Origin of the sequence: Campylobacter geochelonis (assembly GCF_013201685.1) — a bacterium.
GTDB lineage: Bacteria > Campylobacterota > Campylobacteria > Campylobacterales > Campylobacteraceae > Campylobacter_B > Campylobacter_B geochelonis.
Genome location: NZ_CP053844.1, coordinates 1,960,627 through 2,018,297, shown reverse-complemented (window position 1 = coordinate 2,018,297; position 57,671 = coordinate 1,960,627). Strand labels below are relative to the sequence as shown.

Sequence of the window (57,671 nt, the reverse complement as noted above, 5' to 3'; positions counted from 1 at the left end):
AGAATGTATAGAGCTCTTGGTGTGGAGCATATTTTGATGGTAGATTCAAAAGGTGTAATCCACTCAAAAAGAGAAAATTTAACCAAAGAAAAACTAGAGTTTGCCAGCGATACAGATGCAAGAACTATGGCAGATGCGATAAATGGTGCAGATATGTTTCTTGGACTTAGCAAACCTGGCGTTTTAACCAAAGAGATGATAAAAACTATGGCGCCTTATCCGATAATTTTCGCACTTGCAAACCCAGTTCCAGAAATTTATCCAGAAGAGATTAAAGAGGTCAGAGATGATGCGATGATAGGAACTGGAAGAAGCGATTATCCAAATCAAGTAAATAACGTGCTTGGTTTTCCATATATCTTTCGTGGCGCGCTTGATGTAAGAGCTAAAAAGATAACTGAAAATATGAAAATGGCAGCGGCAAAAGCTCTAGCAGCTCTAGCAAAAGAGCCAGTTCCAGCTGAAGTTTGCGAGGCTTTAGGAGCCAAAGATATCAAATTTGGCATAGAATACATCATCCCAAATCCTTTTGATAAAAGAGTTTTGGGCGTGGTTTCAACAGCGGTCGCAAAGGCTGCTTTTGATGATGGCGTAGCAAGAGTTGATAGCTTTGATGCAAAAGAGTATAAGAAAAGTTTAGAAAAAAGATAGTAAATTCAGGGGGCAAATTTAGCCTCCTTTTTCTTGCAAATTTAATAAATTTAGCGATTTGATAAATTTAGCGCTGGGTTTTGAAATTTAGAACTATTTTATAGCTTATTTGATTTTAGTTTGTTCGAAATAGTTGAAATTTAGATTTTTAACTTTTATTTTTAGTTCGGTTCGTTTTATTAAAATAAACTAGTGCTTAATTTGACTTAACTTTTCTTTAAATTTATAGTTGTTTATGCTTGCAAATTTAAAGTTTAAATTCTACATTTTTTGTTTAATTTCTCAAATTTAACGCCATTTTTCTTTAAATTTATATCTTTTCAAGTCGTAGTTTGAGATGTATCTTGATAGCTTTTATCTTAAATTTAAGTTAATATCTTTGAAATTTATCTTTTAAAAGCTGCGTTTTGGCTAAATTTCGGCCTTTAGATTTAGTGAGCTAAACGTTTTATCATATAAATTTTTAAAGATAATTTTATCATTTTATTTTGCAACGCTTTGTTGTTTAAATTTGGTATTTAAATTCATTAGCCATTTTTTCATTTTTTAAACAACTCTCTAACCAGCACCGTTTTTAAGCGCGCCGAATAACATTTACTAGATTTTTATCATTTTTATTTTTTATGTAAATATAAATTTATAATAAAGCAAAAATGCGCCAAAACGCCAAAACTTTTGCATAAAATTTAATAAAAACCAAGAATAGTTCAAATTTACACAAATTTAAAGCATACTTATCGTAAAATTCTACTAAATTTAACAAAAAGAGATTTGAGTATGCAAGATTTGGCGTTGCTTACGGATTTTTATCAACTAAGTATGATGCAAGGGTATTTTAGAGAGAAAAAAGAGCAAGTGGCTGTTTTTGATATGTATTTTAGAAAACACCCATGTGGTGGTGCTTATGCGGTGCTTTGTGGGATTGATTCTGTGGTTGAGTATATAAGTGGTTTAAAATTTAGCAAAAGCGATATTGAGTATTTAAAAAGCCTAAATTTCTTTGACGATGAGTTTTTAAACTATCTTGAAAATTTTAAATTCAGCGGTGAGATTTACGCTATAAAAGAGGGAAGCATAGTTTTTGCGCACGAGCCGTTAGTGCGCGTAAGAGCTAAAATCATCGAAGCCCAGCTAATCGAAACTGCGATTTTATCAATGATAAATTTCCAAACCTTAATCGCAACAAAAGCATCTCGCGTTGTAAGAAGTGCCGTAAATGACCCTGTTATGGAGTTTGGACTGCGACGTGCGCAAGAAAAAGATGCTGGAGTTTATGGCTCGCGAGCTTCTGTTATAGCAGGTTGCGCTGGCACATCAAATGTGCTAGCTGGCAAGATGTTTGGACTAAGCGTGCTTGGAACGCACTCTCACTCGTGGATTCAAAGCTTTGATAGCGAGCTTGAGGCGTTTCGTGCGTATGCGAGAAACTATCCAGATGCGACCGTTTTGTTAGTCGATACTTACGATGTGCTTCAAAGTGGCGTGATAAATGCGATAACTGTTTTTAAAGAGCTTAGAGAAGCTGGGCATGAGCCGGTAGGAATTCGCATTGATTCTGGAGATTTGGAGTATCTGTCAAAACAAGCAAGAGTGATGTTAGATGAGGCTGGATTTAAAAATGCTAAAATCACAGGCTCAAATGACTTAGATGAATACTCAATCGAACATCTTAAAAACTTAGGCGCAAAGATTGATAACTGGGGAGTTGGCACGAAGTTAATCACATCGTATGACCATCCAAGTTTGGGTGGAGTTTATAAACTAGCCGCGACTCAAAAAGATGGAAAAATCGAGCCAAAGATAAAGATTTCAAACGATCCTAGAAAGATAAATAACCCCGGTTTTAAACAAATTTACCGCCTTTATGATAAAGATACGAACAAGGCTTTGGCGGATTTGATAACGACTGATGATGAGGTTATCGATGAGAGCAAAGAGTTTGAAATTTTTCACCCACTTTATACCTATAAAAGGCGTTTAGTGAAGAATTTTTATGCTAAAAAACTGCTTGAGCCGCTTTTTATAGATGGCAAATTTGTTGGAAAAAAACGAAGCGTGAAAGAGATAGCTAAATTCCATCAAGAAGAAAAAGCGAGTTTTTGGGATGAGCATTTAAGAAACATAAACCCGCAAAGCTATAAAGTAGATTTATCGCAAAAACTGTGGGAAATAAGAGAAAATTTACTACAAGAATATAGAACTAAAATATAAATTTAAACTAAATTATAAGGAAAAAATATGCAAAATTTACCAAACATAAAACAAATTTCGCACCCTCTAATTAAGCATAAGCTTTCGATTTTAAGGGATGTTAGAACTGATCCGTTTCAGTTTAGGATGCTAATCGATGAGATTAGCTACTTAATGCTTTTTGAGGCAAGTAGCGATTTGAAGCTAAAAACAGTTGATATAACAACTCCTGTTGCTAAAACAAAGGGCGAAAAGCTTGGTTGCAAGATTATGATTTGTCCGATTTTACGAGCGGCTTTAGGTATGCTTGATGCGGTTTTTAAGCTGATTCCAGATGCAAGTGTTGGCTTTTTGGGCTTTCAGCGAAATGAAAAGAGTTTAGAAGCTGAGTTTTTTTACGCAAAATTGCCAAAAGATTATAAAGAAAGAACCGCTATAATAATTGACCCTATGTTTGCAACTGGTGGAACAGCGATTGATAGTGTGAAGTTTTTACGCGAAAAAGGGGTTAAGGATATTAAATTTATCTCTATTATCGCAGCGCCTGAAGGGCTAGAAAGATTTGCCAAAGTTTATCCAGATGTTGAAGTTTACGTGGCAAATATAGATGATGGATTAGATGAAAAAGGCTATATCGTTCCTGGACTAGGCGATGCTGGAGATAGAGTTTTTAACACATTAAATTAAAGGAGTAAAGTATGAAAAAAGTTATTTTTTTTGTTGCGGTTGCTTTGTTTGTTGCTGGTTGTTCGTATCAAAATGCGCCAAAAGAGCCAACACAGCAAGCTGTTGTCAAAGAGGATGTTATAAATTTTGTTGGTCCATACGATCTTACTTTAGAGCTTAGAAGCAGCGATAACTGGGAGAGCGCTACTTTAGCAGATAACTCCGATGCGGTTTATAAGTTAAAAAGAGCTCCATCTGGAAGTGGAATTTATCTTGAAAATGAAGATGGTGTGAGCATTCACTTTAAAGAAAACTACGGAATTGTCGAGCTGGTAAAAGGTAAACCAATCAACGTAGATATAATCAAATAACTAAATTTAGCTAGCCAAACTCATGGCTAGCTAAAAATCAAAATAAATTTGAAACTTTTATGTCATTTTATAAAAATTTATAATTTTTTTTGTATAATACAAACTCGTTGAAAGGAAAAAGATGATTTTTGGAAAAATTGACTATCTAAATTTACTACCATTTCACATTTTTTTAAAAAAATACTCACTTCCTAGCTATGTCAAAAAAACTATTGAGTTTAAAAAAGGCGTTCCAAGCCTCTTAAATCGCGCGCTATATAACAGAAAAATAGACGCAGCAGTCATATCGAGCATAGAAAGTAGACGAAGCAAATACAAAAAACTAAATATGGGCATAGTGGCTAAAACTAGCGTAAAAAGCGTTTTAGTCCGCAAAAACTCTACTCCAAAACTAGACAGCGCTTCCATGACTTCAAACATGTTAGCTCGAGTTCTTGATAAAAAAGGCGAGGTTATCATAGGAGATCGCGCTTTAAAACACTACCTAAACGAAGGCAAAGATAAATTTTATGACTTAGGCGAAATTTGGCATCAAAAGACAAATTTGCCATTTGTTTTTGCTGTTTTTTGCTACACAAACAGTGGTGAAAGTTATAAAAAACTAGTTAATAAATTCTTACAAAAAAATATCAAAATCCCAAGCTACATACTAAACAAATACGCTAAAACAAGAGGCATTAGCTCAGATGATATCAAGTGGTATCTTAAATTTATATCTTATAAAATCGGGCAAAAAGAGAGCCTCGCACTTAATCTTTACATACGAAAAGCAAGACAATTAAATTTCAACCCCAATACAAAGGAAAACACATGAGTACCAAAGAGTATGTCAATGGCGTTTTGCACAACATAAAACGCATTTCGCCACGTCAGCCTATATTTTTTCAGGCAGCAACAGAGGTTCTAACTAGCCTAGTTCCGCTTTTCGAGCGAGAGGGCAAGTATGAAAAACACAGCATTTTAGAGCGTATTATAATGCCAGAGCGAACTACGATTTTTCGCACGACTTATATAAACGATGCTGGAAAAGCGTGTGTTCATTTTGGTTATAGAGTCGAGTTTAACTCAGCTATCGGACCTTATAAAGGTGGTTTGAGATTTCACCCAACTGCGAATTTAGATGTTTTAAAATTCCTTGGATTTGAGCAAATTTTTAAAAACTCATTAACAGGACTAAACATCGGCGCTGGAAAAGGTGGAGCAAATTTTGACCCTAAGGGCAAAAGTGATGGCGAAATTATGAGATTTTGTCAGTCATTTATGAATGAGCTTTTCAAACTTATAGGCGATGTTAAAGATGTTCCAGCTGGCGATATCGGCGTTGGCGGACGTGAGATTGGATATATGTTTGGTCAGTATAAAAAGCTAACAAACCGCTTTGATGGAGCTTTGACTGGTAAAGGTTTAAGCTGGGGCGGAAGTTTGGCAAGAACAGAAGCAACAGGATATGGTTCGGTTTATTTTGCAGCTGAGATGTTGGCAAAAAAAGGTGCTGATTTGGAGGGCAAAAAATGTAGTATAAGTGGCTCTGGAAATGTTGCTATTTATACAGCTGAAAAACTATATGATTTTGGCGCGTTGCCTATCACAGTTAGCGATTCTACTGGATATATTTATGATAAAGAGGGCGTGGATGTTGCGCTTTTAAAACGCTTAAAAGAGGTTGAGCGTGTTGGGTTGAAAGAGTATGTTAAAGAGCGTAAAAATGCAGTATTTACCCCAGTGAGCGCGTATGAAGAGGGAAGAAATGGTGTTTGGGACGTTCCATGTGACGCGGCTTTCCCAAGTGCTACGCAAAATGAGCTAAATTTAGAAGATATAACAACGCTTTATGGCAACGGTTGCCGTCTGGTTTGTGAGGGTGCAAATATGCCAAGTACGCTTGAGGCGATTGAGTTTATGTTAAGCAAAAAAGACTTCTTGTTTGGTCCAGCAAAAGCTGCAAATGCAGGCGGTGTTGCAACTAGCGGCTTAGAAATGGCGCAAAATGCAGGCATGGCGAGCTGGAGTTTTGAAGAGGTTGATGGAAAACTTCACGATATCATGAGACATATTTTTAAAGTTAGTTATGATACTTCTGTGGAATTTGGAGATGAAGGCAACTTAGTTCTTGGCGCAAATATCGCTGGATTTAGAAAAGTTGCTGATGCGATGATAGATCAAGGATATGTGTAGGAAATGGGTAAATTTATCTTTTTAGCAGTTTTTGCTAGTTTGGCTTTTGGTGCGCCGCTTTCAAATACAAGCGATGACAACAAAAGCAGTGATGTAAAAAAGGTTGAAAAAAAGCTGGATAAGAGCGATTTTTTCAAAGAAAACCCAAGCCAAAAAGATAATCAAAAGGTTAAAATTCCAACACATTAATAAACTTGCTAGCTAGCTAGCAAGTTTTAACTTTATAGCCTTTAACTAAATTTAGTGCTAAGTTGGTGCTAAATTTAGTCTTTTATAAAATCAAACAATTATAATAAATTTAGTTAATTTAATGGTATTTTGTAGTTTTTAGATATAATCATTACTTAAATTTATAAAGTTAAATTTAGCTATACGCAAAAGGCACAAACCAAAGAGCGCTTTTAAAGTATAGGCTCATCGCTTAGTTTTTCCAGCCTATAGATTTTAACAAATTCTTTGTTTATGTCTATGTTAAGCCTTAAAATCTAGTGCAAATTATGCCTATATCTAGCTAAAACAATTTATATCTTTTTGCAAATTTAACCTTGATTACCACATTTTTTGTAAAGCGTTATAAGTGACAGCTGCGAATATACAACTCTTTTAAACTTAGCCGCTTTACCATTTTTTGCCTCTTTTGGCATAACAAACTTAGAATCAAACATTCAATTTAAACTCGAAGATGATTCTTTGATTCTCTTTTGGCATAACAAACCTAGAATCAAGCTTTTGTTATACTAAACGCTCCTGTCTCATAGCCCAAACGCTTTTTTAATATTTAATAAAACGCACCCATTTTCTTTATCTTTTTATTCTTATCATAGCTTTAATTTAGTAATTTTATCTGCTTTTTAAGTTTAAGATATGCTTTGAGAAATAAGATACTTGACTATCAGTCTTTTGTGTAGTTGGCTATGAGTTGTATCTTTTTGATACGTAACCTGCTAGTAAATTCTTTTCTATGCCTAAATTCTAGACTCTTGTTTAGTCTATTTTGCCCATTTTGATTTGTAAAATCTAGCTATATTTTGCTTGCGATAAAGATGGATATAAATGCTAAAAGCTGTTATTAAGGTGAGATTAGAGTTTTTATTTTATATAAGATTTATCAAATTTTGTTAAGTAATTCGCTTTATGCAGTTTTTTGCTGAGTTTTTCTTGGTAATTGTTGCTTGAATTTAATAGAAATTTTATACAAGTAAATTTAAATTTTAAAGGCTCATTTGAGCCTTTAATTTAGTTTAATTTATCTTTTTCGATGATAGTTGGAACGCCTTTAAGACCGGCTTCAAAGTATTTGTTTGCTATCTCTCTCATTCTTTGGATTTCAGCAGGAGATGCTTTAACATCTTTTAAATCTGGATCATAGTATTTTTTGATAATTTTTAATTTATCTGCATCTGTTTTTGCGCTTTTTGTCTCTTGATAAATTTTAAAGCCCTTTGCATCGCCACTTGAACCATGAACTGAAGTCATGATAACTTCAACATTGCTATGTTTTAACGTATCATCAATCTTATCCATCTCCATACGACAATACGGACACTCTGGATCTGTAAACATAATAATAGTTGGCTTTTTAGGGTCATTTCCTAGTTTGATGATGTTTTCTGCTTTTTCGTTTTTGTAAGCAAAAGCTAGATTTTTCTCTAGTGCGCTTTGTTGATATTTAGCCTTATAGCTCTCACCAGTTTTTAAATTTATCAAATCAGGGATTAAAAAATCGCCCTTTGTAAACATAATCTCTTCTTGACTTCTTTGACCTTGGCTTAACTTAACAACAACCAGATCAAACTCAGGAGCTTCTTTTACAGCCTCTCTTTTTGCGATTTCGCTTTTTATGTCGTGAGGCATACCAGAGTAAAGAGATAAAATTTCCTCATTCGTAGCAGCAAATACTGCCGTAGCAGCAACCAGTGAAGTTAATACTAACTTTTTCATTTTTAACCTTTTTATAAAATTTGACAAATTATATAAGCTAAAGTTAAATATTAATCCACAAACATTCTATCATTATCACTCTTAACGATATCGCCGAAGTTATCTAGGTATTCAAGATATGATATGATAAATTTACGACTCAGCCCAAGCTCGTTTTTGGCATTTGCTACATTTACTTTGCCATCTTTTTTGATGATATTTCTTAGCTTTGTCATGGCTAAATTTAGGTTACTGCTTGTTATAAAAAGATTGTGTGCTAGGCGAACTACCTTTTTAGCTCTTGTTAGAGCTTTAAGCGCGTTATCGCCAGTTTGCCGGTCGATATCAAGCTCATCGTAGATGTTATATGGCGCTTGTGGAGCAAGAGAGCTGTTTTCTAAAATAGTGTAAATTTTATCATTTAAACTCTCTTTTATCTTAGAAAAATCCACCCCTTTTTTGATAAAAAGCAAGCCATTTTTCTCAACCAATCCCTCTTTTTCTAACTCATTTAGGGCTAATGCCGTTAGACTTTGGCTAGCCCAATTTATCCTTAAAGCAATACTTTGAGCTGAAAATACCGCAAATTCGTTTTTAGAGATGATAAATTTGATAGTATTTTTAAGATCTTGCAAGGCTTGATTTGAGTAAATGCAAAGACTATCTTTATCTACAAAGACATTTTTAAGTTCAAGTGCGATTAAAAGGGCTTTTTCATGCTCGATTCCAAACCTTTGGTAACTTGAAATAATACCAAAACCATGTCTGTGAAAACTGCTTAAAATCTCAAAAGCTTTTTTAAAATCTTTTTGAGACAAGCTTAAAAGTAAATTTATCTTTTCGCTTTTTTTAAGCGGCTCACTAACTGGGTTTAAAACTTTTCCGCCACCGATAACACGGGAGTTGGCAAGCACTACAAAAGGCTCGTTAAATTTAGCAAAAACAGCTTTATTAAATTTAAAAGTTACAAATTTCTCTTTATTTTTATCGCTTAAAATGGTGCATTTTGCACTTACTTGCCTGCTTCCTATACAAAAAATTACGTTTTGATTATGAGAAATTTCACCCTTAAAAAGACAATCAACCTCTTTAAAACCTCTAAAAAAACCCTTTTTGCTTAGAATTTGTCCTTTTGCTAACATACTGGTTGGAATGTCAGTTAAATTTAGCGCTACTCTGTTTGGAGAAGTTGCTAAGTTTAGGAAGCTTTCATGAACTTGAACGCTTCTTACACTTACAACTTTGTCTAAATCAAGACAAACTAGCTTCTCATTTTTTTTAATCTCACCTTCAACCAAGCTTCCAGTTACAACCGTTCCTATGCCTTTTAGGCTAAAAATGCGGTCGATGTAATACCGTGTAACAACGCCACTTTCACGCTCTTTTGGCTTTAGTGTGAAAAGATAGTTTTTAAGCTCATCGATGCTAGGTTTATCTTTTATGCTTACAAAAAAAGTTTGCAAAATTTCTAAATTTTTATAATTTAAGATAAAATCTTTAACCTCAGCTTCAACCTTTTTTTGCTTTGTTTTATCTGTTAAATCGCACTTTGTTATGACTAAAATAATGCTTTTAACACCAAGGATAGAGAGAATTTCTATATGCTCTTTAGTCTGCGGCATAAGAGAGTCATCGCTTGCGACAACTAGCATCGCCGCATCAAAAGCGTAAGCTCCACTTATCATAGTTTTTACTAAATTTTCATGCCCTGGAACATCGATAAATGCGATGTTTGCGCTATCGTTTTTTAAATTTGAAAAGCTTAGGTCTATGGTTATGCCACGCTTAATTTCAGCTTCCATTTTATCGCCCTCAAAGCCATTTAGTGCTTTTATAAGTGCGGTTTTGCCGTGATCTATATGCCCTGAAGTGCCGATAATCAAACTATTTATCATCAAATAATTCCTTACAAACTCTTATAATTTCATCTAAATTCTCATCCATCACACTTCTAAAATCAAGCATAAATTTATCATTTTCAATGCGACCGATGATAAGTTTTTCTCTAAATTTAGCCTCTAGCTCCTCTGGATTTGCGGTAAATGCAAGAGCTACCGATGGATACTGGCGACATGGCATGGTTCCACCGCCAACAAATGTTGTAGTCTTAACGACTTCGCAGTTTGCGTTGATTTGCTCTTTTACTAAATTTGCCATTTTTTCAAGCTCATCTAAACTTTTATAAATTTGGTGCTGAGTTTGGATGAGATGAAATTCTTTATTTATATACGCTTTTAAGCTCTCATTTAAAAGGCTAAGAGTTATTTTATCGACTCTTAACATACGCATAAGTTGATTTTTTTTGATTTTATCTATAAGCTCTTTTTTACCTATGATGATGCCACACTGAACGCTTCCAAAGAGTTTATCACCGCTAAAACTAACTAGACTAACGCCACTTTCAAGCACTTTTTTAAGAGGTGGTTCAAGCTTGCCAAGAGAGTATGGAAGCTCGTTTAAATAAGCACTTCCTAAATCATAGTAGTCTAAAATGCCGCGCTTTTTAGCTAAATTTGAAATCTCTTCTAAACTAGTACTTTGGCTAAATCCACTTATAGTAAAATTTGATGGATGAACTTTCATCAAAAGTGCCGTATCTTCGCTAATAGCGCCTTCATAATCGCTTATTTTAGTTTTATTTGTAGTTCCAACCTCTTTTAAGGTTGTCCCAGAGTTACTCATAACCTCAGGAACTCTAAAGCTTCCGCCAATTTCTACAAGCTCGCCTCTGCTTACGATGGTTTCTTTGCCTTTTGCAAAAGTATTAAGCACCAAAAAAACAGCACTTGCGTTGTTGTTTACCACAACTGCGTCTTCGCACTCAAAAAGCATAGAGCAAAGTTTGCTTGTATAAGCATATCGTTCGCCACGTTTTCCAAGCGCTACGTTGTATTCTAAATTTGAGTATGAAGTTATGGTTTTTAAGGCTTTGTTTAAAATTTCTTTACTTATAACGCTTCTTCCTAAATTTGTATGAAGCACAACGCCAGTTGCGTTTATAAGAGGTTTTAGTTCTAAATTTTCATACTCTTTATACTCGTTTTTTATCTTTTTTACTATCTCATCTTCGTTTAAATAAGGTAGATTTTTTACCGCTTTTTCTCGCTCTTTTTGAATAACTTCTTTTGCAAGTTTTAAAACAAGTGGCGCAAAAAGTTCGCTAAATTCGGCTCTTAAAACAAGCTTGTCGATTTTAGGCAGAGTTATTTTCATAACAAATCCACGTTTGCTAAATTCTCTTTTTTAAACTGATACTTTGAGTTTTGAAGTTTGACTAAAATTTCTAAGTCCCCAAGTTGCTTAAACAGCTTTATAATCGTTGGTTTACTAACATCGATATTATCCATGATATCGGAGTATGAGTGGTTAAAAACGCTATTTTCATCGAGATTATTTATAATAAATTTAACCATCTCGACAGCTTTTGTATCTGTTATCGCAGCGACAGTTTTGATGATATTTTCATTTTTTTCTATCTCTTTGTCTTGAATTTTGGTTAAAAGTAGGTCATAAAGATGGTTTAAAAGCTCTTTTATATTTATCGGTTTTACCATATATCCTTCAGCTTTAAGTTTTATAGCTTCAAGGAGATATTTTGTATCTGTATAGGCTGTAGTAAAGATAATGGGCGTTTCAAAACCCTCTTCTCTAAGTGTTCGTAAAAACTCGATTCCAGTTGTATTTTCTAGTAAAATATCGCTTATAATCGCATCAACTGCTCTACTTTTTATAATCTCATAAGCGCTCTTTGCATCTTTGCAAGGATAAATTTCTTTAACAAAGTCTTCTAAAACAGTTGTTGTTTGGTGTAGCAAGCTAACTTCATCTTCTATATAGAGAATATTAAAATTTGCTAAAATGTCTAAATTTCTCTCTTTTTTCATACTTTTTGCTCCATAAGAGGTATTTTTATAATAAATTTTGCACATTTGTACTGTACGTTGTCTTTTTTTAGTATAACATTTTTTACATCTATTTGTCCTTGAACGTGTTTTTCGATGATGTTTTTACCCATATAAAGTCCAACGCCAGTGCCTACGCTTTGGTGCTTTGTAGTAAAATATGGGTCAAAAATTTTATCTATTATCATCTCATCAACGCCGCCTGCATTATCTGTTATTTCAACTAAAGCAAACTCTTCATCTTTAAAAACTTCGATTAAGATAAATTTATCCTCTTGCTCGCTTTTCATCGCATCTTTTGCGTTGTTTATGATGTTTATAAATGTCTGCATTATCTCATTTTTATAAGAGTTTATAACGCTATCTTCGCGCACTTCAAGACTTAGTTTAATGCTTGCTTTATCTAGCATATATCTTGTAAGTCTTATCGCATCTTTTAAGACTTGAGATACGCTAAATTCGACCTTTTCTCTGGTTGGACTGTAGAAATTTTTAAAGTCTTCTAGCGTTTTTGACATACTATTTGATAAGATAAGAGCCTCTGTTACTTGTGATTTTACAAACTCTGGAGTTAGTTTGTTTTTGTTAAGTTTGGTTTCAAAACTCTGTATTATCATAGAAATTGCGCCAAGAGGCTGTCTCCATTGATGAGATACGTTTTCTAGCATCTCGCCAAGACTTGCTGCTCTTGATTGCACAAAAATTGTTTTATCTTTTTGGCGTGAAATTTCAAGCTCTTTTTTAAGTTTGATTTCAAGGTTTTCGTTTAGCTCTTGAAGCTCTTTAGTCTTTTCAAGAACGCTTTTTTCAAGGCGTTGGTTTATCTTTTTAGAATTTATAGTAAGCACGACAACAAGCATAAAAAACAGCACAGTAGTTATTATCAAAGAAAGAGAAAGCAGCTTAATGCTTCTTGTATACATGCTATCGATTCTGTTTTTTTGGTTATTTATCTCTTTTAAATAGTGTGTTAAAAGCAGATAAACGTTTGTGTTTATCGAAGAGAGGTCTTTTTTAAGGCGCATTACCTCGATAACTGGAACTTGCGTAGCTTGAGCAGCTTTTAGTGTTTTATCAACCACATTTAGCTTTTGCGTGATATCATCTTCAAGATCAAATTTATAATAATTATATAAAAACGGCTCAGATGATATGAAAAAATATCTATTTATAAAGTCTAAAAATGAGAGCTTGTTTACATCGATTTTTGGTAAATTTAGATAGATTTGCCACTCTTGATTTATCTCATCAAGGCTAAATTTAATCGTTTGGATATTTGCCTTGTTATCTGTGGTTTCAAATTTATCAATCGCATAGCTAATGTTTGCATTATACACATCTCGTATACGCTCAAGCCTAACGATAGGAGCGATGTTTTGAGTGTAAATATCATCGATTACGTTTTTTAAATTTGTGATATATATGATAAAAACAAGAAGCATCGATATCATCGTGATAAAAGTGATGGTTAGGAGTAAATTTATATTTTTTCTAAAGCCGAGTTTTTCTATGATATTTTTTGTTGTTTCTATCATGGTTTTGTTCTTTGATAGACGATTTTTCCACTAGTATTTTCATCAAATTTGATGATATAGTTGGTGTTAAAAAATTTGTATTTATCTATAACTTTTTTTGCTTTGTTGATAAAATTTTTCTTTGAGTGTGCGTTAAATTTAGTCTCTTCAAAGACTTTTGAAATCAAAAAAGCATTTAAAAAAGCAGCGTATGACAGCTCGTTTGGTTTTAAATTTTTTTGCATGGCTAGCTTTTTGTATAAATTTGCTAAGTTTTTTGAGTTATTAAAACTAGGAGTAAAAGTAGATATAAAAACGCGCCAAGGCTTTTTTAAATTTGTCAAATCCGCATCGCCAAGAAAGACAAATTTAGAACCAACGTTAAAATCTTCTAGCTTGCTTACGATATCAACAGCAGTATCGTTTAAAAGAGCAAAGATTACAACATCGCTATCTTCTTGAACGATATTTTCTAAAATCGGCTCTGTGACATTTGAGTTTTTTTTATATGAAATACTTGAGTAAATTTTCAAACCTCTCTTATCAAGCGCTTGTGCAAGGCTGTTATACGCCTCTTCGCCATGTTCGCCACTTTGATAAACTAGGCTAATTTTTTTTAAATTTTTTGTATAAAAATAATCAACCAAACTCTCCATCTCAAACTCAAAAGTAGCCCTTGTGTTTATAACGCACTCAAAGACTTTAAAGTCTAAAAAATTTGCTCCAGAAACAGGAGAGAAAACCACTAGCTTGTTGCTTAAAATTTCAGGCACAATCTGCCTTATATCAACAGTATCTACAGGCATAAAAACAGCGCTAGCGCCGCTTATATGAGTTAAAATGTTGTGTTTAAATTTATCTTGGTTTGAAGCATCATCATAAACTACAAAATTTATCTTATTTACATTTTTTGCGTTATAATCATCAAAGTACAAATTTGCACCGTTTTTTATCCTTTGACCAACTCCTTTGTTAAAACCACTAAGCGGTAGCGACGATATAAGGGTTAAATCTAAGGCAAACAAGTTGGACAAGAGCATAAATAAACATATAATTTTTTTCATGTTTATAATTATATCAAACAAATATAAAATAACTTAGCAAATGTATTGATTAAAAATTTCATTAAAGGAATTTAAAAATGAAAGAATTTGTTTTTATAAAAACTCCAGATATAGATGCGGTTTTGCCAGATGATATCGACGTTTTAGATAGTGTTAATAGCGCGGAGTATTTAGTTAGCAACTCAAAAGATGCAAAAGCTCAAGTCTATGCGCCAGAGATTAATTTTTATCTTAAAAACAGCCAAGATAGCGTGCTAGAAAAAGCAAAAATGGCAGAGCTTTTATATGAGGCTAGAGCGCACACTTTTGATAGAGCAGTTGATATGGACTATCAAAAAGAGGTTGGTAAAAATGTCATTATCATAAGTGATGATGAAAAAACAACTCTTGCTTCTAAGCTTTCAGATGAAGGTTATAAAGTGATATCTTTAAGCCACGCTGAGGTTAAATTTCTTTATGGCGAAATCGGCGAGTTATACGTAACGGTGCTTAGAGAAAATGATGAGTTTGAGGTTATATCAGACTTTGTTTTAGTAAATGGCATAAAAGAGTATATGCTAAGACAAAGCGGCACAGCCGAAATAGCAAATTTAAAAGATGATGAAATTCTAGCTTTTTTAAACACTCGCTCTCCAGTTTATAGATACAAAAGCGCTATTACTTACGATCAAAGCATTTGCCAGTATCATGAAAGAAGAAGTGAGCATTGTGCAAAGTGTGTTGAAATTTGCCCGACTGTGGCGATTTTAAAAGATGATGAGAACAAACATCTTGTATTTTCTCATATTGATTGTAACGAGTGCGGCGGGTGCGTGAGTGTGTGTCCAAGTGGGGCGATTGACTATGCTAAGATGCCACGAGGTGCATTTATCGATGTGGCTAAGATGTATAAAGGTAAAAAAATCATCATAACGCCGCGCATAATGGACTTAGAGGACTTTGATATCATTTTACCAGAGGGGTTTTTACCATTTGGCGTAGAGGGCGAGAAGTTTTTAAGTCAAGTTCATCTGCTTACGCTCTTACAAGAAAGTGGGGCGAGTTTGATTTTTTACTCTGATATCATTTCGGCTGGCGTTAGAGAGTCTATAGAGCTAATAAATCAAATTTATAAGGCTAAATTTAACGAAGTTGCTATAGAAATCGCAACCGATGAGATAGAGCTAAGAAAAGCGATAAAAAATGCCAAATTTATCCAAGGTTCACAATATAGCATGAGCGAATACGCCCTTGCTAAAAGAGAAATCTTTGCAAAACGAGTTAAATACTTAGTTGGAGATGAGAATTTAGGTGTGGCAAAAAGTGGCGAGTGGATAAGATATGGCAAGGTTGAGATAAACCAAGATGCCTGTACACTTTGCTTAAGTTGCGTTGGAGCGTGTAATGTAAGCGCGCTAGTTGCTGATGAAAAGGATAACTCTATCAAATTTAACGCTTCACTTTGCACGACTTGTGGATACTGTGAGGTAAGTTGTGCTGAAGATGGCGCTATAGCACTAACTCGTGGAGAGTTAAGGCTTGAGCCAAGTTATTTTGAGTATCAAACTTTGGCAAAAGATTCGCTTTTTGCCTGTATTGAGTGTGGCAAAGAGTTTGCAACTACAAAAGCAGTTATGAAAATCGCCCAGCTTATGACTCCAAAATTTGGCGATGACTCGTATAAGATAAAGACACTTTATTGTTGCGCTGACTGCAAAGCTAAGATAATGATAAAAAAGCAGATGGAAGATGCTGCAAAAATTTATGAGGATGGAAAATGAACGAAAATTTAAGCCTTGCTAGAAGTTTTTACTATGAGTTTTTTGCGATACCATTTTTTTTCAGCGAAAACGATACTAAATTTAAGCTTTTTAAAGAGCAGTTAAGATATCTTGCGACTTCGCCACTGCAAGAAAGCGATAGGGCGAGTTTTGAAGCATTAGAAGAGTTTAGTTTCGAGAGCTTTAAAAAAGAGCAAAATTTAGTTTTGTTTGACTACTCGTTTTCAAATGTTCCGCTAACTGCGTCATTTTACGCAGAAGGAAGAGATGATGGCAAGGCAAGAATACTTGTTTTAGAAACACTTAGAAAGAGCAAATTTAGGCGAAATGATAAGGTGTGTAAAGATAGTGAGGATTTTATCGGATTTATCTTTTATGCGATGTCAAGCTTGCTAAAAGATGAGGTTGGACAAAACAATTTCTTAAGCACAGAGCTTTTTGTAAATGTTATAAATGGTTTTGTCGATGAGTTAAGCGAGCTTATGAAAGAGAACAAAGGCTCTGTTTTTTACGCACAACTTGCAAATTTGATGAGTTCGTTTTTTGCTTTTGAGAGAGCTTTTTTAGGCGTTAAAACACCTATTTTTGAAAAAAGTGTGGCAAAAGAAGCTATGCAAAAAGCTCCATATATCTCTAAATTTGGCGAAAGCAAAGATAAATATGAGTGGAGTGATGAGCTTAGCAAATATCAAGAAGAGTTATAGATAATATAAGTTTAAAAATAAATAAAATATATTTAAAGAGACGAAAACTCATAAACTTTTAATCATAAATATGCTAAATTTGCAGGTTAGCGTATTATAAAGTTAGTTTAGAAGTCTTTTTTTATCATAAAATATGCAAATTTTACATATTGATAGATTTAAAATAACTTTTAAAATTTACAAACGATACAAAGGAGATAAGATGAAAGATGGTAGAAGGGAATTTTTAAAAAAATCCTTAAAAGTCGCGGCTGTTGCGGGCGTTGCGACAACTGCAGCTGTAGCTAGCCAAAAGGGCGAACCACAAAGTAGTGGCGTAGTCAGTGGCAAAATAGCAAAAAAAGAGGTGCTTTACTATAAAAGCCAAAACTGGGAAAAATACTACAAAGTAGCCTATTAGGAGTTATTATGAGTCAGAGTAATGTCGGAAGGCGTTCTTTTCTTAAACTAGCAGCAATCGGCGCAGGTGCGAGTGCTACATCGGTTTTTGGAAACAACGAAACCTTAAGAGAAGCGACAAACGAAGAGATAAAAAACCCATTTCCAAATTCTGTGATAAAAAAGACAATTTGTTCGATTTGTTCAGCAGGGTGTGGGGTTTTAGCCGAAGTTGATGAAGCTTCAAACACATGGATTCGCCAAGATATGGCGATAGATCATCCGATTTCACAAGGAAGTCACTGCTGTAAAGGAATCGATCAAATCGATTTAACAAAGTCAAAAATGAGACTTAAATACCCGCTTAAAAAAGTAAATGGCAAGTGGGAAAGAATGAGTTGGGAAAGTGCGATAGAAGAGATCGGTAACAAGATGCTTGAGATAAGAAAAGAAGATGGTCCTGATAGCGTTGAGTTTTTAGGTTCGGCTAAATTTTCAAACGAACAAGCATATTATTTTAGAAAATTTGCAGCATTTTGGGGAAGTAACAATATAGACCACGTTGCAAGAATTTGACATAGCGCAACAGTCGCCGGTGTGGCGAATACATGGGGTTATGGAGCTATGACAAATCACTTTGGTGATGTAACTAAAAATGCAAAAATGATGCTAGTAATCGGAGCAAATTCAGCCGTAGCAAATCCAGTTGGCGGAATGAAACATATGCTTCAAGCAAAAGATAGAAATAACGCAAAGCTTGTAGTTGTTGATCCTGTTTTTACAAGAACAGCAGCAAAAGCTGATATGTATATAAGAATTCGTCCAGGAACTGATATCGCATTTATCTATGGCGTTTTACACTTAATCTTTAAAAACGGCTGGGAGGATAAAGAGGTTATTAAAACCCAGACTTACGCAGTCGAAGAGATAAAAGAAGAAGCTGCAAAATGGACTCCAGAAGAGGTGGCAAATGTAACTGGTTGTACTCAAGAAGAGTTGATTAAATTCGCCACTATGTATGCAAACACAAAGCCAGCAACGCTATTTTGGTCGCTTGGTATCACTCAACACTCGGTTGGCAGCTCAAATACGAGAATTCTTTCAATCCTACAGCTTGTCTTAGGAAATATGGGTAAAGAAGGTGGCGGATGTAACATCATCAGAGGACATGATAATGTTCAAGGTGCGACTGATATGAACTGTCTAGCTGATAGTTTGCCAGGATATTATGGGTTAGCTGATGGCGTGTGGAAGCACTTTTGTCAAGGTTGGGGCGTTGAGTATGATAAATTTATCAAAAGATTTGCCGTATCAACAAAAGAGAAAAGAGAAAAACTTGGACAAAAGGTAGAGGGAACAAATTTCAGTGAGTATTTTTATCACGATGAGAAAAATCCAGAAGATAGAAACTGGAGAAACGAAAAGGGATACTCGCTTTCTAAATGGTATCAAGGCGTTTTAAAAGAGGAAAATACATTCTCAAGTGGAAATTTACGAGTTCTTTGGGTTCAAGGAACAGGCATTACCTCTATGGCTCAGCAGATAAAAATTCAAGAAGCACTAACCAAACTTGATATGCTTGTTGTCGTAGAGCCGTTTTTAAACGAAGTTGCGATTTTAAGTGATAGAACGGATGGAATTTATGTTCTTCCAGCTTGTACGCAGTTTGAAAGCGAGGGGCATTTATCAGCTACAAACCGTTCAGCCCAGTGGAGAACTAAAGTTATAAATCCAATCTATGAAAGCAAAGAAGATCAAGATGTTATGTTTGCATTTGCTAAAAAATTTGGCTTTTATGATGAGTATGTAAAAGGTATGAAAATGGGCGTTGTTGATGGCGTAATCAAACAAGTCAAAGATGACTTTAAGTGGCCAGATGACGCGACTGATGAGATAGCTAGAACTACTCAAAGTATCGGAGATAACGGAAGAACTGCTGCAAGATTAAGAAAACATCAAGAAAATTGGCATAACTTTGATCCTGAAACTTTAATGGGTCGAGGACCAGTCGAGGGCGAATACTACGGACTTCCATGGCCTTGTTGGGATGAAGAGCATCCTGGAACTCCAATCCTTTATGATATAAGCAAACCTTATGTTAAAGGCGGTATGGGCTTTAGAAACAGATTTGGACTTGTGCATAATGGCGTTAGTCAGCTAGCTGATGATAGTATCACGCTTCCTGGCGCAAAAGTTAAGGGCGGATATGCTCAAATCACTAAAGAGAATATTGAAAAAATTCTAGGTATTACATTAACAGAAGAAGAAAAAGCAAAAATGGGACCAAGCTGGAGCATGGATTATAGTGGAATAATCGCTAAAAAATGTCGCGAAGCTGGAATTTGCCCATACGGCAATGCAAGAGCTAGAACTAAAGTATGGGAGTTTTTAGATCCGATCCCAAAACATCGCGAACCAATCCACTCGCCAAGATGGGATTTGGTTGCAAAATACCCAACATTTGGCGATCAAGCTAAAAATTTCCGTGTTTCAACTAAATATATCAGCGAACAAACCGAACAAGACTGGTCAAAAGAGTTCCCAACAGTTATGTCTTCTCTTAGACTTGTAAATTTAAGTGGCGCTGGTATGATAGAACGAACTAGTAAATATCTTTCTGAAATCACTCCAGAAATGTTTGCCCATGTTAATCCAAAACTAGCAGCAAAATACGGTATAAGAGATGGCTCTATGATGTGGATACACGCTCCACAAGGAACTAAAATAAAGGTAAAATGTATATATTCTGAGTCTGTTACTCCAGATAGAATTTGTCTGCCTTATAACTTTGCTGGAATTTTTCAAGGCGAGGATTTAAGCGCTAGATATCCACAAGATACTAAGCCATATACTATAGGCGAGAGTTCAAACACAGTTACAAACTACGGCTTTGACCCAGTTACTCAAATTTCAGAGTTTAACGCCGGACTTTGTAGACTAGAGAAAGCATAAGGGGTAAAAAATGGCAAGAATGAAATTTTATGTAGATAACAACAGATGTATCGCATGCTATGGTTGTCAAGTCGCTTGTGCTTCAGCTCATGAAGTCCCACTTGGTATAAAAAGAAGAAAAGTTATTATTTTAAATGAAGGAGTTGTAGGCAAAGAGGTTGCTAGCACACTTGCTTGTCAGCACTGCACGGACGCTCCTTGCGCGCAAGTTTGCCCAGTTCAATGCTTTTATATAAGAGAAGATGGCATAGTTCTTCATAACAAAAAAACTTGCATAGGATGTGGGTATTGCTTGTATGCTTGTCCTTTTGGTGCACCACAATTCCCAAGAGATGGTGCGTTTGGCATAAAAGGCGAGATGGATAAATGCACGATGTGTGCTGGAGGGCCGGAAGAGACTAACTCAGGAGTTGAGCGAGAGCTTTATGGACAAAACCGCATAGCAGAGGGAAAAGTTCCGATGTGTGCGGCGATTTGCTCGACTAATGCTTTGTTGGTTGGCGATGCGGCTGAAGTTTCTGATATGTATAGAAAACGCGTTATGACTAAAAGAGCGAGCGCTACGACTATAGATTTGTTTTAAATTTAAAGGGAGATTTCTCCCTTTAAATGCTAAATCGCTAAATTTGTGCTAGAATTTGGCTATCTTTTTAAAGGATGAGTTATGAAAAAATTTATCTTACCTCTTTTAGCACTGTTTGCTTTTGTTGGTTGTTCTATCAAGCCAAATTTAAACGAAGGCATTATAAAAACAAGCGAGCCTATCTTTATAAATTCCGCGTCTAAAAACAACAAAACTTATGTTAAATTTACAAACACAAGCAATGTCGATAGCAACCTTACTAGCGCACTATCTTTAGAGTTATCGCAAAATGGCTATGAGGTAGTTGGCGATGAAAAACTAGCAAGTATCATAATAAATGGAAATTTAAATTACTTTAGAAGAACTTATATAAAAGATCCAGATCCGTTTGCAAGCTTTGGTTTTGGCTTTTCAAGAGGAAGATGGGGAAGTGGCGTTGGCGTTGGTTTTCCGTTTGGGTATTATGATGATGACTACGATAGTAGAACTAATAGCTACATTTATGATGCGCAACTTTCACTGCAAATTCGCATAAACGATGGCAAAAAAACAGATAGTTATAAAACAAATTTAGACTATCAAAGCAACAAAAATATAAATTCAATTTCCACTATGACAGATATCTTTAACCATAAAATCGCAAAGCAAATTTTGTATTATTTAAAAAGCTATCAGTAGGAGTTAAATTTAAACGTTATTAGAAACATAAAAATATTTATATATTTTTAACTAAGTATAAATTTTTTAGCTATGATTTATATTTAAGTTGATAATGTGTATAATCATACAACTTAAATATAAGGAAGGCAATATGAAAAAAGCACTACTTTTAAGCGCTTCAAGTTACAAAGATACCGGTTATCTAAATCATTCAAAAGGTTGGATAAAAGATTTTTTAGGGCAAAACTGGGAAGAAGAGATTTTATTTATCCCATTTGCTGGAGTTAGACGAACACACGATGAATACGAAAAAAAGGTGCAAGAGTGCCTAAATAACACAAACATTAAATCAATCCACAAATACAAAGATATGAAAGAAGCGGTTAAAAATGCTAAAACCATCGCAGTTGGCGGTGGAAATACCTTTATGTTGCTTCATGATTTGTATAAATATGACCTTGTTGATGCTATAAGAGAAGCTGTTGAAAACGGTGCTAAATACTTTGGCTGGTCAGCAGGCGCAAACATCGCTGGAAGCACGATGATGACAACAAACGATATGCCTATAATCATGCCAAAAAGCTTTGACTCATTTAATCTTTTCCCACATCAAATCAACCCACATTTCATAAGCGGTAAAATTTCAGGTCATAATGGCGAAAGTAGAGAAGAAAGACTTGAGGAGTTTTTGATAGTTAATCAACAAAGCACTATTTACGCGCTTCCAGAAGGAACTGCACTTCTTATAAATGGCAACGAAGTAGAGCTAATCGGACATAGTGATGCTTTAAAATTTGAGTATAAAAAAGATATCGCCACTGTAAAACTTGGCGAAAAATTTAAAATCTAAGGAGGATTTTATGCAGACATTTAGACTGCTATTAGCGATAGCAGGTATAATCGCGGTAATTTTTTTGCTGATTAAAAAACGAGATACCAAAACAGTTTTACTAGGCGTTGGACTTATCTTATGTGTAGCATGCCTAAAGCCGATGGATGGACTTAGTGCATTTACTAAATATATGACACAAGCAGGTTTAATCAAAGCGATTTGTGCATCTATGGGTTTTGCCTTTGTTATGAAATTTACAAAGTGCGATCAACATCTTATCAAACTACTTATAAATCCTATGAAAAATATCGGATTTATCCTAGTTCCGCTAACTACTTTTTTAACCTACTTTATCAACATCGCTATCCCATCTGCTGCTGGTTGTTCGGCTGCTGTTGGTGCGACTTTGATACCGCTTCTTATGGCTTCAGGAGTTAGACCTGCTATGGCTGGAGCTGCTGTTTTTGCTGGAACTTTTGGTAGTGTTTTAAGTCCTGGTTCAGCTCACAACATCTTCGTAACCGATATGGTTAAAAAAAGCATAGCTGATTACACTGTTCAAGATATCATATCTGTGCAACTTGTAAGTGCTTTAACTTCACTTGGCATTGTTTTGGTGGCGATGACTGTTATACTTTTTGTTTTTAAAGATTATACAAAAGGCAAAAACTATCTACTTGAGATGAATAGTGGTGCAACCGTTGCAAGCGGTGGTGCTAGTGAGAAAAAAGATGAAGATAAGGTTAATGTTCTTTATGCGATTATGCCTTTAGTTCCTCTTGTTATCCTAATCATCGGCGGAACAGAGTTAAAAAATGTATCATTTCTTGCATGGACTAAGATGGGCGTAGCTGAAGCTATGCTACTTGGTGCGATAGTTACGATTTTTGTTACGATGACAAATCCAGAGAAAATCACAAAAGAGTTTTTCAAAGGCATGGGTTCAGCTTATGCTGATGTTATCGGTATTATTATCGCAGCAGGCGTTTTTGTTGCTGGACTTACGGCTTGTGGAGCTATCGAGTTTATCATCGAGTGGCTTAAGAACGAGCAAGGATATGTTCGCTTTGGCTCAACCTATATACCGTTTTTGATGGGTGTTGTTACGGGTTCTGGTGACGCGGCGACTATGGCGTTTAACGCAGCAGTTACTCCTCACGCAGCTAATCTTGGCTTTGATCAAGCAAAACTAGGTATGGCAGCAGCGATTGCCGGCTCTCTTGGAAGAAGTGCTTCTCCACTTGCTGGAGCTGCGATAGTTTGCGCTGGTCTTGCGATGGTTAGCCCAGTTGAGATAGTAAAAAGAACAGCTTTAGGAATGCTTATATCAGTTACTGTTATAGCATTTGTTATCTTATAAAATACACTTCAAGCCCCATTTTGGGGCTTTATTTATTTTAGTGATTTGGATAAATTTGAAATAACAGCGCTTTAAAATGCGAAATTTTACGTTCGGGGCATTTTAAATTTATACAACTTTTATAAAATTTAGCGATAAAAAGCTTTTAATCTAATTTTGATTTTAAAAATCCACTAGCAAAATTTAGTTTTAAACAGGTCTTAAAATAGACTAAATTTATACCTCGCAAAATTTTTATATCTTTTTATATCTTTTTATTTAAATTTTAGTTGAATTTATAGCTGCTTTTCGTGCATTTGCAAACTAGAGTTTTGCGTGCCAAGATGGCGGTTTGATAAATTTTATAATCATATAAAATGAGTGTTTGGCGTGATGTTTAAGCGTGTTTTTGCGAAAAAAAGTATTGTTAATTTTAAATTTTATCAGGCGAAAATGGCATAAAATAGTGTTGTTGGCTTTATTATATTTAGTGAGTTTTTTGATATTTTGCTTAGTTAAACAGGCTTTATAAAGATATTTTGTCGCGTAGCTTGAAAATATACTGACTTGTTTTTAATCTTATCATATCAAAGCCAAATTTAATAAATTTGCATTTATATAAAATATTAAATTCTTATCAAAATAAACTTTTATTTTTTAACGTAAATATAAACATAGTTAAAGTTATTTAGTGTGCTTATCTAAACACAAGGATATTTTGTAGTCTTAAAAAACAAATGCAAAAGCCACAAAGCCAAATTTAAAAGCATAAAAAGCAAATTCATTAGCGCAAAAAAGTGCTTGTTTTACAAAATTTGACTAGAATTTATAAAAAACGCAAAGAAAATTTACCAACCAAGCCATTTTAGGAATTTATCTAAATTTTACCAGCGAGTATTAAAAATAGCAGACAAATTTAAAGTAAAATTCAAAGCTACCAAGCTTACTTAGATGCTATTTAGCATCTAAGCGCTCATATCATTTTATCTCTATTTTGATTTTAAAAAAGTTAAAATCAAAAGCATTCTTATCTAAATTTTAACCTATCTAAGCGACATTATAGTCTTAATCTCGTCCTCATTTATCCCGACCATCGCCTCGCCTAAATCTTTTGAAACCTCTAGCAAAACCTCGCTTTTATCATAGTTTTCTACCGCACGAACAATCGCGCTTGCTCTTTTAGCTGGATTTCCTGATTTAAAAATTCCACTTCCAACAAACACGCCCTCTGCTCCAAGTTGTCGCATTAACGCTGCGTCTGCTGGAGTTGCAACGCCACCAGCTGAAAAGTTTAAAACCGGAAGTTTGCCATGTTTGTTTACAAATTTAACAAGCTCGATATCTACTTCAAATTCCTTTGCCGCGCCCCATAGTTCATCTTTTTTAAGACCTTTGATTAGGGCGATTTCTTTATTTATCTGCCTTAGGTGTTTTACTGCTTGAACCACATCGCCAGTCCCAGCTTCGCCTTTTGTGCGTATCATTTTAGCACCCTCACTTATGCGTCTAAGCGCTTCGCCTAAATTTCTAGCACCGCAGACAAATGGCGTTTTAAAAGCGGTTTTATCGATGTGATAGAGTGAGTCAGCAGGCGATAAAACCTCGCTTTCATCGATAAAATCAATGCCTAAACTTTCTAAAATTTGAGCTTCTACGAAGTGTCCGATACGCACTTTTGCCATAACTGGTATGCTAACTGCTTTTTGAATTTGCTCTATCATTTTTGGATCGCTCATCCTAGAAACTCCACCAGCCGCTCTAATATCAGCTGGAACTCGCTCTAGCGCCATAACAGCGACCGCACCGGCATCTTGAGCGATTTTGGCTTGTGAGGCATCTGTTACATCCATGATAACGCCACCAAGAAGTTTGTCAAAAATAGTCATCTTTTATCCTTTTTTAAAAATATTTTGGCATTATAGTGATATACTGTGCGTATTTGTAGAGCCAAAATAATAAAATTTTATAAGGACAGATATGTTTTTAAATTTAAAAGAAGATGGTGGGTATTTATACTTACAAATTTATCAAGAAATTAAAAATTTGATAACAAAAAACACTCTTAAAAAAGATAGCAAGCTACCTTCTATTAGAACGCTTTGTAAGGAGTATCAAATCAGTAAAAATACAGTCACAAACGCCTATTATCAGCTTGAAATGGAGGGTTTTATACGGTGCGAAAATAAGGTTGGATTTTTTGTAAATAGTGCTGAACATTTGCTAAATTTAAAGCATGATAAAAAGCTAAATTTAAGCGCAAAAAAAGAGTATAAATTTGACTTTTCATATGGCGGGATAGATAAAGAGCATTTTCCATACTCGGTTTGGAAGAGGGTTTTTAAAGAGAGTTTAAGTGGGAGCGATTTGCTTGAAAGTAGCGATGCGAAGGGGTATTTGCCTTTGCGAGAGGTGATATCAAACTATCTTAAAAACTCTCGTGGTATAAACGCAAACGCAAGTGAAATCATCGTTTCAGCAGGAACTGAACATCTTTTTTATATCTTAAAAAAGCTTTTTAATCAAAGCAGCGTTTATGGGTTTGAAGATCCTGGATATGCGTGGAAGACTTCGTTTTTTACCTCTGATTTGCTAAATTTAAAGGCTTTAAAGGTTGATAAATACGGACTTGATACAAGCACACTAAAAGATGTTGATATTGCTTGGATAACACCATATCATCAATTTCCACTTGGCACTACGATGTCTTTAAAGACTAGAATTTTTTTACTTGAGTGGGCAAAACAGGGCGAAAAATACATAGTAGAAGATGACTATGATGGAGAATTTAAGTATAAAGGCAGAGTAATTCCTGCGCTAAAAAGCATGGATAAGGATGATAAGGTCGTATATCTTGGTAGCTTTTCAAACTCGCTAACTCCGGCTTTAAGACTTAGTTATATGGTGCTTCCGCAAGAATTAGGGCTAAGATATGAAGAGGCATTTTTGGGTTTTGTAAGCCCATGTTCGGTCTTTGTGCAAAAGGCTTTGAAAAAATTTATAGAAGATGGATACTTTGAAAAACATATAAATCGCATGAGAAATATCTATGCGCAAAAGCACGCTTTAATAAAACAAAGCTTAGAAAAAAGCGAGAAAATCACACTATATCCTAGCCAAATCGGCACATCGGTTGCCTTTAAGGCTAAAACTGATAGCGACTTTTTAAAAAGGTGCGAAGAGGCGAGTATGCGGCTTGGAAGCGTGAATGAGTGCCGCCAAAACAGGCTAGAAGAAGATGATGAGTTTATACTTGGTTTTGCAAAACCAACCTTAGATGAGCTTAAAGAGGGACTTGGTATTTTAAAAAAGTTAATTTAGTAAAACTATGAATGTTGTAATTTTAGCAGTATTTTGCGTGATACTTTGAGAATTTTGGCGTAGCGTGGCAAATGGAGCGCTAGATGATGGGATTGAATTTAAAAGTGTGATTGTTAAATTTAGGTAAAAATATTAAAAATTTTGATTTGTAAATAAAACAAGATATGGTTTGTAGGGTTTTAGAATTTATCTAGCGTGTTTTTCGTAATTTTTAAAAGTTAAATTTAAAGATATGAGCCACAAAAGTACGCAAATAAGAGCTTTGGTGAATGCAACTTATGATAAAATGCAGAGTAAATTTTTTAACTTTTTTGTCAAATAGATGCAATAAAAAGTGTAAAATTTTGCTTTTAGCATAAATGATGAGCTAAACGATACTGTGACTACTAAATTTAATCTTTATAAATATTTAAAATTTAAGTAAATTTATAACTAAATTTAGCTATTTTTGCGCCAAAATTTTAGCTTAGTTTAAGCTGCGTTTATAGTTTTGCACTAATTTATGCCAAAATGTTCCAAAGCAAGATGTGGTTTTAAAATATAATAAATTTTATTGATTAAAACAGTTGTTTTAGAAATTTTATAAAATATTTTATTTCAACTACATTAAAATAGCAAGTTATCTTAGAGCGATTTTAAGTTTGATTTATTAAAACAGTTTATTTTTAGAAATTTTATATAAAGCTGAGTATAAAATTTAGCTTTACCAAGAGTTAAATTTATAAGAATAACTTAAAATAATAACAAGTTAAATAAAGTTTTTATCTATTGAAATAAGTAAATTGTTTGTTAAACACTGCTTTAACAAAACTAGAAATTAAACAGTAGTTATATGAAATATTCATAAAATATTCTTATCATTCTAATGACTAAATTTAGTTTAAAAACAGTTGTTTTATCTCCGATGTCGTGCATTATCAAAGAATTTAGTATCCGAATTTAAGCTACGCGTTAAAATTAGCCAAATAAGTTTAAATAAAGCGTTTTAAGATATATAAACAAAGAAATTCTTTGCAATTCTATCTAGCAAAGAATTTCAGCTTTTATTTTATAAAATTAGCTTTGCTAAAATGCACATTTGGTAAAGCTAGAAATTTAAAACACCCAAGCGAAGTATTGCTTTAGGTGTTTTATAATTTAAATATCTTATATTACTAGCAGTTTTTATAATCCGTAAATCGTATCAAAAGCTCAGCTTAGAACAGCGCCAGTTTTACTAGCGATTTGCCAGTTTAGGCTAAATTACATAAAAATTTAGCACTAAAGAAGTTAAGCTTTTACTTGTTTACTTCCCTTTAATACGATAGTTTAACGCGTAGACACCCTTGCTAAATCACGTTTAAAACCAACTTAAATAAGCTAAATTTAAAAACTATTTGCCACATCGCACGCTTTTTGATACCCTGTTTGGCAAGCTTTTTTGTAATAATCGATAGCCTTATCCAAATCCTTATCTACGCCAAGACCTTTTTCATATAAAAGTCCGATATTGAAAATAGCACGACTGCTTCTTTGCTCGGCTGCTTTTTCATACCAATACATAGCTTTTTTATAGTCTATTTTTGTCCCTAAACCATAGTGATACATTAGCCCAACATCGTTTTGAGCAAATGCATCCCCTTGCTCGGCTGCTTTTTCATACCATTTAAGAGCTTTGGCTTCATCTTTTTGTGTGCCTATGCCGTTTTTATACATATCGCCGACTTCACGTTGAGAGGGAAGGTAGCCTTTTTCGGCGGCTTTTTCAAGAAGTTCAAGTGCTTTTTTATCGTTTTGCTCTACGCCTCTACCTTCAGAATACATCATAGCAAGGTTGTGGTAAGCATAGACATGACCATTAGTTGCGATAGCTTTTTCATATAGCTTTTTTGCTTTTGTGTGGTTTGCTTCTATTAAGCTTGATCCCTCATCATACAAAGCCCCAAGATCTACCATCGCTTCAGAGTTGCCACCATTTACTGAAATTTCAAAAAGTTCTATCGCTTTTTCCATATCTTTTTCTATATCTGTAGATAACGGTCCTATTCCCCATAAGAGCATTAAGCCTCGCATATGTGTCGCATAAGGGTCATTTCCAGCCTCTTCATAAAGCTTAGCCGCTGTGTCAAAATCACCCAAATCATACGCCTCGTTTGCCTTATCGACCAAGGCATTGTTGTTAGCAAAAAGAAAAGTTATGCTTAAAATCGCACCTATGATTAGTTTTTTCATGAAAAACTCCTTTTTGTAAATTTATATAAATTATATATGAAAATTAAATAATAATCAACAAGTAACGCTTTAATCACGCATTTTAAAACCAAAGTGGGAAGTTTAGTAAATTTAGTAATTTGCTAGCGAAGTTAAGAGCCGTTTTGAAATGTTTTAGCTAAATTTGGTTGTGATGTTGTAGTAGTTTTGCTCGTTATTTTAGCGATTAGATTGCTTTGTGATTTTTAAAAGTTGCTTCACCGCTATTTTAGTTTCTGAGCTTGTTATACGCAGCGGTTTATTTAAGAGTGCAGTTTTAAGTAAAGTTAATATGTGATTAAACCTAGTTTAAATTTAGTTTGAATTTAGGATAGCTTAAGAAATTTTTATGGATTTTGATGTGAAAAAGCTTTTTGAAATATGGTTAAATTTTATATTTATAAGCTTGAATCTTATAAAAAAGCTTGCTTAAGGCTGGTTTTGCGCTGAATTTGCAGATATGAAATAATGCTGTGTTTATAAAAAATTCAATATTTAAATTTAATTTCTATAAATTTTTTAAACAAGATGGTTAAATCAATAGTCTTTAGAAAAATTTAAAAGACTATCGATTTATTAAATGTCTAAACTAATCAATTCATCTATCTTAAAGAAAAACTTCGATATAAATTTAAAATAAACAATCTACGCTTTAAATAAAAAATATATCCTAAAAATACTTCATAAATTTAATAAATCGTTTACTAAAGCCAATTATCTTTAATACAAATCAACACTATAACAAATGCAACTTGTATATGGACGGTAAAATAACTTAATTATTCAAACAAATAAGATAAATCTTTTATATATTTTGGTAAATTTTTTATAGCATCTTCGTTTTCGATAATTTCCTTGTTATTTTCTAAGGCATGAGCTATGCCATTTCTTATTTCTCTAATGCATTCAAAATATTTATACTCATTTTGAGCTATTTCTTTTATAAATATATTATCTTTTTTCTTGTTGCTATCAAGCCCATCTCTTTTTGCGATAGCGCTGACAACGGCTTCTACTAAAACAACATAGCTAAGTGGGTAATTTTGATTTTCTTGATACCATTTTGCTAATTCATATTGAAAAATATGAAATTCCTCTACATTCAACCTATTAATAAAACTCAAAAGCTCCTTTCCAATAATCTTATAAATTTCATTCTCACTCTCTGTAAAGAATTTTATCTTGGTATATAAATTTCTAACCGCTTTTTGCAACGCTAACATATCTGACATATTTAAAGCGTTTGAAAAATCGTTAAAAGCATTTTTTATATCTTTTTTATCCTCTGTTTTATTTATAAGTCTTAATAAGTCTTTAGAATTTCCATAAATTTTAAGCGATCTAATTGCTTTGCCCCACTCTAAAAGTTCAAAAAACATAGATAAATTTATAATAGGCGTAGTACCATCATTTTCTCGTGATAATTCTAGCATACCATAATATATACCTTTTATATTTAATGGATTTTCGCGTGTATTTGAAGTAAATTCACTCATTACAAAGCTCATTAAAGATAGCGAGCGAAACGAATGTGTAATATCAAGATAAATCTCATCTTTCTCTTCCAGACCACTTGCTATTTCTAAGAATTTGGAAAAGTTATCCCAAAGTTCTATTTCATCAACGCCGTATTTGATGATAAAACATCTAGAGCCTTTAGTTTTAAGTGTTTTATCAATCTGACTCTCTATTAAATTAATGATGCTTTGTAAATTTCCTTTTTCTTGTTGTTCGTAAATTTTAAATTCCGTTTTTTCATCGCCGCCAAATTTACTATAAACAGCATCCCAAATCGACTTTTCTGTCCCAATTAAAAATAGCTTATCAATACTTAGATGCCTAGACAGAACGTTTGCTATAAATATCTCATTTTCATAAAGTTTGCCGTCTATTTTATAATTTGTTTTATTATAGCCTTTGTTTTTATCGCCAGTTCCAATTGAGCTAATGAGTACTTTTGCCATATTTATCCTTTAGATTTTTGATATTTTTTCAACCATATTATGACCCAAAATTCGCTTTATATGGTATGAGCTGTTTATACTTTTAATAAATCTTTTTTTTGTTTTTGCGTTTGCTTTATTGTATAAATTTTCTATCGTTTCATATAATTTATCTAATTCATTTTGATTAAGTACCGGTGCTTCTGGGGTGGCTATTTTTTTTAGAAGGCAAGCTAAATCATCCAATGTTTCTGCACTTAGCAAATCATCAAAAGTAGCTTTAGTCTTTTTTTGCGGTTGATAGTTTTCTAAATTTTCCAACTCATTTCTGGCTTGCACTCCAAAAAAAGTATCTGGGTAGGTTTCTATAAAATTAGTTAAAAACTCTTTTAGCTGCTTTAGATCTGTTGGTTTTCTAGCCCATTTTTCCTCCGCTTTTTTATTTTCTAGTTCCAACTTTTCATTTTCTTTTTGGCAAAGTAATTTTTTAATAGTAGCTTCTATATCGCTTAAAAACTTGCTATTTGGATTTTTGTTTTGATAGCTTTGTATAGCATCGATATTTCCATCTTTTTTTAAACTTTCCCAAATTCGTTTTTCTTTTTTCTCTGCTTTTTTATTTTCTATCTCCTCTTTGGTTGCAGTTATTTTTAAACATACTGTTTTTGAGTTCTCTATTTGCGAATAGCTTTTAAAAAAGATTTGACAACCGTTTTTATGTAACTCTTTTTTATGTTCTGCAAAGTGTTTTAACTCCATGTATTTTAGGTGAGAATCGCTATTTGGCTCTATCGCCATAGATAAAAGTTCTTTTATCTGATTGCTCTTGTCCCAATCTTGTATATTAGCCAACATCTCTAACTCAAACTCCTTAAGACATTCTGCTAAATCGTTTTTGCTAAATTTAGCATCATCAGTCTTTATAGTAATCTTTACTTTGCCATAACCTAATGGTTTTGCTAAGCCTATATTATGATAAGCATTTGGCGTGTCATGAAAGGTAAGAGCCGATAAAACTGCGCCTAGTTCGCACTTTTTAAGATTGTGATATCTTAGTTTGCCTTTAAATTTAGACCCTTTTTCTAATGGTATAAATTTAGTTTGAGTGTTTTCACTATCTCCTTCGTTTGAAAAAGGTTTATCATCTTTATGTATAGGATATCTCTTGCGTCCTGAAATCTCAAAATCATCATCCATATATGTTTTTACTTCATTGCCATTTTGCTTTATATATGTTGGATAGTAAGAGGCTTTTGGACTTGCTAGAGTTTCTTTTTTTACTTCGCACTCTTTTGGCTTTTTGGCTTTAAAATGGCTAAAATATACTCTACCTTTAAGAGCTTTGTTGCTAGCTTTATCTACAAAGCCAAAAATTGTTTGAGCTAAATCTAACTTTTGATTTTTATAGTCTTGTTTAACTCCTTTGCTTCTGCTGTGTTTATACATTATTTTAAAAAGATAGGATAAGCCTAAATATTTAATATTTCCTCCATCATCTTTTTGGAAAAATACAGGTATTTTTTCTTTTTTTTCTAATTTTTTCTTCCAATATCTCCAGTCGTCTGATTCTTTTGGTTCTGTATTTCGTCCGTCAAAATAGGCAAATTTAAAATTTTTTATCACATTTTTGCTAACTACATTTTCATCTACATCCACAACTTTAGGGTCAAAAAATATAAATTCATAAATTTTACCACTATTTTTTCCATTTTGATTTTCAACTCTTGCAGATGGCTGACCTGTAAAGACCAAAGTACCTTCTTTGCCGTTTCCATCAAATTTATAAATTTTTCTATCATAATCGTTTTTATTATAAGTAAATTTGTGTTTTAGTTGCTTTCTATTAGTGAGTTTGCAAAATAAATCATATTTAAATTTGGCTGTTTTTTGCTCTTTCTTATCTTTGTCATAATCTGGCTTTTTAAAATGCTTTGAAAATTCAATACCAAATTTTTCATCTATATCTTTTTGACTAATTCTGCTTAGCTCACCACATTCTTGTAAAAGATATTCGCCATTTTTTAGGCTTAACCAACCACAAAATACACCTTTACCCATCTCTTTAAAATAGAAATTTCCACTCTTAGTCATATCTCTAACAGCAAAAATCTTGTCATCAAAGCTCTCTTCTCTAAGTTTAGAAAAACTCATAATTTCAAGCACACTTCTAATCACGCCTTTTACACTAGAACTAGGGATATAAAACTCGCCTTCGTGGTTAAAGAACTTGAGTGCTTCTTTGCTTTTTTCTCTTCTAAAATCACCAACAAATATAGGCGACATTGCCTCTATTTCAATATCTATTTCACCACTTTTATCATCTTTAAATGGAATATCATGGCTTGCTAAATCAGCCCAATCTGGGTAAAAAATTTCTTTATTTAATGGGATAAAATTATAAGGTGCTGTTATCATCATCTTCTCCTTTATCTTTATCAACAAAACCACCAAAAACAATATTTTTAAGTTTTAAAACACCAAAACCTAAACATTTTTCATCTTTTTCTTCTTTCCAAATTTGAACCATTTTAACATTTAAATTATAGTTAGTTTCGTAGATGACGATATCATCTTTGCTGATATTTGCGATATCAATTTCATTTATAAACCACTCTCCATCTAGCATTTTTATACTTACAGATTTTTCATCATTGCAAAAATAAGCTTCACATATGAAACCATTTTCATTTTCTACCTCAACTTTTTTCTTATAAAATATATCCTTGTTAGCATCTGTTTTTCTATGAGAAAACTGCACTAAGCCATCATATCCTTGCAAATTTTGATTTATATAATCAACAATCTTGTTTTGGTCTTGGAACTTCATATTTTTCTCCATTTTTTTCTATATAACCTTTAAAAAACCCATGTCCTTTTGTCGTCATTCCGCCAAGAGGAAGCATACCTTTACATATATCATCAAGAGCCATTTCAAATGCGTTTATGGTTTTTTCGTCAATACCTTTGCTATTTAAAAGCAAATTTATGCAAAACTCTGGTTGTTTTGCAACTACTCTTTCTTGAAATAGTGCACCTTCAATAGCCCCTCCTGTAAATCTATCAATGGCTACATGGTTTATGACTTTTTCGCTCTTTTTCTCAAGAAAAACGTCGCTAAAAAGAACTTTTCCTTTTTCCCCTTTTTCTGTTTTTTTATCATTCTTTTTACTGTCATTACGTTCTTTTTTTGTGCCAAAAATTTCATCCAAGCTAGTTATGGCGCTATCATTACCTGCAAATTTACAATCTAATTTATTATAGTAAAAAACCGCTCTATGGGCGATAGCTCCTTTTATACTACTTGCTGGAATCAACACCATCTCATCGCTAAATTTGGCACTATTGTTTCTATACTCGACAACTTTTTCATAGATATTTTTGTTATCGCATGTATCATCACCAAATCCACTGCCAAACATAAAAAAATCATCCGGAGTTAGCTTTAATTTATAAGAAACGAACTCTTTTTTTACGCTGTTTTTTATACTAAATTTAGTACTAAACTCGGTATTTAAAGATGATGATTTATCTTGATACTCTTTTGAGGTAAGTTTAAATTTATCCCATGTTGAATAATCTTTTAAAACTTCAATCTCGCCAAAACCTTTTGCGCTTCCTCCGCCTATTCTAAGGCTCTTTTCGCATAATGCTTGTAAAATTTCTTGCCAAATTTTATCATTATCAGATATCAACTCAAAACGAAACTTAAATCTACTACCTTTAAATACTACCTCTTCATCAAATTTTGAGTTCTCTTTTGCCACGCCTTTATCTGTGATAGCAACATGGTCTCTAATCGGTAAAGATGAAAAGCATTTTAAAAACTCGCTTTTTTCTAAAAGTAGTTTTTCGTTTACTTGCATTTTTTCATCACAAAGTAAGGCGTTTGATATGATAAGTTTTGAGCCAGTTAGTTTTTCTTCATCATTTCCAAAAATATCTTTGATAATCTCATCGCCAAGAAAGCTTAAACTTCGCCTTAAAACACCAGCTAAAGAGCTTCCCAAAATCATAGGCAAACCATTAAAATCTCGTTGAAATGGGCTATCTTGTAACATATCTACACTACTTGAGCCAACTTTAATAGGAGTTTTTGCTTCAAAAACAATATTTGCTATGTATCTATTGCTCATCTTTTTCACCTTTTTTTATCTGCTTGTATTTGCTAACAATCATAGCTAGAAGTTTTACAAATTCTTTTTTATATTCTACTTTTTCTATTAAATTTAGCAGAGTATCTTTGCACTCTTTCCACTGCTCTTTTGATTTTCCAGATTCTATAAAGTTTTTAATTTTTTCATAAAGCTCTTCATCGCTAGATGTAATCGCAAATGAACGAATTGCTCCCCACTGAGAAACTGATGGTTTTTGACTAACAAACTGCTCATAGTTTTTGCTTACCATACACGCTATATCGAGTATGGTTTTTTCATCTTTTTCTTTTTGTTTTAAAAAGTTTATTAAACTATCATCTGATTCTTTTAGACTATCATGTGCTGTATTTTTATCTGCTTTCAACTCTTTTAAATTTATTTCTTTATTCTTTAAAAAACTAGGATTTATGATAATCTCACCAAAACCTTCGTTTTGAAATTTACCTACAAATTTAGTCTCTTTTTCATTTTCGCTAAGCCCTTTTATCGCTATGACACTTCCTTTTTCGATATAAAACCTACACATTTCATAACTCTGTTTTGCACCGTTTCTAGGAAAGTAATTACCACTTCTAATATAGCTTTTTTCAAAACAAATCTCACCACTTTTAAACCCTAAATCAGATGCTTTTTCTAATGCTAAAGGTGTCCCAAACTCATCAAAAAGAGCTAATCGAGATTTGGCATAAATATAACTAATCTCATCATTGCTTTTAAATGTAGGAATTTCTTCTTTTGTGTCAAATTTAGATATATAAACTTTTCCGTATTCTGAACTTTTTGCTTTACCAAGCAGCTGTTTTCCAAGTAAAAATTCTTCTATTTGTTTAATTTTATTGTCATCATCATATATTATTTTAAATACCCAACTAGTACCTTTTTTAAGAGCGCTATAGCCAAACATTGTACTATCTTTGCTCCGCCTATTTTCGGCGTCATAAGAAGATTTTTGTGAGTATGTAAATTCTGGCTGAGTGTGATTAAAATCAGTATTTATATATCCATTTCTTATTTGCTTTAATTGTTTTTGCTCTTTTTTGAATCTAACTTCATCATCATCACTCAAGTGGATTCTATTTATTTTTTCATCCGCAAGCTTTACACTATGAAAAGATAATGGAATTTTATAGCTTAGTTTGTTCTCTATAAGCATATGCGCATCGCCAAATTTAACTTTTTGTGAGTGAAAAACATCTATGGGATTACTAAATTTAGCGTAATTTTTTGCAACAATACCCAAAAAGTTATTTCCAGGAATAAAATCTAATTTAACAATATCTCCTTGTGTATTTGACGAGCCTTTTAAAACTATATCGCTTATAAAATCACATTTATAGTATTTAGTTGTCATTTTCATCCTTTACAATTTCTATTTGGCATCTGCCAAGTCCTCTATTTCTATTAAGTCCTATTTGCTTTATAGATTTAAGTCCTTTTGTGATGAGTTCTGTATCATTGCTATCACACTTTATCTCTCCGAAAAGTTCGAGTGGGATAACTACTTCAGTTGTTCGAAGACTATTATCTACAGCTACTCCTTTCTCATCTATCCTTGTTTGAGTAATATGAGAAAAAAGGTATTTTATAAGACTAGGATTTGCTTTTAGGTATTTGATTTGTTCCGGTTTTAAAGTAGCGTTTGAAAAGTATGATTTAGCTTGAGTGTTGTCTTTTTCTCCAAATATATGTTTTGATTTTTCTTTGTCTAATAAAGTGCAAATTTCTCTAAGCAATCCTTTGATTGTTTTGCCTGGCAGATATGGTAGCTCTTGATCTTTTACTACTGTGTTGTCAAATAGAGCTCCAGAGCCAACTCCGCTATTTAAATGCCAAAAATCAAAAAAAGTCACTCTGTATTTTAAAGTTGCCATCATCTCTCCTCATCTATAACAGAAATATATGAAATCAATTCGTGAAAGGGTGTAAATTTAGCGTTATTTCGCATAAGAAATGGTGCTTCAAACTCTAATTTAGCATTTAGATTTTTAAGCCTTTTTTCAAATTCGTCGATATCAAATTTATTTTTTAGTTGCAAAATTTGTTTTATTCTACTTAATTGCTCTTTGGCCTCGTATGAGTTTTGACCTAAAATAGTAAGATAATCTCTAAGCCTTGTACGTGGAGAGGCATCGGTTTTTAACATCTTGGCTACTTCCAAAAAATCATCAATAGTGCTAAATTCATCTTGTTTTGTTAAAAAATATGGACCAAAATTTAAAAAGATTTCCTCTTCATTATTCTGTAAGCACAGCTCTTGTGGTATAGTTTGTAACTCATAATCATCAAAACTAGAGTTTTGAGTATTATAAAACATCAGGCTTGAAGGAGGGGATTTTTTATCTATAGCTTTGCTGTTTTTCTTTGCAAAGCTACAAAGCTGCTCTGCTAAATTTATAGCGTAGTGAAATGGAAATTTATGGTTGCAAAAGGCTATGCCAGCGCACATTGTTATATCTTCTTCTAAATACTTTTTTGTATTTTTTTCAAAAGCAACAATAAAGTCTCTTGTAAATTCCAAAGCTATATTCGCATCGCAGATTATACTCATATCATCACCGCCAAGTATAATTTCTCTAATACTATAAGTGCTTTTATTGGCTGATTTAAAAGCTTCTTTCGTTGCCTTTTCAAGATTTTGAGAGAATTTTTTATATTCTTCTGGGCTTTTTATTTTTGAGCCTATTCTTGTGCCGATAGAGTTGCCATCTGCGTGTATGATAGCAGTTTTCTTTTTACCATTTTTAGGGATTTCCAAGTTTTTCTCTTGATATATTTCTTTATATTTTTCTAATTTTTGCAATGTTGCTTTATCATGATTTTCAACAATCTTGCTATCTTTTATAACCATTCCACGACCGCTTTTTGGTTCTATTTTTACAAAAAATGGTGTCAAATCAAGCGGAATTTGATGCTTGTTTTGCTGAATAGCTAGAGCTTTTTCAAGCTCTTGAAGAGCACTCATAAAATTAATTTTATCATCAAATTCTATGATTGCTTGAAAAATGTGTATGCCAAATCTCTTTTGCATAATTCTTTTTGGAAAAGTTAAGACTAAATTTTTGAGCTCATCAAGTTTATTTTCATCAAAAACTAATCTAATATTTCCAGCTGCATTTATTATGATATTTTTTTCTTCTAATTTAATCTCTTCATTTATACTTTTTACCAATTCGCTAGCGCCCACAATCGAACGCAAATCATTTGTCTTAAAAATATACTTCTGAATTCCACCTATACTTGCTCCATAAAGGTATTGTTTCATATATCCTCCTTGTTTGTGTATTAAAATTTATCTATTTTTAAAACTATTGATAATCACTTTAATTTTTGTGTAATTGCACTAGCAATATATTTATATCTAGATTTTACGACAGGGTTTTTATTTTGTATGTTTGAAATATTAAAGAACAATTGGCAAATAGCGCCTTTGCTTAAATTTATATGTTTTATATATCAATTAAAAATAACAATTATTTTAAAAACTGAATTATTTCGCATAAAAACAGTTAATACACCATTGCATATTTTTAATTGTAATACAATTTAACTTAATTATACTATATAAATTTAAAAGAAATTATAACTTAAAATATAAAAACATTATTATCAAGATTATCACAACAACTATCAAGCTATCTAAATTTAGTAAAATCTTAAGCATAATGTTTAATAAATTTGTAAAATTACCAAGATAGAAATTTGCCAAATACCATAAACTAAACAAATTTATTAAAACAAACCTTAGCGCACGGATAAATTTATCATATGATTTTAGTTTTTTAAGCTTGGAAGCATTTTAGCAAAACACAAGGCGCTTTTGTTATTTATAGAAGAAATTTTACATTTTAATATTAAAAAATATTTTAGTAAAATCAAACAAATTGTCTAAATTTAGAAACCGCCAAAGCGTAGCGGCTGTATAAATTTGCTCAAACATAGACTTTCTACCATGCATTGAGCATGATAAAAAGCCTAGATTTTTTAAAAAGCTTACCCAAACATAGGTAAAAACAAAAACAGTTTTAAAACCAAAGCATTTGCGATATCTACGAAAAATCCGCCCATAACAGGCACTATGATAAATGAGATTCTAGAAGGTCCAAAGTGGTTTGTTACAGCTTGTAGGTTTGCTATCGCAGTTGGTGTAGCGCCCATACCAAAACCACAGTGTCCAGCCACCATACAAGCAGCATTATAGTCACTTCCGCAGATTTTAAATGTAACATATCTTACATAAAGAATAATCGCAACCGTTTGGATAGCCAAAAGCACAGTCAAAGGAACTGCTAGTTTTGTAAGTTCGACTAAATTTAGAGTCATTATCGCCATTGCCAAGAAAAGCGACAAGCTCACATTTCCTATAACTCCAACTTCTCTATCAAAAATTTGATGGATATTTAAGTATGAAAATAAATTTCTTATAATAATTCCAGAGAACAAACACCAAACAAAAGTCGGCAGCGTAATCGCCGTGCCCTTTGTCATATAGCTTATAGTTGTGCCTATAAACATCGCAAAAGCAAACAACCCAAGGCTTTTTACGAAAGATTCTGATGTGATTAGGCGCTGTTTGCCAGGCTCTGAAAAGACCTCATCGCTAACCGTTCCTTCATAGTTTTTCTCGGTTGGTTTTAGACTAAATTTTCTTATTAGATGTTGTGCTACAGGCCCTCCAAGAAGACCGCCTGCGATTAGTCCATAAGTCGCACTCGCCATAGCTATCTCTTTTGCCGCCATAAAGTTATATGGAGGTTGCATAAACACATCGCTCCAAGCAGCGCCCGTTCCATGCCCGCCACTTAGCGTAATCGAACCTGCTAATAAGCCTAAAAGTGGATTTTCTCCCATTACGCTCATGACAGCTACGCCGATGAAGTTTTGGACGAATAAAAAACAGCAAACCGCAATGCCAAAAAGCACAAGAAGTCTACCGCCCTTTTTCAAGCTTGCAAAGTCTGCGCCAAGCCCAACTGATGTAAAAAACATAAGCATAAACGGATCTTTTATACTACTTTCAAAAGCAAATCTCACACCAAAAGTGACATCAAGCACAAAAAACAGTATCGCAGCAATCAAACCGCCAGTTACAGGCACTGGGATATCGTATTTATATAAAAATTTGGACTTGTTTGTGATAACTGTTCCGATTAACAAAACGATACAAATACACAAAAGCGTAGCGTAAAAATCAAGCGTGATAACCACGCTGCCGTCATTTAGGTTTTTTAGCATAGTAAAAAAAGCGAATTTAAACTCCATTATAGATGTTTCAACCATATTCTTCCTTGTCATAGATATTTTTAAAATCTAAATTTAGCAAATAATAGGTAAATTTAAACTTGTTTTTCGTAAAATTTCTTCGATTTAATATAAAAAATAAAATTTTAAAGCCAAAAGCAGAAGTTAAATTTAGCTATAAAAGCTTAAATTTATATTAAGCGTAATTCTTAGAATGCCCATTTTCCATAAAGCTTAGTCTAAATTTAGCTTTTAAAACTCATCTTTTTTTGTATTTTAAACACCGAGCGCTAACTTAAAACTTAAAGAAATTTTTTGATAAAATCATTTAAAAAATTTATATCCCTCTTGTAAGACTCTCAACTTTTATCCATTTTTTGCTAAAATACATAAATTTAATCACAAGGATATCAAATGGCAAATATCTTAATCATCGGAGCTGGTGGCGTTAGTCAAGTAGCTACCGTAAAATGCGCTATGAACAGCGAAGTTTTTACAAACATAACCCTAGCAAGTCGCACCAAAAGTAAGTGCGATGCAATAGCTAAATTTATCAAAGAGCGCCTTGGCGTAGAGATTTCTACCGCTAAAATCGACGCTGATGATACAGACGCGGTTGTAGAACTTATCAAAAAAACAAAAGCTGATTTGCTTTTAAATGTAGCGCTTCCTTATCAAGACTTAACACTTATGGATGCGTGCGTAAAAGCTGGAATTCCCTACATCGACACCGCAAACTACGAGCATCCAGATACGGCGAAATTTGAGTATAAACTTCAGTGGGCAAAAGATGGCGAGTTTAAAAACGCAAACACGATGGCACTTCTTGGAAGCGGCTTTGATCCAGGCGTTACAAATGTCTTTTGCGCCTACGCACAACAAAATCTTTTTGATGAGATACATGAGATCGATATACTTGATTGTAACGCAGGCGACCACGGATACGCCTTTGCAACAAATTTTAACCCAGAGATAAATTTACGAGAAGTTAGCGCAAAAGGCAGATACTGGCAAAAAAACGATAAAGGCGTTGGCGAGTGGATAGAAACTGAGCCTATGCAGATAATGTTTAAGTGGGATTATCCGCGCGTTGGCGTAAAAGATAGCTATCTTTTGTATCACGAGGAGCTTGAGAGCTTAGTTAAAAACATCAAAGGGCTTAAGAGAATTCGCTTTTTTATGACCTTTGGACAAAGCTATTTAACGCATATGAAATGCCTTGAAAACGTAGGAATGCTACGCATCGATGAAGTTGAGCATAATGGTGTAAAAATCGTGCCGATTCAGTTTCTTAAAACACTTCTTCCAGATCCAGCTTCTCTTGGACCAAGAACAAAGGGCAAAACCAACATCGGTTGCGTGATTCGTGGGCTAAAAGATGGGCTTGAGCGTCAAGTTTATATATACAACGTTTGCGACCATGAAGCGTGCTTTGCAGAGACTGGCGCACAAGCGGTTAGCTACACAACTGGCGTTCCTGCGATGATAGGTTCGATGATGGTTGCAAAGGGCATTTGGAGTGGTAAAGGCGTGTTTAACATGGAGCAGTTTGATGCTAAGCCATTTATGGATGAGCTAAACAAACAAGGGCTTCCGTGGGAGATAATAGAGATGAAACCAGGACAAAGGTATGAGGTTTAAATTCTTTAAATTTAGCTAAATTTAAAAGGCTAGATTCTTAGTTCGCACTAGTTAAGTAAATTTAGGTGCTTTAAAGTGGTAAATAAGATAAATTTACCACTTTTACTCTGTCAAATCCGTAAGCAAATTTATTAACTTAAATAAATTTAGCCTTAAATTTAATATGCAAAATAGAAATTATTTAAATAAACTACACAAACTACAAAACAGTATTAAAAACTACTTTTAAATTTAAGATAAATTCGCACCAAAATTCATACTAGAAGATTTTATACTAAAATTTAAATCTTTAAAATAAGCGTAAATAATCATAACTGTATAGCTTAAATTTAAGACTTTTTGCACTATTTTCTCTATAAAATTTGAAATTTACACCAAAAAACTTTTCTTTATCTATATGCGTTATAAAACCAGCGATAAATTTATAAGATAAAAATCTACTAAATTTATCACCTTATAAAATTTATAAAGGTTTGTTTATAAGAAATAATGCTATATTTACCCAATTTTTTGTAAAAGGACTTTGATGAGAAAAATTTGGTGCGAAAACAGAAAAACTGATAAAACTCCCACTCAGCTTTACTACGCAAAAGCTGGTATTATCACGCCCGAAATGGAATATGTGGCTAAAATCGAGCGCCTAGAGCCTGAATTTGTAAGAAGCGAGATAGCAAAAGCAAGGCTTATTATCCCTGCAAACATAAATCACACAAACCTAGTTCCCATGGCAATCGGTCGCGCTTCAAAGTGCAAGATTAACGCAAATATCGGCTCTTCAAGTATTTCAAGTAGTGTAGAAGAGGAGCTAGAAAAGCTTGAAATTTCTATAAAATACGGCGCTGATACGGTTATGGACTTATCCACTGGTGGGGATTTAGACGCGATTAGGCGAACTTTGATATCCCATTCTAGCGTTCCTATCGGAACAGTTCCGATGTATCAAATCATACATGATGTTGGCGAAATCGAGAATTTAGATATAAAAACTATGCTTGATGTGCTTGAAAAACAAGCCATTCAAGGCGTTAGTTACTTTACGATTCACGCTGGATTTAAACTAGAGTTTATGCCGCTTGTTGCTAAGCGAAAAATGGGCATAGTAAGCAGAGGCGGTAGTTTGATGGGAACTTGGATGATGCACTATCATAAAGAAAATCCATTTTATTCAGCCTTTGATGATATCCTTGAAATTTGCGCTAAATACGACGTGGCGCTGTCTTTAGGCGATAGTTTGCGTCCAGGTTGTTTATATGATGCAACAGATAAAGCCCAAACTAGCGAGCTAAAAGTGCTTGGCGAGTTGGCAAAAAAAGCGTATGAAAAAAATGTTCAAGTGATGATAGAAGGTCCTGGACATGTGCCATTTAACGAGATTGAGTATAACATGAAGCTAGAGCAAGAGCTTTGCAATGACGCGCCATTTTATGTGCTTGGACCGCTTCCTACAGATATCGGCGCTGGATATGATCATATCACAAGTGCGATTGGTGGGGCGATGGCGGCGTATTGTGGAGCGAGTATGCTTTGCTATGTCACACCAAAAGAACACCTTGGCTTACCAAATGCAAAAGATGTTAGAGAGGGCATTATCGCACATAAAATCGCAGCTCACATAGCAGATGTCGCACTTAAAAGAGTTGGCGCGATAGAAAAAGACCACGCGATGAGTGACGCACGATATAACTTCGACTGGAACGAGCAGTTTGCGCTTAGTTTTGATGAGGAAAGAGCGCGCGAATATCACGATGAGAGCTTGCCTCAAGATGTCTTTAAAGACGCTGAGTTTTGCTCGATGTGTGGACCAAAATTTTGCGCTTATAAGATAAGTAGAGAGATAGCTAAAAACGAGTGCAAAGAGTATCCAAAAGAGGATTAAACTGCGCTATAAAGTGGTAGATTAAACCTAGATTTACCACTTTTTGGTTTAAATTTAAGCAATTAACTATAAATTTAAACCAAAATTTATATTAATTTTTACCCAAATTTACTCTTTACCAAACATAAATTTAACCCTTAAACCAAATTCTACAAACTTAAAAAACTCTTTTTTAGTTTTTAAATTTATAAAGATATTAAACCTTTTTGAAGTATAATTTTAAACAGGTTTAAATTAAATAAATTTAACTCTTACTTTAAATTTAAAGCAGGTATGAAATGCGTAAATTATATCTTAAAAACGCTCAAATTTTTAACTTACATTTTAAAAACTCATAAAAATAAATTTATATATAAGGATAGATTATGGATATAGTAGAGAGATTTATAAATTACACTAAAATCAACACCACGACAAACAAAGCAAATGGCGCAAACGGCATAATGCCCTCAAATCCAGCAGAAATGGAACTTGCAAAGCTGCTTGAAAGCGAGTTAAAAGCGCTTGGACTAAAAGATGTCAAAAGGCGAGAAAACTCAATAACAACCGCAGTTTTACCATCAAATTTAAGCTATAAAGTCCCAACCGTAGCCTTTTTCGCCCATATGGATACAAGCTTGGAGCAAAGCAACGACACAAAAGCTAAAATCATAAAGTATGAAGGTGGCGATATCTGCTTAAACGAAGAGCTTGGAATTTATCTTAAAAAGAGCGAATTTAGCGAGCTTGAAAACTACATCGGCGATGAGATTATCACAACTGATGGCACGAGTTTGCTTGGAGCTGATGATAAAGCAGCCATCGCTAGCATTATAAATGCTATGCAATTTTTCGCACAAAACCCAGATGTCAAGCACGGCGATGTCGTAGTATGCTTTGTGCCAGATGAAGAGCAAGGTCTGCTTGGTGCAAAAGCGCTTGATATAAGCGAGATTGGGGCTGATTTTGGGTATTGCTTGGACTGTTGTGGCATAGGCGAGCTAATCTATGAAAACTGGAACGCAGGAGACGCAGCAGTTACATTTAAAGGCGTTTCAGCCCATCCGATGAACGCAAAAGGAAAGCTTGTAAACTCACTTTTGCTAGCCCATAAATTTATCTCTATGCTTCCTAATGGCGAAGCTCCAGAGTATACAGATGGCAAAGAGGGATATTTTTGGGTTAAAGAGCTAGCTGGAAACTCTGCAAAAACTGTTTTAAAGCTAGATGTAAGAGAATTTGATGAGAAAAAATATGAGCAAAGAATGCAGTTTTTGCAAGATTTAGCCGGTGTGTGCGCTAAACTTTGGGGAGATGGGCGAGTAGCAATAAAGTTAAATGATAGATACAAAAATGTCTATAACTACCTAAACAACGATAATGCACCGGCTATTAAAACAGTAAAAAAAGCTTTTGCAAATTTAGGTATAATACCAGATATAAAACCTATGCGTGGTGGATACGATGGCGCAGTAATTTCTCAAAAAGGCGTGCCTTGCCCGAACTTTTTTACCGGAGCGCACAACTTCCACTCGATATATGAGTATTTGCCAGTTAAATCCCTTCGCGCTTCAAGCGAAGTGGTTAAAGAGATAGTTAAATTAACTGCTTTAAAATAGCAAAACCAAAAAGGAGGAGAGATGGATACAAACAACTCGCACGAAAATAGAAAAAGAGTGATTTTTCTAGCTGTGCTTACGGCGATTTTGTTGTTGCTTTTGATAATTATTTGCATATTTACCAAAGCACCAAAAATTCATACAATGCTTAATCAAGAAAGCCAAACACAAAACATCACCATAAATAAAGTCAGCCCAAAACGCACTTTTATCTCAAGCAACTTTGTTAGCAAAAATAGCTCAGAAATGGTCGTTAGTGGAATTTTTAGCTCTGAAGAGAGCCTAGATGAAACGATTTTGGCTTTGAGTAAATTTTACTCACCGGTTAAAAAAGATGGTGTTAAATTTGATATTGAAGCTGATGATAAAAAGTGGCAAAAGGTGCTAAAAAGCCTAAGCTACTACTTCGCAACAAATATAGAAGATGGCAAACTAAGCTATGAAAATGGCGAGTTTTTACTACAAGGCGAGGCGCTAAGCCAAAAGGCAATCGATGAAATTTCTTCCGTTCTTAACCAAAATGGGGTTAAATTTCAAAATAACATCTCTATAAAAGAGGCTACAACCGCACAACAAGTGGCAAAAAAAGAGATTTATGAGCTGCTTTATGGCAAGGTTATAGAGTTTCAAACCGCCAAAGCAACGCTAAAAGCAGACTCTTCTTCGCTGCTTGATTCGATTGCTGCACTTTTAAAAGAAAATCCAGAGCTATCCCTTACAATCGAAGGTCACACAGACAGTGATGGAAATGCGGAATTTAATAAAAAGCTAAGCCTAGATAGAGCAAATAGCGTTAAAGAGTATCTTATAAAAAGTGGCATAGATAGCGCTAGAATAGATACAATCGGATATGGCGATACAAAAGAGATAGCGCCAAACACAAACGAGGCAAATAAACAAAAAAATAGACGAGTTGAATTTAAGATAAGGGAGAAATAATGTTTTTAATAGCATCAAAAATGTTGATTTGTTTGATTATAGCGGCGATTTTGGGATTTATTTTAGGTTTTTTAGCTTGCAAATTATGCAAAAAATGCGGTTGTTGTTGCCACGATAAAGATGAAAGTTGTTGTCACGATGAAAGTTGCAATTGCGACGCGCATAAAGATGAGCAAAGTTGCGGTTGTCATAGCCACGAAGATAAAAGTTGTTCTAGCGATAAAATTTGCGATGATGATAAAACGTGCCAAAGTGGCGAAATTTGTGCTGAAAAAATAGCTATAAATGATGAGTTTAAGCCAGTTGCTCTAAATTTAGCAGATACTGCGCCAGATGATTTAAAAGTGATTAAAGGTATTGGAAATGTCATCGAAAAGTCCTTAAACGCACTTGGAATTTATAAATTTGAGCAAATCGCTAATTGGAACAAAGAAAATATCGAATGGGTCGATGGATACTTAGCGTTTAAAGGTCGAATTTACCGCGAAGAGTGGGTAGAACAAGCCAAGCTTTTAGTTGAAGGTAAAACAGATGAGTTTAACGCCAAATACGCTCACAAACAAGAGTAGTAAACAAATTTACTCGTGCTAAAATATTTTAGCAAAAGTTAAGCGTAAAAAGCGAGTATAAAAGGAAACAAAAAGGTTTATGTAAGCAAATTTCCAAAGCTAAATTCAGATAAATAGGCAAAATTTAGCTATCAAAAAACGTAAAATTTGCAAACGCACAAAATAAAATATTTAAAACATCACGCGGATTTCTTACCTTTTGGGGCTAAGAAATTTGCGTGGACTAAATTTAAGCGCTATAAAAAAATGATAAGCTTAGTTTTATAACTAGGAATTTATATAAAATAGAAATTTTATATCTTTAAATTTAAGCTATACCTAACTATCCATTTATAATAAATCAAAATTTATATCTTTAAAATCTAATAGTTGTCAAAATATTATTCTAAATCTATCCTTTAAATTTCTCTTTTAACATCTCAAGCACTGGTTTTATCGCTCTTAGTCCATTTGAGCGGTGAGAAATCGCAAGTTTGGTTGCTAAGTCAAGCTCGCCGACAGTCTTATCAAACCCATCAGGGATAAACATAAAATCATACCCAAACCCATTCTTCCCGCGCTCCTTATCGATAGCAACTCCGTGCATATATCCGCACTCTACAAACTCGCCAAATTTACTCGCAACCGCGATTGCTGCGGTATAGTGAGCTTTACTTTGAGTTAAGTTTAGCTTTTTTAGTTCACAGGCCAGTTTTGCGCGGTTACTTTCATCGGTTGGATGTGGCACGATATCGCTACTAAAACGCGCAGAGTAAATTCCAGGTGCTCCATCAAGTGCATCCACGCTAATACCGCTATCATCGCTAAGAGCGATAAATTCGCCTTTTTGCTCATCGCTAAGTTTTGCAAAAACAGCGCGCGCTTTAATAAGGGCATTTTCTTGAAAAGTTGTGCCATCTTCAATGATTTCAAACGGCTGCATAATCTCGCTAAGTGCGTAAATTTCGTATTCTTCAAAGAACTCTTTTATCTCTTTTACCTTATCTTTGTTGCTTGTTGCTAGAACGATTTTCAACTTTAAACCTTTTTGATAAATTTCGTTATTTTAGCAGAAATTTAGGTAAAAATTTCAAATTTGTTATAAGTTAAAGCTAATTATGATAAAATTACTCTTTTTAAAAAAGGATAAATTTATATGCTAAAGACGGTTTTATCTCTATCTTTTGTCGTTGCAACGCGCTTTTTTGGGCTTTTTATACTTTTGCCAGTGATTAGCTTGTATGCTTTGAAATTTCCAGGAGCAAATGAAGTTTTAGTGGGAGTTTTGATTGGAATTTATGCGCTTATGCAGATGATTTTTCAAGTTCCTTTTGGACTTTTATCCGACAAAATAGGCAGAAAACATACGATGTTTATCGGTCTTGCGATTTTTATAGTTGGGTCGCTGATATGCGGGTTTACAAATGATATTTATATGATGATTTTTGGTAGATTTTTGCAAGGCTGTGGTGCGATTGGAGCTGTGGCAACTGCGATGATAAGCGACTTTACAAAAGAAGAAGAGCGCGGAAAAGCTATGGCTATAATGGGCGCGATGATAGGGGTTGCTTTTGCTAGTTCTATGGTTTTAAGCCCGATTCTAAGTGATAAATTTGGACTTGCTAGCCTTTTTCACATTAGCACAGCTTTAACGGTTTTATGTATAGTGCTACTTTACACAGCTGTTCCTAAAGAGGTCAAGATAAAATCTTTTCAAGAAAACGTTCCATTAAGCGAGATTTTAAGCGATAAAGACTTAAGTTTGATGAATTTAACAAACTTTTTTCAAAAGATGCTTATGACAATGGCGTTTTTAGCCATACCAATCGTGCTAGTAAATTCAATGGGATACCCTGAAAATCATCTTTATAAAGTATATAGCGTGGCGATGGTTTTTGGCTTTTTGGCTATGGGATTTGCTGGAGCTGTGGGCGAAAAACGTGGGCTTAGTAAGCAAATTTTGCTTTTAGGAATCGTTTTTTTCATACTTTCATACGCCATTTTTGCAGTTGTTGATACGAAATTTGCCTTTATGGTAGGTGTGGTGCTGTTTTTTATAGGATTTAACATGCACGAACCAATCATGCAAAGCTGCGCTTCAAAATTTGCAAAGTCTAACCAAAAAGGCGTAGTTTTGGGTGTGTTTAACTCTGCTGGGTATTTTGGAAGCTTTATAGGTGGCGTTTTTGGTGGCTTTATGATGAGTGAATTTGGCATACATGAACTTGCTATGCTTATCGCAGTTATAGGCATTATCTGGTTTTTGCTTTTGATTACGCTAACAAATCCAGCGCTGTTTAAAAATATATATTTTAGTAAAGATGAGGCTAGGGGATTAGATTTTGCTAGTTTAAACGAACAAAAAGGCTTTATTGAAAGTTATCAAAAAGGCGATGGTTTTGTAGTAAAATACAACTCGAAGCTTACAAATAAAGAGAATTTATATAAAATTTTAGGTGTCAAAAATGAACAAAATTAGAGGCGTTTTATACTTTATAATATGTGTAATTAGTATATTTTTAGTAGTTGTTTCTATGGCTATTTTTCGTAAAGCCAACCACAAATGCAGGCAAATTTGGGCTAAATTTCAAAAGCTTGTCATCGGCTATAAAGTAGAGCAAATAGGCGAATTTGACCCAGACGCCAACATCATTTTGATAAATCACAGAAGCATGCTTGATATTATTATCTTAGAAGACATTTATCCAAAAAATTTAGCGTGGGTATCGAAAAAAGAGATTGGAGAGATTTTTATCTTAGGTAAAATTTTAACTCTTCCAAAGATGATAGCTGTAGATAGGAAAAACCCTAGAAGCATCGTAAGTTTAGTAAGAGATATAAAAGATAGAGTAGATAATGGGCGCGTTATAGCGATGTTTCCAGAAGGGACAAGAGGGCGCGGCGAGAAGCTTTTGAAATTTCAAGATGGTGCAAAAGTAGCGATTCAAAAGCTAAATTTAAAGGTTCAGCCAATCGTTTTAAAAGACACTCTTAAGCTTTTAGACGCTAAAAATATATCCTTAAACTCAGGCGTTGTAAAGGTGGCTTGTTTAGATGTGATAGATACGACAAGTCCTACGTGGTATGAGGATTTAAGAAAAGATATGCAAGAAGTTTATGACAAGCTTTAAGATGTTGCTTTTAGTTGGAGTTGGTGGGTTTTTTGGCGCGATTTTAAGAGCTGTGATAACACAAATTTGTTTTAAAATTCTGCCTTACACACTTCCTTTTGGCACACTTTTTGTAAACGTTATGGGTGGATTTTTAATCGGCGTTTTTATGACGCTAAGTGATAAATTTGTGATAAATAGCGAGCTAAGAAGCCTTTTAGTAACTGGCTTTTTAGGGGCTTTAACGACATTTTCAACCTTTGCTTATGAAAATATTTTGCTTTTACAAAGTGGAAATTTTACAAGCTTTGGGTTAAATGTTATTTTAAACGTTAGCTTATCGGTGCTTGCTTGTTATGCTGGAGTTTTGATAGCAAATTTATAGTATTTTTACAAAATTTAAAGCAGAGCCTAAGAGTTAATTTTTTTAGAAGATGGGTTAAATTTAGCAAGAATTTTATAAATAGGACAAAAACCACTAACTCCAGTAACCAACGGAAAAAGCCCTATAAGAGCCCACCACGTCGGAGCTATAAGCCCGAAAATGACTAAAATCGCCAGTCCAACGCCAACTCTTAAAATTTTATCTATCCTAGACATGAATTCTCCTATGTAAGCCTTAAATGAGCGTTATTTTATCTTAATTTTACAAATAAGTAGCTTATAAATTTCACGCACTCGTTATAGTTTTTTGCTTTTGTGATAAGAATTTTATATATATGCAAAATTTTAATGATATAATATGAAAAAATCTTTTTGGAGAGTTGATTTGAAAAAAATTATAGTAGTCCTTTGCGTGTGTGTTTTGGCTATGTTTGGTTATATTTTATACTCGCGTGTAAATTTTAACGATGTTTTTAGTGACAAACTTTTATGCAGTCTTGGTAAAAGTCAGAAATGTTTTCAAATCGGACTTAAGCTACTAGAGCCAAAAGATGGTGAAAAACCGAATTTATATGAGGCGATGAATTACTTTAAAAAGGGTTGTGATAAAGGTAGCGCTACATCTTGTAACAACTTAGGCTTTATGTATCAAAATGGACTTGGAGAGACTGCCGATGCTAAAAAAGCTGAAATTTACTACGAAAAAGCGTGCGCTCAAGATGAAATTTTAGCATGTAACAACATAGCTTCGATGTATCAAAATGGGCTTGGAGTTGAACAGAATTTAACTAAAGCGGCGAAATTTTATGAGCGTTCTTGCGATAACAACAACTCGTTTGCTTGCAACAGCGTTGGCGTTTTATACCAAAATGGGCTTGGAGTTACTCAAAACTTAGCAAAAACGCATGAAGTATACTTAAAAGCTTGCAGTAACGGTGATCCACAAGGTTGTAACAACTTAGCATTTTTATATCAAAATGCGCTTGGAGTCGAGCAAAATCTTAAAGTCGCATCAGAACTTTACGCTAGCTCGTGCAATGTTGGAAACATGCTAGCTTGCAACAACTTAGCATACTTGTACCAAAACGGACTTGGAGTTGAGCAGAATTTTAAAACGGCTGTTGATTTATACGTTCATGCGTGCGATAACAAACAATCAATCGCGTGCAGTAACTTAGGCGCGATGTTTGAAGTGGGGCAAGGTGTTGGGCAAAACTTCCAAAGTGCAGCGAATTTATATAAACTCTCGTGTGATCTTGGAAACGCAAATGGTTGTAATATGCTAAATAACCTAGTAAAATACGTTAACCAGCAAAACGCAGCCGCGGCAAAAGAGTCGCAAAGATAACCACAGATAAATGCAAAGATGGTAAATAAAGCCATCTTTGTCAAACGGTTTTTGCGCTATTTTATAAATTTCTATCCAAAATTTTTAAATTTTATTAATTTTTATACTACGAAAAATTATCTAAAATAAAAATGTTTTTGTTAATAATAAAATATTTAAATAAATTTGCCACATTTGCGGCGTGAGAATTTAGCTAGTTTAGTTGCGATTTTGCATAAGATTTAGCAAATTTATGTAGGTTTTGCACAAGAAATTTAAATAAATTTAGTCATAATTGCGGTAAAAGATTTTTGTAAATTTGGCTAGAAAAGTTAAATTAATTTAGCCAAAAACAGTTTTTTAAAGTGCTAAATGCAAATATTTATAAAATTTGTCAGAAATTCTAAAATGGAAATTTAGCCTTTGATTTTACGCATATTTAAGCTTAAAAGCATAAATTTAATCAGCCATTTAGCTTTAAATTTATACCTTTTTAGAGCTCCAGTAAGATGCAAGAAGCGAGCCTGAGATGTTATGCCACACGCTAAATATCGCGCCTGGTAGCGCACTTAAAGGCGTAAAATACTTAATAGCCAAAGCAACGCTTAGCCCAGAGTTTTGCATACCGACTTCGATGCCTATAGTCCTAGCAGTTTTTTCATCAAATTTTAACGCTTTTGCCGCTATGTATCCTAGCAAATACCCACAAATGTTGTGTAAGATAACAGCTACAAATATCCAAGCGCCAACGGTTTGGATGTTTTTATGGTTAAGCGCTACGACGATAGCAACGATAAAAACAATCCCACCCATAGAGATAATTGGTAGCACGGCAGAGATTTTGCTAACAAATTTAGAAAAAAATCTGTTGATAACAACGCCTAAACCTATGGGGATTAAGATGATTTTAACAAGGCTTATAAACATATCCATAGCCGGCACATCTATCTTTTCGCCGATGTAAATCCATGTTAAAAAAGGCATTAGCCCAATCGAAAGCAGAGTCGAAGCAAAAGTCATACTAACAGAAAGCGCAACATCGCCTTTGGCAAGATATGTGATAACATTTGAGCTAGTCCCACCAGCTGCGGCGCCAACTAACATCATACCTATGGTTAGTTCGTTTGAAAAGCCAAGTATTTTTGCAAGGATAAACGCCAAAAATGGCATGATGATAAACTGAAGACAAACTCCAGCCACTAAGGCTTTTTTCTTTTTAATGACTTTATAAAAATCCTCAAATTCAAGCGTAAGTCCCATGCCAAGCATGATAAGCATTAAAAGTGGAGTGATATAACCCTTTAAACCAACAAACAAAGAGGGAACAAAAAACGCCAAAACAGTTAGTCCAACGACTGTGATAGGAAATGCTAAATTTTTCATCTAGCGATTTTATCGGATATAGTTTAAGAAAAGATTAAAATTTATAAATTTGATAAATTTGGCTTAAAATTGTAAGGTATTTGTTAAGATAAGAAACAAATTTAGCTTTTATAAAAGGAGTTGAGTCTTGATTTAAGATAATATTTATACTAGGAATTTCGCGCTAAAAAAGGTAGTTATATAGAAAAATCGCTTTTAGTTAAAATAAATTTATATAATTTTTTATAACACATCGGTTATTTTAACCAGTTTTAAGCGCTTTGTGATATGAGTTTGCCACGATAATACTACCAAATAAAACCGCTGATTTGACAAAAAGTAGTAAAAAGTTAAATTTAGCTAAATTTTTACTACTTTTTTAAACTAGTTAAACCATTTTTAAGATTTTAACCACATCACCCTTTTTATATCCATCTAACTCAAGTGGCACGATAAGCAAGGCAGCCTCGCTATTTAGGTTATTTACAATAGCGCTTGAGCCATCTTTTTTACCTTTTAAATTTGCCGTAACAACGCCGTTTTGGTTTACTTCTATGTTGCAAGCGACAAATTCTAAAAATGGCGATTTTTTCTTATAATCCTCGCTTAAAACCGCGTTTATCTCGTGGCTTTTGGAGCCAAAAAAGCTATCAAGCAAGACTCTGACATACAAAACGCACATAACCATCGCTGAGTATGGAAAACCAGGAAGCGCAAATATAAATTTATCATTAAATTTAGCTACTTTTATATGGCGACCCGGTTTGATAGCAGCGCCGTTTATGATAACTTCGCAGTTTTGGTTTAACGCGCCTTTTACAAAGTCATAGTCGCCAACGCTAACTCCACCGGTTGTGATTAAGATATCGCACCCTTGTAAGCCATTTATTATCGCTTCTTTAACTAAATTTGGCTCATCTTTTACGATAGGTAAAATCCGCGCCTCACACCCCATAAGTTTTGCCATAGATGCGATAGCAACGTGGTTTGAGCTTCTGATTTGCGCTTCGTGTTCAAGCGCTTCGCCAAGATCTTTTATCTCGCTTCCAGTGCTTAAAACGGCTATTTTTGGCTTTATAAAAACGCTTATATGATACTCGCCAAGCTCTGCTAAAAGGGCGATTTCGGAGTAGCTAAGCTTTGTTCCTTTGGTTATTAAAACTTCATCTTTTTTATAGCTTTCGCCAACTTTTCTAACGGCAAAACCGCGCTTAACTGGATTTGTTATTTTAACTACGCCATCTTTAACTAAAACGTTTTCTATAGGCACGAGCGTGTCTGAGTCTTCACACATCAAAGAGCCGGTGAAGGTTTTAATGCACTCGTTTTTTCCTAGCTTAACATTTTTTAAAGCTCCAGCAGGAACATCGCCAAGAAGTTTAAGCTCTGCGTTTTCTACGCCATCAAAATCACAAAACCTACAAGCATATCCATCCATAGCTGAAGTTTCGTGAGATGGGTAGTTTTCTTTTGCTACGATATCTGTAGCTAAAATCCGACCAAGAGCCTCTGTAAGCACGACTTTTTCAACTCTATTCCACTCGGTGGTGTGTTTTTTAAGAATTTCTAAGCTTTCTTCATATGATTGAAACATCTTGTATCCTCAGCTTAAAATTCCCGCACCAGCGAGCTTTTGCGATCTGTTTTTAGCATAAATTCTTTTGCCTTCTATCACATCATACTTCCAAATCGGAGCATTCGCCTTAAAATCCTCTACAAACTCATTTATAAGTCTTAGCGCCACTTTTCGCTGTGGGCTAACAACTCCAGCGATATATGAGCTTTCATGCACGGCTACATCGCCATTTGCGTGGGCAAAAAGAACGTAAGCGTTTTGCTTTTTTGCTTTTTGTATCCAGCCCTCAAACCAGCTTTGCAAAAGTGGCTTATGTATATCAAAGCTAAGAGCCGAAATTCCACCCTCTTCGCGTACAATTCCAGTAAAAGTTATCAAAGCCCCGCAGTTTTTATACTGATAAATTTCATACCATTTTTTATAAATTTCAACTGTATTTAAACTGCCATTATAAATTTCAATCTCTTGCTCTAAGCTCATCTTTTAACCACCACAAACAGGAGGCAAAAGTGAAATTCTATCGCCACTTTTCAAAGGCGTATCAAGAGAGCAAACTATCGTGTCGTTTACCGCTACAGCGCAAATTTCAAGCCACTCTTTTAAGCTTTCATCTTTGCTTAAAATCTCTTTTAAATTTGCTAGATTGCTAGCTTCAAGCTTTAAACTATCTTTGTTTATAGGACCTAAGAATTCGATTTCTACCATAATTTCTCCTTTAAATTTTTGCTTATTGTAGCCAAAATTTTATAAATTCTAATATAATAAAGCAAATCAAAAAGGAGCAGTAATGAATGTAAAAGATATAAAAACTCCAGCCTATGTTTGTGAAGAAGACAAGCTTGTTCGCAACCTAGAACTTCTCAAAAAAGTTGGCGAAAAAAGCGGTGCTAAGGTGCTTTGCGCGTTAAAGGGCTTTGCATTTTCCTTTGCTATGCCGTATGTAGAAAAATACCTTGATGGAGTAACTTGCTCAGGGCTTCATGAGGCGAAATTTGGCGCTGAGTTTATAAAAAATGGTGAGATTCACACATACTCTCCAGCTTTTAAAGATGAGGATTTTGATGAGATTTTAAAGCTATCAAATCATGTTGTTTTTAACAGCTTTTCTCAATGGGAAAAATACCGCCAAAAAGCTCTTGAAAGTGGCGTAGAATGCGCTCTTCGGATAAATCCACAAAGCTCATACGCGCCTATTGATATGTATAATCCATGTGCTAAATTTAGTCGTCTTGGCATAACAAAAGCAAATTTTAAGCCAGAGCTTCTTGATGGGATAACTGGACTTCATTTTCACGCACTTTGTGAAGAAAGCGCTCAAAGCTTAGAGCTTGTTTTGGCGGACTTTGAAGAGCAGTTTAAAGAGTATTTGCCTAAGATGAAGTGGGTAAATTTTGGTGGTGGACATCATATCACAAAAGAGGGTTATGATGTCAAGCTTCTTATAAATTTGGTGCGAAATTTTAAGGCAAAATACGGCGTCGAAGTCTATCTAGAGCCTGGCGAGGCGGTTGGTTGGCAAACTGGATATTTAGTTTCTAGCGTGCTTGATATCGTAGAAAACGAAGTTAAAATCGCCATTTTAGACACTTCAGCCGAAGCTCATATGCCCGATACCGTGCTTATGCCATATCGCCCAGAGGTTCGTGGCGAGAGCAAGAATGGAGCTTTTAGCTATAGATTTGGTGGAAATACCTGCTTAGCAGGCGATATCATGGGGCTTGATAGCGCAAATGCGACATATAAATTCAAGCATGAGTTAAAAGTCGGCGATAGGGTGATTTTCGAAGACCAAATTCACTACACGATAGTTAAAAATACGACATTTAATGGCATAAAACTTCCAGATTTGGTTTTGGTTGATAAAAACGGCGAAGTGCTAGCTAAAAAAGAGTTTGGCTATGAAGAGTACAGAAGGAGAAATTAAGCTTTTTAAAAGCCAAATGGTTTAAATCGAGCTTTTGGCTTTTGATTTGTGAATTTAAATTTTAGTTTATGTTAGTTTATGGTAAAAAGTAAATTTAACTATGTTTTTTTGAGTGTTAAAAAAAGCGGAATTTAATCCATTTTTAACCGCTGTTGTTTTAAATTTGTAACAATAAATAGGCAAAAAGGCTATTAAATTTGTAAATTTTGCAGTCTTTTTGGAGATTTACACTTATTTTAATGGTTAAATTTACTTAAAATTTTATAAATTCAAATCCTTGTTTAAAAGCAAATTTTTAGATAAAAAGTTTGCTAACTTAACTCTTTGATTTCATAGGTGGTTTTCTTGCTTAAAGCGTTAATCGCCTTATTTTGCGCTTATCTTATCTAAAACTACGATTTATTGCGTTAAAAATCTAGCATAAATATCACTCTTGTTTATTTACATTTCTTAAAACTCGCCTATCGCGAACGATTTTTATCACAGCTAACAAAATGCACCATCGCTTCGTACCTTTACTAGCAAATCCTCATCTTTAAACACACGCCCAAAACCCACGCAAACTAACGGCGTGCCGGTTGAGTTGGCACTGAGCATATTTTTAAGTTTTAGATTTAGTAGCTACGTTTGATTTTTCGCAACATCTTTATTTTTGGATCTGTTTTATATTCTAGTAAGTGTTTTTGCATAAAATTTAATTTTTCAAATTTGTAGTCGGGTGCTATATGCTTTGATTGGTTTTGCGCCACAACTAGCTAGCGACAACACTATAAAACCAGCAAAGAAAGAATTTGAAAATATCTTAAAAATTCGCACAATCTTTTTTTGGTTAGAAATTTATAA

At 34.0% G+C, this 57,671-nt stretch carries 48 protein-coding genes (1 of these 48 running past the window's edge); 26 read left to right on the top strand and 22 right to left on the bottom strand.

Going from position 1 to position 57,671, the window contains the following annotated elements:
• From CGEO_RS09215 to CGEO_RS09185, 7 genes are all read left to right on the top strand, one after another.
• Nucleotides 1–651 carry the 3' portion of a malic enzyme-like NAD(P)-binding protein gene (locus CGEO_RS09215; RefSeq protein ID WP_075493071.1) on the top strand. It extends 603 nt beyond the left edge of the window, so only the last 651 of its 1,254 coding nucleotides appear in the window; the start codon falls outside the window, past its left edge; it ends in the stop codon at nt 649–651.
• 777 nt (nt 652–1,428) lie between these two features.
• Complete coding sequence (locus tag CGEO_RS09210) at nt 1,429–2,862, top strand: nicotinate phosphoribosyltransferase (RefSeq protein WP_075493072.1); 1,434 nt, start codon at nt 1,429–1,431, stop codon at nt 2,860–2,862.
• A gap of 27 nt (nt 2,863–2,889) precedes the next feature.
• Nucleotides 2,890–3,528: a uracil phosphoribosyltransferase gene (upp, locus tag CGEO_RS09205; protein ID WP_075493073.1), complete on the top strand. Its 639-nt coding sequence runs from the start codon at nt 2,890–2,892 to the stop codon at nt 3,526–3,528.
• An 11-nt stretch (nt 3,529–3,539) separates the two neighbouring features.
• The gene (locus CGEO_RS09200) at nt 3,540–3,878 is read left to right on the top strand and encodes a hypothetical protein (RefSeq protein WP_075540026.1); all 339 of its coding nucleotides are present in this window, start codon (nt 3,540–3,542) and stop codon (nt 3,876–3,878) included.
• A gap of 121 nt (nt 3,879–3,999) precedes the next feature.
• The gene (locus CGEO_RS09195; RefSeq protein ID WP_075493075.1) at nt 4,000–4,692 is read left to right on the top strand and encodes an MqnA/MqnD/SBP family protein; all 693 of its coding nucleotides are present in this window, start codon (nt 4,000–4,002) and stop codon (nt 4,690–4,692) included.
• A complete protein-coding gene (gene gdhA, locus CGEO_RS09190) occupies nt 4,689–6,053 on the top strand; it encodes an NADP-specific glutamate dehydrogenase (RefSeq protein WP_075493076.1) in 1,365 nt (454 codons plus the stop codon). Before CGEO_RS09195 ends, gdhA begins: the two co-directional genes overlap by 4 nt.
• A gap of 3 nt (nt 6,054–6,056) precedes the next feature.
• Nucleotides 6,057–6,242 carry a hypothetical protein gene (locus CGEO_RS09185; RefSeq protein WP_075493077.1) on the top strand — a complete coding sequence of 62 codons (186 nt, stop codon included), beginning with the start codon at nt 6,057–6,059 and terminating at the stop codon, nt 6,240–6,242.
• Between the two features lie 1,047 nt (nt 6,243–7,289).
• Here the strand turns inward: CGEO_RS09185 and CGEO_RS09180 are convergent.
• The 6 genes from CGEO_RS09180 to CGEO_RS09155 are packed head-to-tail and all read right to left on the bottom strand — an operon-like array spanning nt 7,290 to nt 14,429.
• A complete protein-coding gene (locus CGEO_RS09180) occupies nt 7,290–7,994 on the bottom strand; it encodes a thioredoxin fold domain-containing protein (RefSeq protein ID WP_075493078.1) in 705 nt (234 codons plus the stop codon).
• A 50-nt stretch (nt 7,995–8,044) separates the two neighbouring features.
• The gene (gene selB / locus CGEO_RS09175) at nt 8,045–9,865 is read right to left on the bottom strand and encodes a selenocysteine-specific translation elongation factor (protein ID WP_106381567.1); all 1,821 of its coding nucleotides are present in this window, start codon (nt 9,863–9,865) and stop codon (nt 8,045–8,047) included.
• Nucleotides 9,858–11,186, bottom strand: coding sequence for an L-seryl-tRNA(Sec) selenium transferase (selA, locus tag CGEO_RS09170; protein WP_075493080.1), 1,329 nt, complete (start codon nt 11,184–11,186; stop codon nt 9,858–9,860). Before selA ends, selB begins: the two co-directional genes overlap by 8 nt.
• Nucleotides 11,183–11,857, bottom strand: a complete 675-nt coding sequence (locus tag CGEO_RS09165) for a response regulator (protein WP_075493081.1) — start codon at nt 11,855–11,857, stop codon at nt 11,183–11,185. Before CGEO_RS09165 ends, selA begins: the two co-directional genes overlap by 4 nt.
• A complete protein-coding gene (locus CGEO_RS09160) occupies nt 11,854–13,410 on the bottom strand; it encodes a sensor histidine kinase (RefSeq protein ID WP_075540028.1) in 1,557 nt (518 codons plus the stop codon). The genes CGEO_RS09165 and CGEO_RS09160 overlap by 4 nt, the downstream gene beginning before the upstream one ends.
• Nucleotides 13,407–14,429, bottom strand: coding sequence for an ABC transporter substrate-binding protein (locus CGEO_RS09155; RefSeq protein WP_165590152.1), 1,023 nt, complete (start codon nt 14,427–14,429; stop codon nt 13,407–13,409). Before CGEO_RS09155 ends, CGEO_RS09160 begins: the two co-directional genes overlap by 4 nt.
• Before the next feature lie 101 nt (nt 14,430–14,530).
• Between CGEO_RS09155 and CGEO_RS09150 the strand changes: the two genes are divergently transcribed.
• The 8 genes from CGEO_RS09150 to dcuC all read left to right on the top strand — a co-directional run bounded on the left by CGEO_RS09150 (nt 14,531) and on the right by dcuC (nt 23,682).
• The gene (locus CGEO_RS09150; RefSeq protein WP_075540030.1) at nt 14,531–16,213 is read left to right on the top strand and encodes a 4Fe-4S dicluster domain-containing protein; all 1,683 of its coding nucleotides are present in this window, start codon (nt 14,531–14,533) and stop codon (nt 16,211–16,213) included.
• On the top strand, nt 16,210–16,917 hold the full coding sequence (locus CGEO_RS09145; protein ID WP_075493085.1) for a molecular chaperone TorD family protein: 708 nt from the start codon (nt 16,210–16,212) through the stop codon (nt 16,915–16,917). Before CGEO_RS09150 ends, CGEO_RS09145 begins: the two co-directional genes overlap by 4 nt.
• A 202-nt stretch (nt 16,918–17,119) precedes the next feature.
• Nucleotides 17,120–17,317: a Tat pathway signal protein gene (locus tag CGEO_RS09140; RefSeq protein WP_075493086.1), complete on the top strand. Its 198-nt coding sequence runs from the start codon at nt 17,120–17,122 to the stop codon at nt 17,315–17,317.
• 8 nt (nt 17,318–17,325) lie between these two features.
• Nucleotides 17,326–20,247, top strand: a complete 2,922-nt coding sequence (locus tag CGEO_RS09135; RefSeq protein WP_172658137.1) for a formate dehydrogenase subunit alpha — start codon at nt 17,326–17,328, stop codon at nt 20,245–20,247.
• Nucleotides 20,248–20,257: 10 nt separating this feature from the next.
• Nucleotides 20,258–20,830, top strand: coding sequence for a formate dehydrogenase FDH3 subunit beta (gene fdh3B / locus CGEO_RS09130; protein WP_075493089.1), 573 nt, complete (start codon nt 20,258–20,260; stop codon nt 20,828–20,830).
• A gap of 81 nt (nt 20,831–20,911) precedes the next feature.
• Entirely contained in the window at nt 20,912–21,508 is a 597-nt protein-coding gene (gene traT, locus CGEO_RS09125; RefSeq protein ID WP_075493090.1) for a complement resistance protein TraT, read from the top strand.
• 133 nt (nt 21,509–21,641) lie between these two features.
• Nucleotides 21,642–22,340 carry a dipeptidase PepE gene (gene pepE, locus CGEO_RS09120; RefSeq protein WP_075493091.1) on the top strand — a complete coding sequence of 233 codons (699 nt, stop codon included), beginning with the start codon at nt 21,642–21,644 and terminating at the stop codon, nt 22,338–22,340.
• Nucleotides 22,341–22,350: 10 nt separating this feature from the next.
• Complete coding sequence (dcuC, locus tag CGEO_RS09115; RefSeq protein ID WP_075540032.1) at nt 22,351–23,682, top strand: C4-dicarboxylate transporter DcuC; 1,332 nt, start codon at nt 22,351–22,353, stop codon at nt 23,680–23,682.
• A 1,022-nt stretch (nt 23,683–24,704) separates the two neighbouring features.
• On the opposite strand, the gene pdxS is transcribed toward dcuC, so the two are convergent.
• Entirely contained in the window at nt 24,705–25,547 is an 843-nt protein-coding gene (pdxS, locus tag CGEO_RS09110) for a pyridoxal 5'-phosphate synthase lyase subunit PdxS (RefSeq protein WP_075493093.1), read from the bottom strand.
• Nucleotides 25,548–25,638: 91 nt separating this feature from the next.
• On the opposite strand from pdxS, the gene pdxR reads away from it, so the two are divergent.
• Nucleotides 25,639–26,979, top strand: coding sequence for a MocR-like pyridoxine biosynthesis transcription factor PdxR (gene pdxR, locus CGEO_RS09105; RefSeq protein WP_075540033.1), 1,341 nt, complete (start codon nt 25,639–25,641; stop codon nt 26,977–26,979).
• Nucleotides 26,980–28,344: 1,365 nt separating this feature from the next.
• Here pdxR and CGEO_RS09100 read toward each other — a convergent pair.
• The 9 genes from CGEO_RS09100 to gltS all read right to left on the bottom strand — a co-directional run bounded on the left by CGEO_RS09100 (nt 28,345) and on the right by gltS (nt 40,537).
• A complete protein-coding gene (locus CGEO_RS09100) occupies nt 28,345–29,190 on the bottom strand; it encodes a tetratricopeptide repeat protein (RefSeq protein ID WP_075540034.1) in 846 nt (281 codons plus the stop codon).
• Nucleotides 29,191–29,987: 797 nt separating this feature from the next.
• The gene (gene csx2, locus CGEO_RS09095; RefSeq protein ID WP_075540035.1) at nt 29,988–31,172 is read right to left on the bottom strand and encodes a TIGR02221 family CRISPR-associated protein; all 1,185 of its coding nucleotides are present in this window, start codon (nt 31,170–31,172) and stop codon (nt 29,988–29,990) included.
• Between the two features lie 9 nt (nt 31,173–31,181).
• Nucleotides 31,182–33,566, bottom strand: coding sequence for a TIGR03986 family type III CRISPR-associated RAMP protein (locus tag CGEO_RS09090; RefSeq protein WP_075540036.1), 2,385 nt, complete (start codon nt 33,564–33,566; stop codon nt 31,182–31,184).
• A complete protein-coding gene (locus CGEO_RS09085; protein ID WP_075493098.1) occupies nt 33,547–33,978 on the bottom strand; it encodes a TIGR04423 family type III CRISPR-associated protein in 432 nt (143 codons plus the stop codon). Before CGEO_RS09085 ends, CGEO_RS09090 begins: the two co-directional genes overlap by 20 nt.
• Nucleotides 33,947–35,284 (bottom strand): RAMP superfamily CRISPR-associated protein, encoded by a 1,338-nt coding sequence (locus CGEO_RS09080; RefSeq protein ID WP_075493099.1) that lies wholly within the window; start codon nt 35,282–35,284, stop codon nt 33,947–33,949. The genes CGEO_RS09085 and CGEO_RS09080 overlap by 32 nt, the downstream gene beginning before the upstream one ends.
• Entirely contained in the window at nt 35,274–36,656 is a 1,383-nt protein-coding gene (locus tag CGEO_RS09075; protein WP_075493100.1) for a hypothetical protein, read from the bottom strand. The genes CGEO_RS09080 and CGEO_RS09075 overlap by 11 nt, the downstream gene beginning before the upstream one ends.
• Nucleotides 36,646–37,176: an RAMP superfamily CRISPR-associated protein gene (locus tag CGEO_RS09070; RefSeq protein WP_075493101.1), complete on the bottom strand. Its 531-nt coding sequence runs from the start codon at nt 37,174–37,176 to the stop codon at nt 36,646–36,648. Before CGEO_RS09070 ends, CGEO_RS09075 begins: the two co-directional genes overlap by 11 nt.
• A complete protein-coding gene (locus CGEO_RS09065) occupies nt 37,176–38,567 on the bottom strand; it encodes a Cas10/Cmr2 second palm domain-containing protein (protein WP_075540037.1) in 1,392 nt (463 codons plus the stop codon). Before CGEO_RS09065 ends, CGEO_RS09070 begins: the two co-directional genes overlap by 1 nt.
• A gap of 728 nt (nt 38,568–39,295) precedes the next feature.
• Nucleotides 39,296–40,537 (bottom strand): sodium/glutamate symporter, encoded by a 1,242-nt coding sequence (gene gltS / locus CGEO_RS09060; protein ID WP_075493214.1) that lies wholly within the window; start codon nt 40,535–40,537, stop codon nt 39,296–39,298.
• A 420-nt stretch (nt 40,538–40,957) separates the two neighbouring features.
• On the opposite strand from gltS, the gene CGEO_RS09055 reads away from it, so the two are divergent.
• From CGEO_RS09055 to CGEO_RS09035, 5 genes are all read left to right on the top strand, one after another.
• Nucleotides 40,958–42,184 carry a saccharopine dehydrogenase family protein gene (locus CGEO_RS09055; protein WP_075493103.1) on the top strand — a complete coding sequence of 409 codons (1,227 nt, stop codon included), beginning with the start codon at nt 40,958–40,960 and terminating at the stop codon, nt 42,182–42,184.
• 526 nt (nt 42,185–42,710) lie between these two features.
• On the top strand, nt 42,711–44,060 hold the full coding sequence (thiC, locus tag CGEO_RS09050) for a phosphomethylpyrimidine synthase ThiC (RefSeq protein ID WP_075493104.1): 1,350 nt from the start codon (nt 42,711–42,713) through the stop codon (nt 44,058–44,060).
• Between the two features lie 365 nt (nt 44,061–44,425).
• Nucleotides 44,426–45,658 (top strand): peptidase T, encoded by a 1,233-nt coding sequence (gene pepT, locus CGEO_RS09045; protein ID WP_075540038.1) that lies wholly within the window; start codon nt 44,426–44,428, stop codon nt 45,656–45,658.
• Nucleotides 45,659–45,679: 21 nt separating this feature from the next.
• Entirely contained in the window at nt 45,680–46,597 is a 918-nt protein-coding gene (locus CGEO_RS09040; RefSeq protein WP_075540039.1) for an OmpA family protein, read from the top strand.
• Nucleotides 46,597–47,166 (top strand): helix-hairpin-helix domain-containing protein, encoded by a 570-nt coding sequence (locus CGEO_RS09035; RefSeq protein WP_075493107.1) that lies wholly within the window; start codon nt 46,597–46,599, stop codon nt 47,164–47,166. Before CGEO_RS09040 ends, CGEO_RS09035 begins: the two co-directional genes overlap by 1 nt.
• A 391-nt stretch (nt 47,167–47,557) precedes the next feature.
• On the opposite strand, the gene CGEO_RS09030 is transcribed toward CGEO_RS09035, so the two are convergent.
• On the bottom strand, nt 47,558–48,181 hold the full coding sequence (locus CGEO_RS09030; RefSeq protein WP_075540040.1) for a non-canonical purine NTP pyrophosphatase: 624 nt from the start codon (nt 48,179–48,181) through the stop codon (nt 47,558–47,560).
• A 120-nt stretch (nt 48,182–48,301) separates the two neighbouring features.
• On the opposite strand from CGEO_RS09030, the gene CGEO_RS09025 reads away from it, so the two are divergent.
• Genes CGEO_RS09025 through crcB form a run of 3 tightly spaced genes read left to right on the top strand, consistent with a single transcriptional unit; the run spans nt 48,302 to nt 50,640 of the window.
• Nucleotides 48,302–49,624 (top strand): MFS transporter, encoded by a 1,323-nt coding sequence (locus tag CGEO_RS09025; protein WP_075493109.1) that lies wholly within the window; start codon nt 48,302–48,304, stop codon nt 49,622–49,624.
• Nucleotides 49,611–50,276 carry a lysophospholipid acyltransferase family protein gene (locus CGEO_RS09020; protein ID WP_075493110.1) on the top strand — a complete coding sequence of 222 codons (666 nt, stop codon included), beginning with the start codon at nt 49,611–49,613 and terminating at the stop codon, nt 50,274–50,276. The genes CGEO_RS09025 and CGEO_RS09020 overlap by 14 nt, the downstream gene beginning before the upstream one ends.
• A 1-nt stretch (nt 50,277) precedes the next feature.
• Nucleotides 50,278–50,640: a fluoride efflux transporter CrcB gene (gene crcB / locus CGEO_RS09015; RefSeq protein WP_172658136.1), complete on the top strand. Its 363-nt coding sequence runs from the start codon at nt 50,278–50,280 to the stop codon at nt 50,638–50,640.
• Nucleotides 50,641–50,666: 26 nt separating this feature from the next.
• On the opposite strand, the gene CGEO_RS09010 is transcribed toward crcB, so the two are convergent.
• A complete protein-coding gene (locus CGEO_RS09010; protein WP_075531162.1) occupies nt 50,667–50,855 on the bottom strand; it encodes a YgaP family membrane protein in 189 nt (62 codons plus the stop codon).
• A gap of 142 nt (nt 50,856–50,997) precedes the next feature.
• On the opposite strand from CGEO_RS09010, the gene CGEO_RS09005 reads away from it, so the two are divergent.
• Entirely contained in the window at nt 50,998–51,987 is a 990-nt protein-coding gene (locus CGEO_RS09005; RefSeq protein ID WP_075493113.1) for an SEL1-like repeat protein, read from the top strand.
• Between the two features lie 462 nt (nt 51,988–52,449).
• On the opposite strand, the gene CGEO_RS09000 is transcribed toward CGEO_RS09005, so the two are convergent.
• From CGEO_RS09000 to CGEO_RS08985, 4 genes are all read right to left on the bottom strand, one after another.
• A complete protein-coding gene (locus CGEO_RS09000; protein ID WP_075540042.1) occupies nt 52,450–53,349 on the bottom strand; it encodes a bile acid:sodium symporter family protein in 900 nt (299 codons plus the stop codon).
• Nucleotides 53,350–53,716: 367 nt separating this feature from the next.
• Nucleotides 53,717–54,922 (bottom strand): molybdopterin molybdotransferase MoeA, encoded by a 1,206-nt coding sequence (locus tag CGEO_RS08995; RefSeq protein ID WP_075540043.1) that lies wholly within the window; start codon nt 54,920–54,922, stop codon nt 53,717–53,719.
• Between the two features lie 9 nt (nt 54,923–54,931).
• The gene (locus CGEO_RS08990; RefSeq protein ID WP_172658135.1) at nt 54,932–55,384 is read right to left on the bottom strand and encodes a molybdopterin synthase catalytic subunit; all 453 of its coding nucleotides are present in this window, start codon (nt 55,382–55,384) and stop codon (nt 54,932–54,934) included.
• Between the two features lie 3 nt (nt 55,385–55,387).
• Nucleotides 55,388–55,609 carry a MoaD/ThiS family protein gene (locus tag CGEO_RS08985; RefSeq protein WP_075493116.1) on the bottom strand — a complete coding sequence of 74 codons (222 nt, stop codon included), beginning with the start codon at nt 55,607–55,609 and terminating at the stop codon, nt 55,388–55,390.
• Nucleotides 55,610–55,691: 82 nt separating this feature from the next.
• On the opposite strand from CGEO_RS08985, the gene nspC reads away from it, so the two are divergent.
• Nucleotides 55,692–56,828, top strand: coding sequence for a carboxynorspermidine decarboxylase (nspC, locus tag CGEO_RS08980; protein ID WP_075493117.1), 1,137 nt, complete (start codon nt 55,692–55,694; stop codon nt 56,826–56,828).
• Nucleotides 56,829–57,671: the final 843 nt, after the last annotated feature.

What these genes read in the sequence shown, in the direction of transcription:
- CGEO_RS09210 (WP_075493072.1), top strand. Translation starts at nt 1,429, where the DNA reads ATGCAAGATTTGGCGTTGCTTACGGATTTTTATCAACTAAGTATGATG.
- upp (WP_075493073.1), top strand. Translation starts at nt 2,890, where the DNA reads ATGCAAAATTTACCAAACATAAAACAAATTTCGCACCCTCTAATTAAG.
- CGEO_RS09200 (WP_075540026.1), top strand. Translation starts at nt 3,540, where the DNA reads ATGAAAAAAGTTATTTTTTTTGTTGCGGTTGCTTTGTTTGTTGCTGGT.
- CGEO_RS09195 (WP_075493075.1), top strand. Translation starts at nt 4,000, where the DNA reads ATGATTTTTGGAAAAATTGACTATCTAAATTTACTACCATTTCACATT.
- gdhA (WP_075493076.1), top strand. Translation starts at nt 4,689, where the DNA reads ATGAGTACCAAAGAGTATGTCAATGGCGTTTTGCACAACATAAAACGC.
- CGEO_RS09185 (WP_075493077.1), top strand. Translation starts at nt 6,057, where the DNA reads ATGGGTAAATTTATCTTTTTAGCAGTTTTTGCTAGTTTGGCTTTTGGT.
- CGEO_RS09180 (WP_075493078.1), bottom strand. Translation starts at nt 7,994, where the DNA reads ATGAAAAAGTTAGTATTAACTTCACTGGTTGCTGCTACGGCAGTATTT.
- selA (WP_075493080.1), bottom strand. Translation starts at nt 11,186, where the DNA reads ATGAAAATAACTCTGCCTAAAATCGACAAGCTTGTTTTAAGAGCCGAA.
- CGEO_RS09165 (WP_075493081.1), bottom strand. Translation starts at nt 11,857, where the DNA reads ATGAAAAAAGAGAGAAATTTAGACATTTTAGCAAATTTTAATATTCTC.
- CGEO_RS09160 (WP_075540028.1), bottom strand. Translation starts at nt 13,410, where the DNA reads ATGATAGAAACAACAAAAAATATCATAGAAAAACTCGGCTTTAGAAAA.
- CGEO_RS09155 (WP_165590152.1), bottom strand. Translation starts at nt 14,429, where the DNA reads ATGCTCTTGTCCAACTTGTTTGCCTTAGATTTAACCCTTATATCGTCG.
- CGEO_RS09150 (WP_075540030.1), top strand. Translation starts at nt 14,531, where the DNA reads ATGAAAGAATTTGTTTTTATAAAAACTCCAGATATAGATGCGGTTTTG.
- CGEO_RS09145 (WP_075493085.1), top strand. Translation starts at nt 16,210, where the DNA reads ATGAACGAAAATTTAAGCCTTGCTAGAAGTTTTTACTATGAGTTTTTT.
- CGEO_RS09140 (WP_075493086.1), top strand. Translation starts at nt 17,120, where the DNA reads ATGAAAGATGGTAGAAGGGAATTTTTAAAAAAATCCTTAAAAGTCGCG.
- fdh3B (WP_075493089.1), top strand. Translation starts at nt 20,258, where the DNA reads ATGGCAAGAATGAAATTTTATGTAGATAACAACAGATGTATCGCATGC.
- traT (WP_075493090.1), top strand. Translation starts at nt 20,912, where the DNA reads ATGAAAAAATTTATCTTACCTCTTTTAGCACTGTTTGCTTTTGTTGGT.
- pepE (WP_075493091.1), top strand. Translation starts at nt 21,642, where the DNA reads ATGAAAAAAGCACTACTTTTAAGCGCTTCAAGTTACAAAGATACCGGT.
- dcuC (WP_075540032.1), top strand. Translation starts at nt 22,351, where the DNA reads ATGCAGACATTTAGACTGCTATTAGCGATAGCAGGTATAATCGCGGTA.
- pdxS (WP_075493093.1), bottom strand. Translation starts at nt 25,547, where the DNA reads ATGACTATTTTTGACAAACTTCTTGGTGGCGTTATCATGGATGTAACA.
- pdxR (WP_075540033.1), top strand. Translation starts at nt 25,639, where the DNA reads ATGTTTTTAAATTTAAAAGAAGATGGTGGGTATTTATACTTACAAATT.
- CGEO_RS09100 (WP_075540034.1), bottom strand. Translation starts at nt 29,190, where the DNA reads ATGAAAAAACTAATCATAGGTGCGATTTTAAGCATAACTTTTCTTTTT.
- csx2 (WP_075540035.1), bottom strand. Translation starts at nt 31,172, where the DNA reads ATGGCAAAAGTACTCATTAGCTCAATTGGAACTGGCGATAAAAACAAA.
- CGEO_RS09090 (WP_075540036.1), bottom strand. Translation starts at nt 33,566, where the DNA reads ATGATAACAGCACCTTATAATTTTATCCCATTAAATAAAGAAATTTTT.
- CGEO_RS09085 (WP_075493098.1), bottom strand. Translation starts at nt 33,978, where the DNA reads ATGAAGTTCCAAGACCAAAACAAGATTGTTGATTATATAAATCAAAAT.
- CGEO_RS09080 (WP_075493099.1), bottom strand. Translation starts at nt 35,284, where the DNA reads ATGAGCAATAGATACATAGCAAATATTGTTTTTGAAGCAAAAACTCCT.
- CGEO_RS09075 (WP_075493100.1), bottom strand. Translation starts at nt 36,656, where the DNA reads ATGACAACTAAATACTATAAATGTGATTTTATAAGCGATATAGTTTTA.
- CGEO_RS09070 (WP_075493101.1), bottom strand. Translation starts at nt 37,176, where the DNA reads ATGGCAACTTTAAAATACAGAGTGACTTTTTTTGATTTTTGGCATTTA.
- CGEO_RS09065 (WP_075540037.1), bottom strand. Translation starts at nt 38,567, where the DNA reads ATGAAACAATACCTTTATGGAGCAAGTATAGGTGGAATTCAGAAGTAT.
- gltS (WP_075493214.1), bottom strand. Translation starts at nt 40,537, where the DNA reads ATGCTAAAAAACCTAAATGACGGCAGCGTGGTTATCACGCTTGATTTT.
- CGEO_RS09055 (WP_075493103.1), top strand. Translation starts at nt 40,958, where the DNA reads ATGGCAAATATCTTAATCATCGGAGCTGGTGGCGTTAGTCAAGTAGCT.
- thiC (WP_075493104.1), top strand. Translation starts at nt 42,711, where the DNA reads ATGAGAAAAATTTGGTGCGAAAACAGAAAAACTGATAAAACTCCCACT.
- pepT (WP_075540038.1), top strand. Translation starts at nt 44,426, where the DNA reads ATGGATATAGTAGAGAGATTTATAAATTACACTAAAATCAACACCACG.
- CGEO_RS09040 (WP_075540039.1), top strand. Translation starts at nt 45,680, where the DNA reads ATGGATACAAACAACTCGCACGAAAATAGAAAAAGAGTGATTTTTCTA.
- CGEO_RS09035 (WP_075493107.1), top strand. Translation starts at nt 46,597, where the DNA reads ATGTTTTTAATAGCATCAAAAATGTTGATTTGTTTGATTATAGCGGCG.
- CGEO_RS09025 (WP_075493109.1), top strand. Translation starts at nt 48,302, where the DNA reads ATGCTAAAGACGGTTTTATCTCTATCTTTTGTCGTTGCAACGCGCTTT.
- CGEO_RS09020 (WP_075493110.1), top strand. Translation starts at nt 49,611, where the DNA reads ATGAACAAAATTAGAGGCGTTTTATACTTTATAATATGTGTAATTAGT.
- crcB (WP_172658136.1), top strand. Translation starts at nt 50,278, where the DNA reads ATGTTGCTTTTAGTTGGAGTTGGTGGGTTTTTTGGCGCGATTTTAAGA.
- CGEO_RS09010 (WP_075531162.1), bottom strand. Translation starts at nt 50,855, where the DNA reads ATGTCTAGGATAGATAAAATTTTAAGAGTTGGCGTTGGACTGGCGATT.
- CGEO_RS09005 (WP_075493113.1), top strand. Translation starts at nt 50,998, where the DNA reads ATGAAAAAATCTTTTTGGAGAGTTGATTTGAAAAAAATTATAGTAGTC.
- CGEO_RS09000 (WP_075540042.1), bottom strand. Translation starts at nt 53,349, where the DNA reads ATGAAAAATTTAGCATTTCCTATCACAGTCGTTGGACTAACTGTTTTG.
- CGEO_RS08995 (WP_075540043.1), bottom strand. Translation starts at nt 54,922, where the DNA reads ATGTTTCAATCATATGAAGAAAGCTTAGAAATTCTTAAAAAACACACC.
- CGEO_RS08990 (WP_172658135.1), bottom strand. Translation starts at nt 55,384, where the DNA reads ATGAGCTTAGAGCAAGAGATTGAAATTTATAATGGCAGTTTAAATACA.
- CGEO_RS08985 (WP_075493116.1), bottom strand. Translation starts at nt 55,609, where the DNA reads ATGGTAGAAATCGAATTCTTAGGTCCTATAAACAAAGATAGTTTAAAG.
- nspC (WP_075493117.1), top strand. Translation starts at nt 55,692, where the DNA reads ATGAATGTAAAAGATATAAAAACTCCAGCCTATGTTTGTGAAGAAGAC.